The organism is Caulobacter sp. GW822-FHT07D08 (genome assembly GCF_058798735.1).
In genome coordinates this window covers 446269-499144 of the sequence record NZ_JBXAKU010000002.1, presented here as the reverse complement: position 1 = coordinate 499144, position 52876 = coordinate 446269, and the positions used below count along the sequence as shown (strand labels likewise).

The window sequence follows — 52876 nt, the reverse complement described above, 5'->3', positions numbered from 1 at the left end:
AGACCAACGCCCACCTGCTGCGCTACGACAGCGTCCACGGCCGCTTCCCGGGCGTGGTCACCTCGGGCGAGGACTGGATCGACGTCGGCATGGGCAAGATCAAGGTCACGGCGATCCGTGATCCCAAGGATCTGCCGCACAAGGAACTGAACGTCGACATCGCGTTTGAGTGCACCGGCATCTTCACCGCCCGCGACAAGGCCGCCCTGCACCTGGAAGCCGGCGCCAAGCGCGTGCTGGTGTCCGCTCCCGCGGACGGGGCCGACAAGACCATCGTCTACAAGGTCAACCACGAGACCCTGACCGCCGACGACATCGTCGTCTCGAACGGTTCGTGCACCACCAACGCCCTGGCCCCGGTCGCCAAGGTCCTGCACGACCTGGTCGGCATCGAGCGCGGCTACATGACCACGATCCACAGCTACACCGGCGACCAGCCGACGCTGGACACCATGCACAAGGACCTCTACCGCGCCCGCGCCGCGGCCCTCAGCATGATCCCGACCTCGACCGGCGCCGCCAAGGCCCTGGGTCTGGTTCTGCCGGAACTGAAGGGCAAGCTGGACGGCTCGTCGATCCGCGTCCCGACCCCGAACGTCTCGGTCATCGACCTGAAGGTCGTGCCGACGCGCGACACCACGGCCGCCGAGGTCAACGCCGCCCTGCAGGCCGCCGCCGACGGTCCGATGAAGGGCGTGCTGTTCACCACGACCGACCCGCTGGTCTCGACGGACCTGAACCACATCGCCGCCAGCTCGACCGCCGCCCTGCCGCAGACCCAGGTCATCGAGGGCAAGCTGGTCCGCGTGCTCAGCTGGTACGACAACGAGTGGGGCTTCGCGACCCGCATGAGCGACACCGCTCTGGAAATGGCGAAGTTCCTGTAAGGAACGCACCACCAAACCCCGCTCTCGCAAGGAGCGGGGTTTTCCTTGGCCCGCCCTCGTCCTTCGACAGGCTCAGGATGAGGGCTATTGCCGATCTCTTGAACCTCATCCTGAGCTTGTCGAAGGACGAGGTTCACGCACCGCAGGACGCCCCATGACCTTCCGCACCCTCGACACCGCCGATCTCGCCGGCAAGCGCGCCCTGGTCCGGGTGGACTTCAACGTGCCGGTCGATGGCGGGAAGATCACCGACGACACCCGCCTGCGCGCGGCGCTGCCGACCATCCACTACCTGTCCCAGCAGGGCGCCAAGGTCGTGCTGCTGGCCCACTTCGACCGGCCCAAGGGCAAGGTCGTGCCCGAGATGAGCCTGGCCTTCGTGGCCGAGCCGCTGTCGGCGCTGCTGGAGCAGCCGGTCGCCTTCGCCAGCGACTGCGTCGGACCGGCCGCCGCTGAAGTCATCAACACCCTGGAAAACGGCGGCGTGGCCCTGCTGGAGAACGTCCGCTTCCACGCCGGCGAAGAGAAGAACGATCCCGCGTTCGCCAAGGCCCTGGCCGCCAATGGCGACGTCTATGTCAACGACGCCTTCAGCGCCGCCCACCGCGCGCACGCCTCGACGGAAGGGCTCGCCCACCTGCTACCGGCCTATCCGGGCCTGGCGATGCAGCGTGAGCTGGAAGCCCTGGACGCGGCCCTGGGCAATCCCAAGAAGCCGGTGATCGGCATCGTCGGCGGCTCCAAGGTCTCGACCAAGCTCGATTTGCTGCGCAACCTGGTGACCAAGCTGGACTATCTGGCCATCGGCGGCGGCATGGCCAACACCTTCCTGCACGCGGCCAAGATCGATGTCGGCGCCTCGCTGTGCGAGCCCGACCTGGCCGACACCGCCCTGGAGATCATCGACCTGGCGGGCGCGGCCGGCTGCAAGCTGCTGCTGCCGACCGACGTGGTGGTGGCCAAGAGCGTCAAGCCGAGCGTCCACGCCGAGACCCGCAATGTCTATGATGTCCAGCCCGACGACCTGATCCTGGACGCCGGCCCCGAGACGGTGAAGACCCTGCTGGCCGCCATGGACGCCAGCAAGACCCTGATCTGGAACGGCCCGCTGGGCGTGTTTGAAGTCCCTCCGTTCGACGAGGCGACCGTTTCGGCGGCAAAGCACGCCGCGCAACTGGCGAAATCGGGTAAGATCGTGGCCGTGGCCGGCGGCGGTGATACGGTGTCGGCCCTGAACCACGCGGGCGTGTCGGCCGACATGACGTTCGTCTCGACCGCCGGCGGCGCGTTCCTGGAATGGATGGAGGGCAAGACGCTTCCGGGCGTCGCGGCTCTGGAGGCTTGAGAATCTGACTAGTTTTCTCCGATCTCCCCGGCGAATGCCGGGGCCCAGATGGACGAGCGCTGAAGCGATTCCAAGAACACCGCGTTCTTCCAATCAGCCCAAGCGCCTTGGGATCTGGGTCCCGGCATTCGCCGGGAAGATCGGAAGAGTTTAAGTACGCAGACTGACTAGACGGGCAGAGAACGCACAAGCGTCACGGCCCCAAAAACAAGAAACGACCCAACCACTTAACGCTTGCAGGAGAGAACTACGTGGCTCGCATCACGCTGCGCCAGCTGTTGGACCATGCCGCCGAGCATGAGTACGGCTTGCCCGCCTTCAATATCAACAACATGGAACAGGGCCTGGCGATCATGGAGGCGGCCGAGGCTGTCAACTCGCCCGTGATCATCCAGGCGTCGCGCGGGGCGCGGAACTACGCCAACGACATCATGCTAGCCAAGATGATCGACGCTCTGGTCGACATCTATCCGCACATCCCGGTCTGCATGCACCAGGACCACGGCAACGGCCCGGCGACCTGCGCGACGGCGATCCAGTACGGCTTCACCTCGGTGATGATGGACGGCTCGCTGATGGAAGACGCCAAGACCCCGGCCTCCTACGAGTACAATGTCGAGGTCACCCGCAAGGTGGTCCAGATGGCCCACAGCTGCGGCGTCTCGGTCGAGGGCGAGCTCGGCGTGCTGGGAAGCCTGGAAACAGGCATGGGCGAGGCCGAGGACGGCCACGGCTTCGAGGGCAAGCTCAGCCATGACGAACTGCTGACCGATCCGGACCAGGCGGTCGACTTCGTCGCCCAGACCGGCGTCGACGCCCTGGCCATCGCCATGGGCACCAGCCACGGCGCCTACAAGTTCACGCGCAAGCCGGACGGCGACGTCCTGGCCATGAACGTGATCGAGGAAATCCACCGCCGCCTGCCCAACACCCACCTGGTGATGCACGGCAGCTCCAGCGTTCCGCAGGACCTGCAGGACATCATCAACCAGTACGGCGGCGAGATGCCCCAGACCTGGGGCGTGCCGGTCGAAGAGATCCAGCGCGGCATCAAGCATGGCGTGCGCAAGATCAATGTCGACACCGACAACCGCATGGCCATCACCGGCGCGATCCGCAAGATCCTGGTCGAGAAGCCGGGCGAGTTCGATCCGCGCGCCTATCTGAAACCCGCCAAGGAAGCCATGCGCAAGGTCTGCCAGGCCCGCTTCGTCGAGTTCGGCTCGGCCGGCCACGCCGACAAGATCAAGGCGCTGTCGACCGCGACCATGGGCAAGCGCTACGCCTCGGGCGAACTGCACGCCAAGTTCGGCGGCGACGCGGCCAAGGCCGCCGCCGAGTAGACGTCGATCCGTTGAGACGAAGAGGCCTCCCGGCGCGATCCGGGAGGCCTTTTCGCGCCGGCTACTCCGCCGCGACGAGAAGGCGGCGGCGGCGGGCGAGCAGCTTGACCGCGACGGCCCCGACCGCGCCGCACAGCAGTATGGCCAGGGTGAACCCAGGACCCACGAAGGCGTAGGTTCCCTGCCAGCAGTGCAGGCCGTCGACCGTGGCCGCGACGCCCCCGCAAAACAGACCGCAGGCGAAACCGGTCGGCCCAGGCCGCTCCAGGTCGACATCGCGCAGGCCGGCCGCGACCAGGGCCAGCATCGGCGCGGCCATGACCAGGACATTGCCGAGGCAGACGGCGGCCTGCGGCCAGTAGAGGGCCGCCAGGGCGCCGGCCGTCATGTCCGACGCCTGGACCCCGCCGGCGATCAGGAGGACGCTAGCCAAGGCCCCGGCGACGGCCAGCGCGCTGAACCCGCCCGGGCGATCGCGCGCCATCCGCGTGGCCGCGATCATGGCGCAGCCGGCCACCGCGGCGGGATAGGCGGCCTTGATCCAGAAGAAGGATTGGGCGGCGGCGAGGGGCAGGTCCGGACGCAGGTCCAGCCAGACCAGGATCATCAGCACGCCGGCCAGGACGCCGGCGGCGGCGACCTCGGCCAGTCGCCAGGGCAGGGTCGCGGCCGACCAGATGGGCGCGCCGGCCCTCGCGCCGCTTATCGGAGCGACGGTGTCATCGATCGTCACGCGCCTCTCCCCACAGAGCCGGATGGCGGTTGCGCCAGCACCTGTCGCGTCTCATTCGCGAAAGGCGGCGTCACTTCAGTGGCGGAACATCGGTTTGTCAATCGACCGCGGCGCGACGACACGAAACTTGATCGTCGCTAGATCTGGCGACAGCTCGCCGACTGGCGGCCTTGCCTACCAGCGCAGCGCCCAGCGCCCGACCGCCGCGCCGAGGGCGGCGAGGGACAGCACCCCGAGGCTGTACCAGAGGGCCACGAAGGTGAAGGTGTTCTCGGCGCAGTGCAGGCCATAGACCGTCGCCGCCACGCCGCCCGCGAACAATCCCGTCGCCAGACCCGCCAGGGTCGGCCGGGTCGGGGCCATGCCGCGCACCACCCACAGGCCGAGGGCCAGCATCGGCAGACCCAGGACCAGGATATTGCGGCTGCAGACATGCCAGGAATGGCCGCGCAGCATGTGCAGCGTCATCTGGATGTCGGGGCTCATCATCGCCTGGACGACGCCCGCGACCGAAAACGCTCCCAGGACGGACAGGCCCAGGATCCAGCCGCGGCGGCCCGATCCACCCGGCCGCGACAGCCGCTCGATGGCCAGGTAGCCGGCCGCGCCCAGCAGGGCGGTGTAGAGCGCCTTCATCCAGAACATGCCGCCGCGCATGGCCGGCATCAGGTCATGGCGGGTATGCAACCAGGCCAGCACCAGGACCAGGGCCGCCAGGGCGCCCAGGCCGGCGACCATCGCCAGACGCCGGGGCGGCGCGCGCGTCGGCCCAAAATCCGTGGCCTGGGCGTCCGAGGCGAGGGCGTCGATCAGATCATCCGTTCGCACGGCGCATCCTTTCGGCCAGGGCCTTCAGCGCCCGGTGCAGGGCGACCTTGGCCGCGCCCTCGGACATGCCGGCCTTCGCGCCCGCCTCGGCCAGGGACAGGCCGGTCAGCTTGACGTCGGAGACCAGGGTCCGCTGCTTTTCGGGCAGGGTGGCCAGGGCGCGGTCCAGCTCGAGGCCGACGCCCGGATCGGGCTCGTCGGCGGCCAGGAATTCGATGTGGTCCTCGATCGGCAGGGTCTGGCGGATCTTCCGCCGCCGCCAGTGGTCGATCAGCTTGTAGCGCGCCACCGCGTGCGCCCAGGCGGTGAACGACTGGGACGAGTCCCAGGTCGACCGCTTGAGATGCACCGCCAGCAACGTCTCCTGCACCAGATCCTCCACATCGCCGGACGCGCCGGACATCCGCCGCGCGAAATAGGCGCGCAGCCGGACGCCGAGAACGGCCAGACACTCGCGATAGGCGACGGCGTCACCGTCCAGCCCGCGCAGCATCAGCGCCTTCAAACGGGTCTCGGTATCCGTCACGCACACCCCTATTCGCGCGGGAAGGGCCGATGGTTACACGGTGTCGCGCCGCGCCGGAACCGCCCGAGACCGCCGCGCCGAAATTTTGTTCCCCCCGTTTTTTGTTCGGCGACCGGTGTAACCTTCACGGCGGAAGCTTCGTATCTCCCATCGACCGGGCGACGACATGCCGCTCCGGCCAGCAACGATCCCAAGACTTCCCCAAGAGCACCAAGGAGACACCCCATGAACCGCACCGCCACCACCGCCGCCCTCGCCGCCGTCCTCGCCCTCTCGGCCGGCGTCTCGATGGCCTCGGCCGACGAGCACATGAAGACCGGCGCCAAGGTCGAGATGGAAAAGTGCTACGGCGTGGCCAAGGCCGGCGAGAACGACTGCAAGGCGGGCGCGGGCACCTCGTGCGCCGGCACCTCGAAGGTCGACTATCAGGGCGACGCCTGGAAGCACGTGGCCAAGGGCGCGTGCGTGACCATGAAGACCCCCAAGGGCATGGGTTCGCTGACTCCGAAGGCGTAAGCGACCTTTGAAACTGTCATCCCGGCCAAGCGCGAAGCGCGCCGAGCCGGGACCGCCGGACGCGCCGCGCTTTTGGCGGTCCCGGCTCTCCGCTGCGCTGCGGCCGGGATGACAAGGGTTTTGAAAGCTCCCCCCCCCCATGACCCCAACCGCCGGCCTTGGCCTCAAGTCCCAGCACTATGCCGACGCGCTCGCGTGCGAGGCTCAGGGCCTGTGGTTCGAGGTTCATCCCGAGAACTACATGTCGGCTGGCGGCCCGCGTCTGGCGGCGCTGGAAGCCATCCGCGAACGCCGCCCGATCTCGCTGCACGGCGTGGGCCTGTCCCTGGCCGCCGACGCCGATCCGGACCGCGAGCACCTGGCCGCCCTCAAGCGGCTGGTCGACCGGTTCGAGCCGTTCGTGGTCTCCGAGCACCTGGCCTGGTCGACGCATCGGGGCCAGCACCAGCCCGACCTCCTGCCCTTTCCGCGCACCCGCGCCGCCCTCGCCCGCATCGCCGCCAATGTCGGCCGGATGCAGGACGCCCTGGGCCGCGAGGTGCTGATCGAGAACCCGTCCCTCTACCTGCCCCTGAGCGGCCACGACCTGGACGAGGTCGACTTCCTGAAGGCCCTGGTCGCCAGGACCGGCTGCGGCCTGCTGGTCGACGTCAACAACGTCTTCGTCAGCGCTAGCAACCTCGGCTACGACGCCGAGGCCTATCTGAACGCCCTGCCCGCCGAGGCGATCGGCGAGATCCACCTGGCCGGCCACGGCGCCGATGAAGGCGGATCCGACCTCCTGATCGACACCCACGGCGCGCCGGTGGCCGAGCCTGTCTGGACGCTCTATCGCCGGCTGATAGACCGCATCGGCCCCCGCCCGACCCTGATCGAGCGCGACGACGACATTCCCGACTTCGCGACGCTGATGGCCGAGCGCGACCGCGCCGCGGCGATGCTGGAGCCTGTCCGGGAGAAGGCCCATGCCTGAGCTGCTGGACTTCCAGGACGCCTTCGTCGCGGCCCTCGGTGGCGAGCGCGCCGCCCTGTCGCCCTGGCTCGCGCCCGGCGCCGGCGAGGCGGGGCTGTCGGTCTACCGCAACACCATCGCCAAGGGCTGCGTCGACGCCCTGACCGCCAACTTCCCGACCGTGCTGTCCATGGTCGGCGAAGAGTGGTTCCGCGCCGCCGCCGCGCTGTTCGCCCGCGAGGCGCCGCCGACCGGCGCGGCCCTGCTGGACTACGGCGAGGACTTTCCCGCCTGGCTGGGCCGCTTCCCGCCGGCTCAGGACCTACCCTATCTCGCTGGCGTCGCCCATCTCGACCGCCTGTGGACCGAAGCCCTGTTCGCCGCCGAGGCGCCGGCCCTGACCGCCGGGGCGCTGGCCGCCTTGCCGCCCGAGGCCCTGGCCGTGACGCGGCTCGCCCTGCACCCCAGCGTCCGCTTCGCCGCCTTCGAGGCCGGCCTGCCCAGCCTGTGGTCGGCGGCCCGCGCGGGCCATGAGGACCTGGAGCTCTCGGAGGCTCCCGAAGCGCTCCTCTGCCTTCGCGCCAACGGCGTCGTCACGCATCGCGTGGTCGGCGAGGCCGAAACCGAATTCCTCCGCGCCTGCCGCGAGGGCCAGACCACCGCCCGGGCCGCCGAGCGCGTCCTGACAACCCATCCCGCCGCCGACCTCGCCGCGCTGTTCGCGGGCCTGATCGCCGACGGCGCCTTCATGGATATCGACCAATGACCGCTGCCGCTCTCCGCGCCCCCTTCGACGCCTTCGCCCGGATCGCCGGCAAGGTTCTGACGGAGGACGTCCTGGCCCTCGTCGCCCGCCTCGGCGTGGCGGCGATCTTCTTCCAGTCGGGCCGCACCAAGGTCGACGGGCTGCTGCACATCAAGGACAGCACCTATTCCCTGTTCGAGACCGAATACCACGTGCCGCTGCTGTCGCCGGACGTGGCGGCGCACGCGGCGACCTATTCGGAGCACCTGTTCTCGGTCCTGCTGGTGCTGGGCCTGTTCACCCGGCTCTCGGCGCTCGCCTTCCTGGGCATGACGGCGGTGATCGAGATCTTCGTCTATCCCGACGCCTGGCCGACCCACCTGTCGTGGGCCGCCCTGCTGCTGTTCCTGATCGCGCGCGGCGGTGGGCGGTTCAGCCTGGACCGGGCGCTGAAGATCGCTTGATCTACAAAGCGCTTGTCATCCCGGCCGCAGCGAAGCGGAGAGCCGGGACCACGGCGAGCTCAGCGCTTCCGGCGGTCCCGGCTCGGCGTGCTTCGCACTTGGCCGGGATGACAGTTTTCAATGAATCGTCGGCATGCGCGGCACGGGCTTGCGCCACAGCTGCGAGGTCAGGGCGTTGGCGATGCCGATCCAGCCGAAGTCGGGAGCGACGCCGCCGCCGACCTTGCGGGCCTCGATCGCATAGGCCGCCGAGGCCGTCAGCGAGGCCGTGGCCGCGCCCAGCTGGCCGCCCAGGCGCTTGGCGCCCAGGCCCAGCCACAGGGCGTTGAAGCCCTGCACCAGGCTCCAGATCGTCAGGGCGCGGGTGCGGGCGGGGCTGGCCGGGGCGTTCCAGGTGCGCAGGCCCGACAGGGTCATGGCGATGAACAGCGGCGGCAGAAGCAGGCTGGTCAGCGGCTTGGGCTGGTGGGCCACCGGTTCGTGCATCTCGGCGAACTCGACGGCGTACATCTCGTCGTCCAGCACCCGCTCGTGGCGGCGGCCCATCACCATGGCCGCGATGATCGCGCCACCGGCCAGGGCCGCGCCGACGCCGATCTGCGCCGCGGGATGAAGGCCTTCCCGCCTTTCCAGCTCGAACGCCTCGCGTCCAGCCAGAGCGCGTTCCCGCGACTTTCCGTTGGCGACATGCATGGCGGGACTCCTTCGTGAACTCGCAAGGTCAAACAGCCCAGCTGAACCTTGGTTCCAGCGCGACCGGGACCCCGACGCCATGATGGCCTGATCCGCGCCGCGCGCCAGCTAAAACGCTTTCGGGTCTCGTGCGACCGATTGTCGTCCGAGACCCAAACGCGAACAGCGGTCTAGGCCGGCAGCTCTCCCACCGCCGACTGCAGGTAGTTCTGCTCGCCCAGCGCCTTGACCAGGCCCAGCTGCATCTCGAGGAAGTCGATATGCTCCTCGGTGTCGCTGAGGATCTCGCGCAGCAGCTCGCGGCTGACATAGTCGCGCGCCTGTTCGCACTGGACGATGCCGGGGATCAAGGTCTCGCGGCCGCCGACCTCCACGGCCAGGTCGCTGGCCAGGCATTCCGGCACGGTCTCGCCGATCTTCAGCTTGTGCAGGTCCTGGAGGTTCGGCAGCCCTTCCAGGAACAGGATGCGGTTGATCAGCTTGTCGGCGTGCTTCATCTCGCCGATCGATTCGTCATAGGTGATCTTGCCGAGGCGCTTGAAGCCCCAGTTGTCGTACATCCGCGCGTGCAGGAAGTACTGGTTGACCGCCGTCAGTTCGTTGGTGAGCACCGCGTTGAGCAGTCGGATGATGCCGGGATCGCCCTGCATGGCGGCCTCCTTGAAGTTCACGTGTTCGGCCGGAACCTGGGGCAAGCCGAAACCGGCTTCAACCTGAATATGTGCGAGTCGCTCGCGCTCTCACGGAAATCCGCGCGAACGCTGGGCGGATCCCTGAATTTGCTGGTGTTCGAACCGTTACTCGGCGGCGAAGGCCAGCGCTTCGCGATTGTCCTGGATCATCTGGCGCATCTCGCACACGCACTTGGCGCACTGGGCCTGGCAACCCTTGTGACGGAAGATGTCCGCCGGGCGCGTGGCGCCAGCGTCGATGGCGGCGCGCACTTCGCGCTCGCGGATGCCGTTACAATTGCAGACGTACAAGGAAGAACGCCCTACCCGATTGAGTGTCATTCTCATCTAGCCGCTCACGACAGCTTTTGCAACTGACTCTCACTACGGTTCATAGCGGCTAGGTGTCGCGGGGCGGCTCGAATTGGCTTAAAGCCCAGCCCATGACGCTCGCCTGCCGCCTCTATCTGATCACCCCGCCGTCCCTGCCCGACCTGGCCGCCTTCGGCCGCCAGCTGGCCAGGACCCTGGAAGGCGGCGACGTCGCCGCCCTGCAGATTCGCCTGAAGGACGCCCCGGACGAGGTGATCGCCGCCGCCGTCGAAGCCCTAGGGCCGATCGCCCAGGCCCACGACGTGGCCGTGATCCTCAACGACCGCCCCGATCTGGCCGCCCGCCTGCCGGTCGACGGCGTGCATGTCGGCCAGTCGGACATGGCCCTGAAGGACGCGCGCAAGCTGATGGGCCAGCGGATGGTCGGCGTCACCTGCCACGACAGCCGCCACCTGGCCATGGAGGCGTCCGAGGGCGGCGCCGACTACGTCGCCTTCGGGGCCTTCTTCCCGACCACGACCAAGGACGCCCCGACCACCGCCGAACCCGAGATCCTGACCATCTGGCAGGAGACGATGGAGATCCCCTGCGTGGCCATCGGCGGCATCACCGCCGCCAACGCCGCGCCCCTGGCCACGGCCGGCGCGGACTTCCTGGCCGTCTCGGCCGGGGTCTGGGCCTATCCGGAAGGCCCTGACGCGGCCGTCGCCGCGCTGAACGCCGCGATCGTCGAGGGCCTGAGCGCGAGGTCGGGGGCCGGCCGCGAATAAGGCCAAATAACGGCGTTCCCTTGTGACGCGCCGCACATCGGCATAGCTTCCCCGTCAGCGAACAACGATAAACGGGGGAGGACGCTCATGAAGCGACTCAAGTTGTGTTTGCTTAGCGTAACGGCCCTGGCGCTTGCCACGGCTGCGACTGCAGAGACCTGGAAGCAGGCGCCGGGAGACACCAAGTCCTACTATGACGCGGACTTCACCCGCGTGGACCAGGCCACCGGGTTGATCGTGACCCGCGTCGCCGAGGGCAAGCCCAACGGTCCCTACAAGAACTGGCCGGCCAGCAAGGGCCCGATCCTGGTCTTCGCGCTGGACTGCGCGGCCGACAAGTGGATGGACCTCGGCATGGACTTCGACGGCTCCAAGGGCCTGCCCAAGGGCTGGCGCAAGGAAGCCAAGATCGACGACATCTCCGGCGCCGTCGGCAAGGCCGGCAAGATGCTCTGCGAGACCAAGGACACCCTGCCGAAGGTCGAGCTGCCTTAGCCTCCAATCCGATCTTCCCGGCGAAGGCCGGGACCCAGATCGAACCCATTGGCTTCAACGAGGTGGCGAGGCCGCGAGGCGCGCCATCCCAAGTCATTCCGGATGGATCTGGGCCCCGGCCTTCGCCGGGGAAATCGGTGTTTTGATACGTGTCCGGCCTTAACCATCTCGAACCGCGCCCATCTTGCCTTCAGGCCTGTGGACGACTAGGTTCCGCGCCCGTTCTTTCACACCGTCGACCTACCGCTCCGCCGCCGGACCTTCCGGCGGGCGTCGACGGCATTGCATGAGGATTACACGCCCGTGGCTACGCCTTCCGCCCTTCTGAACGTCATGATCGACGCGGCCCGGAAGGCCGCCCGTGGCCTGGCTCGCGACTTTGGTGAAGTCACGGAACTGCAGGTCTCGAAAAAGGGCGCGGCGGACTTCGTCACCAACGCCGACATCAAGGCCGAACAGACCCTGTTCGAGATCCTGACCAAGGCCCGCCCGGGCTACGGCTTCCTGGGCGAAGAGCGCGGCATGATCGAAGGCACCGACAAGACCCACACCTGGATCGTCGACCCGCTGGACGGCACCACCAACTTCATGCACGCCATCCCGCACTTCGCGGTCAACATCGCCCTGCAGCGCGAAGGCGAAGGCGTCGTCGCCGGCGTCACCTACAACCCGATCACCAACGACCTGTTCTGGGTCGAAAAGGGCAAGGGCGCGTTCCTGGGCGCCGAGAAGCGCCTGCGCGTCGCCGCCCGTCGCAACCTCGACGAATCCGTGCTGGCGACGGGCGTGCCGTTCGCCGGCAAGCCGGGCCACGGCCAGTTCCTGAAAGAGCTGCACCAGGTCAGCCAGAAGGTCGCCGGCGTCCGCCGCTTCGGCGCCGCCGCCCTGGACCTGGCCTGGGTCGCCGCCGGCCGCTTCGACGCCTACTGGGAGCGCAACCTCAACCCGTGGGACGTCGCCGCCGGCGTGCTGATGGTCCAGGAGTCGGGCGGCAAGGTCACCACGATCGATGACGACGACCACGACGTCGTGCAGGGCAAGTCGATCCTGGCCAGCAACCAGGACCTCTATCCGCTGATCCTCGAGCGGCTGCGGGCGGCGTAGTTTTTGTGATGGCGAGGGCGTCAAAGCCCTCGCCAAACCGTCACATCCCGGCGCTAAATCGCGCCCCATGACCCTGCTCACCCGTCGCGCCATGACCACCGCCGCGCTCGCCGGCACGTTGCTGCCCGGCTTCGCCCGCGCCCAGGCCAGAAAGCCCATCGTCATCGGCCACCGCGGCTGCAGCGGCGAGCGGCCCGAGCACACCGCCCTGGCCTACGAGCGCGCCATCGACCAGGGCGCGGACTTCATCGAGCCGGACCTGGTCCCGACCAAGGACGGCCACCTGGTGGCCCGCCACGAGAACGAGATCGGCGGCACGACCGACGTCGCCAGCCGCCCCGAATTCGCGGCCCGCAAGGCGACCAAGACCATCGACGGCGAGCAGGTCACCGGCTGGTTCGTCGAAGATTTCACCCTGGCCGAGATCAAGACCCTGCGCGCCCGCGAGCGGCTGCCGCAGCTGCGTCCGGCCAGCGCCGCCTTCGACGGTCAGGCCCAGATCCTGACCTACGAGGAGGTCGTGGCCATCGCCAGGGCCGGCGGCCAGCGCACGGGCCGCGTGATCGGAACCTATCCGGAGCTGAAGCACCCGACCTATTTCGCCTCGATCGGCCTGCCGACCGAGGACCGCCTGGTGGCGAAGCTGAAGGCGCTGGACCTGAACTCGGCGAGCGCGCCGGTGTTCGTGCAGTGCTTCGAGGTCGGCGCGCTGAAGAAGCTGCGCGCCAAGACCCCCGCGCGCCTGGTGTTCCTGGTCGACGGCGAGGGCGGCCCGGCCGACCTGCCGAACGTCAAATACACCGACCTGATCACCGCCCAGGGCCTGAAGGACGTCGCGGTCTATGCCGACGGCCTGGGCCCGAACTGGAGCCTGGTGGTCCCCAACGACAAGCAGGTCCTGCTGCCGGCCACCGACCTGGTCAAGAACGCCCACGCCGCGGGCCTGCAGGTCCACCCGTGGACGGTGCGGGCCGAGAACTACTTCCTGCCCGCCAGCTTGCGGAAAGGCGATCCCGCGGACCCGGCCTTCCTCGCCATGCACGGCGACGTCACCCCGGTGTTCAAGGCGCTTTACGCGGCGGGCGTCGACGGCGTGTTCAGCGACTTCCCGGGACTGGCGGCCGCCGCGCGGGGGTAGCCTGGCGCCTCTTGCGGAGACGGCCCGGACCGGTGCAGCGTGCCGTCCGAACTCCCAGGGGAAGCCTCATGAAGATCCGCCACGTCGTCTCCACGGCCGTCCTCGCCGCCGCGCTCATGCTGGGCTCGGCCGCCGCCGCTCAGCCCGCCCGCACGGCGTCCAGCGAGTTGCTGGACCGCGTCGCCGAGGATTTCGTGCGCATGACCCTGGAAGCCGGCGAGCGCGAGCCCGGCTATGTCGACGCCTATTACGGCCCGGTCCACCTGATGGACACCGCCAAGCTCGCCCCGCGCCCCGTCTCGGTGCTGCGCAAGGAGGCCGACCGCCTGATGACCCTGGTGGTCGCCGCCAAGGACAGGCAGCTGTCGCCCGACGAGCGCCGCCGCAAGCTGTTCCTGAAGGGCCAGATCAAGGCCGCCCAGACCCGCCTGGCCATGATCGCCGGCGACACGTTCAGCTTCGAGGACGAGGCGCAGGGCCTGTTCGGCGTCCGCCCGGTGATCAGGCCGCTGAAGAGCTACGACCCGATCCTGGCCCGGATCGACAAGCTGGTCCCGGGCAAGGGCGATCTGGCCGCCCGTGTCGACGCCTTCCAGAACCGCTACGTGATCCCGACCGACAAGGTGGAGGCGGTGATGCAGGCCGGCATCGCCGCCTGCAAGGCCAAGACCGAAGAGCACATCAAGCTGCCGGCCGGCGAGCGCTTCGACATGGAGTTCGTCACCAAGAAGCCGTGGAGCGGCTACAACTGGTACAAGGGCGGCGCCCACAGCCTGATCCAGATCAACACCGACCTGCCGATCTATATCAGCCGCGCGCTCGACCTGGGCTGCCACGAGGGCTATCCGGGCCACCACGTGCTGAACGCCCTGCTGGAAGAGAAGCTGACCAAGGACAAGGGCTGGGTGGAGTTCTCGGTCTATCCGCTGTTCTCGCCACAGTCGTTCATCGCCGAGGGCAGCGCCAATTTCGGCATCGAACTGGCCTTCCCGGGCAAGGCCAAGACCGAATTCGAGCGCGACAAGCTCTACCCGCTGGCGGGCCTGGATCCCAAGACGGCCGAAGCCTATGGCGAGCTGCAGGACGCCAAGGCGGCGCTGTCCAGCAGCGGCAACACCATCGCGGCCCTGTACCTCTCCGGCAAGATGACCAAGGAACAGGCCGTCCGGGCGCTGATGAAGTACACGCTCTATTCGCGCGGCGGAGCCGAGAAGCGGGTGTCGTTCATCGAGACCTACCGCTCGTACGTGATCAATTACAACATCGGCCAGGACATGGTTCGCGACCACGTCTACCGGGCCGGCAAGACCCAGGACGCGCGCTGGAAGGCCATGGAGCGCGTGATCAGCGAACCGACCGTTCCGGCGGATCTGCGGAGGTAGTCAGCGATCCTCCCGCGTGTGCCAGACGCGCAGGATGTATATCCTCTCACCGACAAGTTCGTAGTGAAGCTCATAGTCGCCCGCGAGGATGCGACGGATTTCTCGCGGCGCAAACTCTGCAAGACGTTCACCGGATCGAGGCGCTTCCGGTAGACGTCGCGGCGCGGCGACCAGCCTTTGCACGACGGCTTTGGCGGCTCTCGGGTTCACTTCGGCAAGAAATTGGTGCAGCCGCGCCACGTCGGACGAGGCCTTACCCGTCCAGACGACTTGCATCAGCGCGGCGCGAGCGGCGCGCTATCGGGATCAAGGCTATCGGCCCATGCCTCCATCTCGGCTTGGGTCATGAAACGGCCGGCGTCGACATCGGCCATTCCTTCCAGGATCATGGCGTGATGGCGCGCTTCGCGGTCAACGAACGCCCCGAGCGCTTGCTCGACCACCCAGTTCTGAGACCGATCCAGGCGACGCGCCAGGCGCTCGATCTCATCGGCGAGCGGCGCTGAGACTTCGGCGGTGAGAACCTTGTTGGGCATGGATCGCTCCTGCCGCGAGTATAACCCCAATCCTACGCCGCCTCGACCCCGAACTGCAGGCGAGCCAGCCGCGCATAGAGGCCGCCCTTGGCGAAGAGCTCGGTGTGGGTGCCCTGCTCGACCACACGGCCTTCCTCCATGACCACGATCCGATCGGCCTTCAGCACGGTGGCCAGGCGGTGGGCGATGACCAGGGTGGTGCGGCCGGCCATGGCCGCGTGCAGGGCCTGCTGGACAAGGCGTTCGCTCTCGGCGTCGAGGGCGCTGGTGGCTTCGTCCAGCAACAGGATCGGCGCCTGACGGACCAGGGCCCGGGCGATGGCCAGGCGCTGACGCTGGCCGCCCGAAAGGGTCTTGGCGCGTTCGCCGACCGGGGTGTCGAAACCCTGCGGCAGGGCGGACAGGAAGCCGGCGGCCTGGGCGGCCTCGGCGGCGGCCCGGACCTCGGCCTCGGTGGCGTCGGCGCGGCCGAAGCGGATGTTGTCCATGGCCGAACCCGAGAACAGCGGCGAGTCCTGGCCCACCAGGGCCATGCGGGCGCGAACCTCCGACGGCTCGGCGTCGCGCAGGTCGACGCCGTCCAGGCGGATCGCCCCGGACTGTGGGTCATAGAAACGCAGGAGAAGCCGCAGAACGGTGCTCTTGCCCGCCCCCGAGGGGCCGACCAGGGCGACCGTCTCACCGGGCTTCACGGCCAGATCGAAGCCGTTCAGAGCCGGCAGGTCGGGGCGACCGGGATAGGCGAAGACCACGTTCTCGAAGGCGATCGCGCCCTGGGCCGGGACCGGCAGGGCCTTGGGCGCCGGCGGGGCGGCGATGTCGGGCTTGGCGTTCAGCAGCTCGGAAATGCGGTCCATGGCCCCGGAGGCCTTCTGGACGTCGCCCCAGACCTCGCCCAGGGCCCCGATCGCGCCGGCGGCCATCACCGCCAGCATGGCGAACTGGGCCAGGGTGCCGCCGGTCATCTCGCCGGCCAGGACCAGACGCGCGCCTGTCCACAGCAGCAGGGTGACGCCGCCGAAGGCCAGGGTGATGACCATGGCGGTCATGCTGGCCCGGGTGGTGATGCGGCGCACCGAAGCCTTGTAGGCCTCTTCCACCGCCCCGCCGAAGCGCAGCGAGGAGGCCTGCTCGCGGCCGAAGGCCTGCACCGTCTCCAGGGCGTCCAGGCTCTCGCCGGCATAGCCGACCGCGTCGGCGAAGCGGTCCTGGGCGGTGACGGTCAGCTTGCGCACGCGGCGGCCGACCAGGAACATCGGGGCCAGGATCACCGGCACCATCAGCACGATGAAGCCCGCCAGCTTCGGCGAGACCACCGCCATGTAGCCGAGGCCGCCCACCAGGCTGAGGATGTTGCGCAGGGCGATCGAGGCCGAGGCGCCGACCAGCTGCTCGATCAGCGAGACGTCGGTGGTCAGGCGCGACAGCACCTCGCCCGTGCGGGTCTTCAGGAAATACTCCTGGTCCAGGCCCAGGGTGTGGCCGTAGAGCGCGCGGCGCAGATCGGCCACGACCCGCTCGCCCAGGCGGGTGATGAAGAAGAATCGCAGGGCGGTGGCGATGGCCAGCACCATGGCCACCGCGCCGAGGCCCAGGAAGGCGCTGTTGATCTCGCCGCCCTGACCCTTGGCGAATCCGTGGTCGATCACGTCCTTGAAGGCGGCGGTCAGGCCCAGGGTCGCCCCGGTCGAGAACAGCAGGAAGAAGGCCGCCGCGATCCCGTCGCCCTTGTGCGCCTTGACGAAAGGCAGCAGGTGGGCGAGCGGGCGGATGTCCTTGCGGCGCGGTCGCCGGGCCTTGGCCTCGGCCATGCCCTGGACCAGTTCTGCCCCCGCGCCGGGACGGCCTTCGGCCTTTTGGTCGCCGCCGTTCGCGTCAGTCATCAACAGTCCCTTGCCAAAATCGCGCGGGTTCTTTATAGCCGCCCGTCTTCGAGGGCCACCCCGCGCGTGCGCGGAGGGCGCTTAACCCAATTCACACTCGCCGGCTTAGTCGGACTGGATCGCCGCCATGAAACAAGACATTCACCCCGACTACCACTTCATCACCGTCACCCTGACGGATGGCTCGAACTACCAAACCCGTTCGACCTACGGCAAGGAAGGCGCGACGCTGGCGCTCGACATCGACCCGCGCACCCACCCGGCGTGGACCGGCGGCAACGCCCAGCTGATGGACCGCGGCGGCCGCGTCTCGCGCTTCAACGCCAAGTTCGCCGGCTTCACCAAGAAGTAAGAAGCTTAAAGCTTCTCGCCGTAAGGGCGACGAAAAGCCGGCGCCGCGTTTGCGGGCCGGCTTTTTCCGTATCTGGACGCCCCCTCAGTCCTCTGGATCGTAAGGATCATCGCCGCGATCGCGCATCAGGTCCGTCGCCACGAAATCCATGGCGTCCTCGGCGTCCTTGAAGCTCAGCTCCGACACCGTCTGGTCGCGCACCGAGACGCCCGCCTTGTGGGGACTGTCCGGATCGCCGGTGATCAGCGGGTGCCAGCGCGGCAGGTCCTTGCCCTCGTGGATCCGGCGATAGCCGCAGGACAGCGGCATCCACTCCAGATCCTCGATATTGTAGGGCGTCAGCTTGATGCAGTCCGGCACCGTCTTCTTGCGGTTCGGATAGTCCTTGCAGCGGCAGAGATGCGCGTCGAGGAGCTGGCAGTGCACCCGCGTGGGGATGATTTCGCCAGTATCTTCGTCTTCGAAGCGAACGAGGCAGCAAAGGCCGCACCCATCGCATAGGCTCTCCCACTCGGGGACGGTCATCTCGGAGAGCGTCTTCGTCTCCCAGAAAGGTTTGCGTGGCGTCATGGCGCCGTCCTAAACCCGATTTACCTGGCGACCAAACAGAGCCTGACTCAGACCGTGAACGACTGGACCCTTCCGCCGTACAAATTCGACGACAAGGATCCGTCCAAACGCAGGTCGGAGCCTGCCGCCGGCGCGCCGCCTGAGCCGCCCCACGACCCGTGGGCGCAGCCGGAACCGCTGCGGGATCCGTTCCAGCTGTCGCCGGGCGCGCCGCCCTCCCATCAGCCGCCGCCGCCTCCGCCTCCGGAGGAGCCCTTCCGCGCCGACCTCAAGCACCGCGCCGCCAGGAAGAAAGCCCGCAAGTGGGGCTGGATCTGGGGCGTGCTGCTGGTCTCGTTCCTGATCGGCGTGCTCGCCGCCGGCGGCGGCGCGGCCTATGTCTGGCAGAAGTACCTCAAGGACACCCCGCCCCTACCCTCGCGCTCGGCGCTGTTCGCGGTCAACCGCGCGCCCGGCATCCGCTTCGAGGACCGCAACGGCCAGGTGATCGCCACGCGCGGCCCGCGCTATGGCCAGCGCATCACCATCGGCGCCGTGCCCAACTACGTACCCCAGGCCTTCCTGGCGGCCGAGGACAGGCGTTTCTACCAACACGGACCGATCGACGCCCAGGGCATCGTCCGGGCCGCCTGGGTCAACTGGCGCGGCGGCAAGACCAAGCAGGGCGCCTCGACCCTGACCCAGCAGTTGGCCAAGGGCCTGTTCCTGACGCCCGACCGCGTCGTGAAGCGCAAGCTCCAGGAGATGCTGCTGGCCTGGAAGCTCGAGCAGGTCCTGACCAAGGACGAGATTCTCGAGCTCTATCTGAACCGCATCTATTTCGGGGCCGGCACCTACGGCGTCGACGGCGCGTCCCAGACCTATTTCGGCAAGCCCGCCAGCCAGCTCACCCTGTCCGAGGCGGCCCTGCTGGCCAGCCTGCCCAAGGCCCCGTCGCGCCTGGCGCTGACCAACGACATGGAACGGGCCCTGGCCCGCTCGCGCCTGATCCTGGCGAACATGCGCAAGGAAGGCTGGATCACCGCCGAGCAGGAAAGCCGCGCGCTGGACGACACCCCGCGCCTGTCGCCGATGGCCCTGCAGGACGAGGGCGACTACGGCTGGGTGCTGGACTACGCCACCACCGAGGCGGTGAAGATCGCCGGCCAGAACGCGCCGGACCTGGTGGTGCGCCTGACCATCGACCCGCTGCTGCAGCGCGAGGGCGCCGAGATCGTGCGCCAGACCATGGCCACCGAGACCACCCGCTCGGGCGCCCGCCAGGCGGCTTTGCTGTCGCTGTCGACCGAGGGCGCCATCCGGGCCATGGTCGGCGGCACGGACTATGGCGAGAGCCCGTTCAACCGCGCCGTCCAGGCCCGCCGCCAGCCGGGCTCGACCTTCAAGCCGTTCGTCTACGCCGCCGCCGTCGAGAAGGGCGTGCTGCCCACCGACATCCGCGTCGACGAGCCGGTCAGGTTCGGCGACTGGAGCCCCGAGAACTACAGCGGCGGCTATCGCGGTCCGATGACCGTCGAGCGCGCCCTGATCAACTCGATCAACACCGTGGCCGTGAAGCTGGGCCAGGAGGCCGGCGGCGCGGCGATCGGCGACCTGGTCCGCCGCTTCGGCATCACCACCCTGCCGCCCGTCCCCGACCTGTCGGTGGCCCTGGGCTCGTACGAGGTGAGCCTGCTGCAGCTGACCTCGGGCTTCCAGGTCTTCCAGCAGGGCGGCGTCCGGATCGAGCCCTATGTCATCGAGACGGTCACCACCCAGGACGGCCAGGCGCTGTTCCAGCACCAGCCTCCACAGGCCGAGCGCCGCGTCTATGACGTCGGCCACGCCAGCATCATGGTCAAGATGATGAAGAAGGTCGTCACCGAGGGCACGGCCCAGCGCGCCGCCTTCGGCCGGCCGGCGGCCGGCAAGACCGGCACCAGCCAGAACTGGCGCGACGCCTGGTTCGTCGGCTTCACGCCCGACTACGTGACCGGCGTCTGGGTCGGCAATGACGACGAGAAGCCTATGAACAAGGTGGTCGGCGGCGACATCCCGGCCAGCATCTGGCGCCGCTTCATGATGACCGCCCACCAGACCCTGGCGGTCCGCGACTTCGACTGGTTGCTGCCGGACCCCGCGCCGCAGACCGAGCCGGATCCGCGCAACGGCTACTACGAGACCCTGTCGGCGGAATTCGCGCGCGCGGCCTCGGAACTGGACGCGGCGGCGAAGGCGGCCGAGACCATGGCGCCCCCGACGGGTCCCGCCCCGCCCTCGCCGGAGCGGCTGCCTTACTGATCGGGGCTATCGATCCGCGAAGGTCGTGTAGTCTTGGTATGGGCTCTTGACGAACAGCACCTCGACGACGCCCGCTGACATGGATCCGGGCGGCTCCGGTACAACGTCGTAGTGGACCTCATATCCTCCTGGCGAGCTGCATTTACGCCTCCCAGCCAAGCCGAAGATCGGGTGTCGCAACGGATCACGTCGAAGGTCTTTTACGTTCTTCTTAAGGGCGTCGAGCTTTCGCCACGCAGCAGCACCGGCGCCGGGCTGAGATAACCATTTGGTGATGTTGCGCATCTCGACCTGCGCGTCCTTGGAAAGAGTCACCTTCCAAGACAAGGCTCCCCTCAGCCCTCGGCGTCTGGAAGCAGCAAGCTATCGAGGAAGGCGTCGAGTTCGTCGTCCTCGATGCAGTCACCTGCCGCGATCTGCGCTCGGCCTCGTGCCGCGCGTTCCTCATCGGACATAAGCTCGCTTGGCATGGACCCCGACGAATGACTCGGCGGCCTCAGGAAGTTGGCGGTGTTCGTCGGGCGGGTCATGAGAACTCCTACCCGGAACATAACGCCAACTTCGACGACTTGTCACGCCGCCAATCGACGCGCCCTACCGGTAACCCGTCAGCGACGTCGGCCGATCCGCCACCTTCGCCGCCCAGGTCTTGTTCGGCGTGGCGCTCATCGTGAAGACCAGTTCGCCGCCGGCCACGATCTCGTCGTGCTTGAGATAGGCCCGGGTCAGCGGCTTGCCGTTCAGCGTCACCTTGCCAACGTACGGCCTGTCGTCGGCCAGCCCCTCGGCGCGCACCGTGAAGCGCTTGCCGTTTGGGAGGTTCAGCGCCGCCCTGTCCACGAACGGCCGGCCGATGGCGTATTCGTTCGAGGCCGGGGTCACCGGATAGAAGCCCAGGCTGGTGAACATCAGCCAGGCCGACATCTGGCCCAGGTCGTCATTGCCCGACAGGCCGTCGGGCGTGGGCTTGTACTGGCTCTTGATGATCTGGGTCAGGCGGGCCTGGGTGCGCCATGGGGCGCCGGCGTAGTCGTACATATAGGCCACGTGGTGGCTGGGCTCGTTGCCGTGGATGTACTGGCCGATCAGGCCGGCGATGTCCTCGGCGTGCGAGTAGTCGACCTTGGAGTTGTCGAAGTCGAACATCGCGTCCAGCTTCCTGACCGTCGCCGCGTCGCCGCCCAGCGTCTTGACGATCCCGCCCAGGTCCTGCGGCGCGAACCACGAATATTGCCAGGCGTTGCCCTCGGTGTAGTCCGAGCCGTAGTTGATGGCGGTCGGATTGAACGGCTCGCGGAAGGTCCCATCGGACTTGCGGGCCCGCAGGAAGCCGGTCTTCGTATCGAAGCTGTTGCGCCAGTACGACGCCCGCTTCTCGAAGGTCTTGGCGACCTCATCCTGGCCCATGTCCTTGGCCATGCGGGCGATGGTCCAGTCGTCATAGGCGTATTCGACGGTCTTGGAGGCGGCTTCCGGCTCCTTGTCGATCGGCGCGTAGCCCAGCTTCATGTAGTCGCCGAGACCGCCATAGGGGGCGTAGGTCGCGCTCTTGACCATGGCGTCCAGGGCCGCCTTGCCGTCATAGCCGCGGATGCCCTTCATCCAGGCGTCGGCGATGACCGGAACGGCGTGGTAGCCGATCATCGTCCAGGTCTCCTGGCCGTGGAACTGCCAGACCGGCAGGATGCCGTAGGGGCTCTGCTTCTGCGAGGCGATCAGCGAGTTGACCACGTCATTAGTGTAGTCGGCCGGCTGGATCAGGGTCAGCAGCGGATGCTCGGCCCGGAAGGTGTCCCACAGCGAGAAGGTCGAGTGGAAGGTGAACGGGCGGCCGTCCAGCTTGCCCTCGTGCACCTGGTCGTCGGGCCCCCGGTAGCGGCCGTCGGCGTCGGCATAGACGCTGGGCGCCAGCAGGGTGTGGTAGAGCGCCGTGTAGAGCGTCTTCTTCATCGGGGCCGGGGCCTCGATGTCGACCGCGCCCAGGGCCTTCTCCCAGGCGGTCCTGGCGCGGGCGCGCTGGGCGTCGAAGTCGAAGCCCGGCTCGTCGCTGGCGAGGTTGGCGATCGCCCCGTCCTCGCTGACCGACGACAGCGCCACCTTCACGGTCAGCGGCCCGTCGATCTGGCCGAAGTCGAACACCCCGACCAGGGCGCGGCCCTGGACCTGGGCGCGGTCGTTGGGCGTCCGCCCCGGCTGGGCGAAGCCGTTATAGGGCACGTCCTTCTCGGTGTTCCGGAACGCCTGGCCGACCAGCGGACGGTCGAACCTGATAGCGAAGAACAGCTTGCGCCCCGGCGCCCAGCCGCGCGTCTCGCGATAGCCGGTGACCACGCCGTCCGGCGAGACCCGCAGGCGCGACCAAAGCACCTTGCCCGGATAGTTGTAGATCGAGCTGCGCAGGTCGATCAGCACCTGGGCGCGGTCGCCCTTCTGGAAGGTGTAGCGGTGCAGGCCGGTGCGCAGGCCGGCCGTCAGCTCGGCGCGCACGCGGCTGTCGCTGAGGGTCACGGCGTAATAGCCCGGCTGGGCCACCTCGGTGTCGTGGCTGTAGCGCGAGCGGTAGCCCGAGCCCGGCTTGTCGGCCTCGCCCGGCTCCAGCTTGGCCTCGCCCGCGACAGGGGTCAGCAGGATGTCGCCGAGGTCCGAATGGCCCGCGCCCGAGAAGTGGGTGTGCGAGAAGCCCAGGATGGTCGGGTCGCCGAAGCGGTAGCCGGCCGCGCGGGCGTAGCTCTGCTTGAACGGCAGGATGTCGGTGTCGGGGCTCAGCTGCACCATGCCGAACGGGACCACCGCCCCCGGGAAGGTGTGACCGTCGCCGCCCGTGCCGATGAACGGGTCGACGGACTCGTAGGCTGTGGTGGTCTGGGCCAGGACGGGCGTCGCCGCCAGGATCGAGAGGCTGGCGAGCAGGGCGAGGCGCAGACGCATTCAGGTAACTCCGCAACTTGAGCGGGGGCACCGTAGCAGCGCCCACACGCTTGTCATCCCGGCCAAGCGCGAAGCGCGCCGAGCCGGGACCGCCGGAAGCTCAGCGTCTGTTGCGGTCCCGGCTCTCCGCTAAGCTACGGCCGGGATGACAGTGGAAATTATTGCTCGCCCAACGCCCTGTCCACCGCCGCCATCGCGTGGAGGGTCGTGGTGTCGAACACCGGGACCGGGCTGTCGGCTTGGCCGATCAGCAGCATGATCTCGGTACAGCCCAGGATGATCGCCTGGGCGCCCCGCGCCACCAGTCGCGCGATCACCGCCTTGTAGGCCTCGCGGGAAGCGTCGAGCACCTGGCCGGTCACCAACTCCTCGTAGATGATCCGGTGCACGGCGGCGCGGTCGTCGGCGTCCGGGGTCAGCACGGTCAGGCCGTGCTTCCGCTCAAGGCGGCCGCGATAGAAGTCGTGCTCCATGGTGAAGGCCGTGCCCAGCAGGCCGACCGTCGTCATGCCGGCGGCCTTGATCGCCTCGCCCGTCGGGTCGGCGATGTGCAGCAGCGGAATCTTCACCGCCGCCTCGATGGCGTCGGCCTCGCGGTGCATGGTGTTGGTGCAGAGGACCAGGAAGTCCGCGCCGCCAGCCTCTAGCGCCCGCGCGGCGTCGGCCAGGCGGCGCGACAGTTCGGGCCAGCGGCCGGCGTGCTGCAGATGCTCGATCTCGGCGAAGTCGAACGACCACATCAAGGTCTTGGCCGAGGCGACGCCGCCCAGCCGGTCCCGCACCGCCTCGTTGATCAGCCGGTAGTACTGGGCCGAGCTTTCCCAGCTCATGCCGCCGATCAATCCGATGAGCGCCTGTTCGGTCATGCCGTCCTCCGTCGGAGACGGTCCTAGAGAGCCCGGCGCGGGGTTACAACACCTCGCGCCGCGCCAGATGGGCGATGGCTACAGCCAGGGCGACCAGGCCAAGGCCGCCGCCGAGCGCCAGGGCGGTCTCTACCCGCCACGTCTCCCTGGCCAGCATGTTGACCGGCATCTGCCAGGGGAAGAACACCCCCTCCTTGGCCGAGGTCGCCACCACCGAGAAAAAGGTCCCGCCGATGCCGATCGCCAGGGCCGGCACGAAGCTGGCGAAGCGCAGGGCGGTCCACAGCTGTATGGCGGTCAGCAGGATCGCGGCGGCGACGATCTTGAGATTCAGCAGCAGCAGGCGCGCCACGTCCACCGTCCCGGTCGGCGTCATGACGGGCTTGATCGTCGCCGCCGCAGAGACCGACGCCCAGCTCAGCAGAAGGTTCAGGCCGCTCATGACCGTGACCACGGCGATCACGCAGATCGCCTTGGCGGCATAGAGCTTCCAGCGCGGAACCGGCAGCGCCCGCAGATGATCCCAGGCGCGGGGTCCATGCTCCATGTGCGCGACCAGGGCGGTCAGGGCCGTCACGCTCATGGGCAGCATGAAGAAGGCCCATGCGGTGGTCGAGCCTTCCAACAGCCTGTCCCACGGCGGGGCCTTATCGCCGCGCAGCACCAGGAAGAACAGGAAGGCTGCGATCAGCGACGGCGCGGCGATGGCCAGGACGGCGGCCAGCGAGCGGTTCAGCTTGCGCAATTCGACGGACAGGACGGCGAGCATCAGGCGGCCTCGGCTTGACGGGGGGCAGGAACGGCGACGCGGCGAAAGATGTCCTCCAGCGACTGGGCGCGGGGACCGATGGCGAAGACGGGAACGGCGGCCTCGACCAGCAGGGCGGTGAGCCCGGCCACGGCCGGGTCGACAGCGTCGCCGGCGTCCAGGGCCACGGTCAGGCTTTCGGCGACGCGGACGTCCAGGCCGTGGGCGCGCAGCAGCGCGGCGGCCCGCGCATCGTCGCCGGTGCGCAGGACGATCTCCGGCGCGAGGCCGGCCTTCAGGCGGGAAAGCTCGCCCTCCAGCACCAGCCGGCCGTCATTGACGACGCCGACATGGGTGGCGGTCTGCTCGATCTCACCCAGCAGGTGGCTGGACAGCAGCACGGTGGCGCCGGTGCGCTCTGGCAGGCTCTTGAGGAACCGGCGCATGTCGGCGATGCCGTCGGGGTCGAGACCGTTGGTCGGCTCGTCCAGCACCAGCACCGGCGGCGCGCCCAGCATGGCGCGGGCCAGGCCAAGCCGCTGGCGCATGCCCAGCGAATAGCCGGCCACCTTGCGACCGGCGTCGGGACGCATCTCGACCACCTCCAGCACCCGGTCGATCTCGCTGGCGGGACAGCCCAGCAGAGTCGTGGTCAGGGCCAGGTTCTCCCGACCGGTCAGGTTGCCGTAGAAACCGTGCGCCTCCAGCAGCGCCCCGACCTTGCGCGCCGCGCCGATGCGGTCGCGGGCGACGTCGACGCCGCAGACCCTGGCCACGCCTGAGGTCGGACGGATCAGGCCCAGCACCATCTTCAGCGTCGTGGTCTTGCCCGCGCCGTTGCGGCCCAGGAAGCCGTACACGGCCCGCTCGGGCACGGTCATCGACACGCCGTCGACCGCCAGGCGCGGGCCGAAACGACGGGACAGACCTTCGGTTTCGATGGCGACGGACATGCGGCGGCGCTCACTTTCGTTTAAGTCAGATATAAAGTTGCGAAGCGATCGTCTTTAAGTCAAGATTAAAGATGAGACAGGTTGGGAGGCCGCCGTGAACGCCAATGACGCCGAGAAATTCCGCCGCATGTGCGGCCAGTTCCGCTGGCTGGCCGTGTTCATGGTCGTCAGTGTCGGCCTGCTCCTGGCGCTGATGGCCTGGATCGCGCCGCTGCTGCTGATGGCCCTGCACAGGCCGACGGCGCCCGCCCCCGCCAAGGTGCTCGCCATCACGATCCAGTACATCCCGGCCGTCTGCTACCTGTTCGGGGTGTGGTCGATCGGCCAGGCGCTGGGCGAGATCGCCAAGGGCCGGCTGATCCAGGCCGCCCTGCCCTCGGCCCTGCGCCGCGTCGGCCTGGCCTTGGGGGTCGGCGGCGTCGCCAGCGTCTTCGTGGTCATCAACCTGATGCGGCTGGTCGGGGCGGACAAGCGCAGCTATCTGAACTTCGACGTGGCCGGCATGACGCTGGGCATGATCGGCGGCGCCCTTTTCCTGCTGGGCCGCGTGATGGACCAGGCCCTGGCGGCGCAGGCCGAACTCGACGAGATTGTCTGATGCCCGTTCGCGTCACCCTGGACGCCTTGATCGTCGCCAAGGGCCTCAAAGCCCGCGACCTGGCCCAGGAGGTCGGCCTCAGCGAGACCCAGCTGTCCCTGTTCCGCTCGGGCAAGGTCAAGGGCATCCGCTTCCGCACCCTGGCCCGTCTGTGCGCGGCTCTGGACTGCAAGCCGGGCGACCTGCTGGACTACGCGTTCGACACGTCTGACCTGACCGCGCCCGACGACGGGGACTAAGGCGCGTCCTGACCCCACATCTGGGTCGGGCCGGCCACGTCCATCGGCGGCGGCAGATCGACCATCCTGATCAGCCGCGAGCCCAGTCGGGCGGCGACGGCCTGCGAGGCGAGATTGTCGGGATGGATCATGTGGGCCACCGACGTCCAGCCCAGGTCCTCGAACACGAACTTCAGGCAAGCGCCAGCCGCCTCGGTGGCGTAGCCCCGGCCCCAGGCCGAGCGGTGCAGCATCCAGCCGACCTCCCGCGCCGGCCAGCCCTCCGGCTGCCAGGGACCGGAGCGACCGACCCAGCGCCCGGTGGCCTTCTCGATCACCGAGAAGGTCCCGAACCCGCGCAGCGGCCACATGCCGACCACCTGGGCCATGGCGCGCCAGGCGATGCTGCGCGGCATGGCGCCGCCCAGATAGCGCATGCACTCGGGATCGCCGTGGAACTCGGCCCAGCCGGCGTCGAAGTCGTCCTGCACCGGGACCCGCAGGATCAGGCGTTCGGTTTCGAGCGTGGGCGACAAGGCGTATCCCCAAGGCCAAGATTCGTCGCTCGACCTTAGGCGCTTCCCGGCGACCGCCAAGCCCCGCAAGGGCGACGCGCCGCCGCCCCCTAGTCCCGCAGGGGCCGCAACCGGTTCACGTGGCCCATCTTCCGTCCCGGCCGGGCCTCGCCCTTGCCGTAGAGGTGGACGCGGGTCTCCGGCTCGGCGGCCAGCTTGCGCCAGGCGTCGACGTCAGCGCCCAGCAGGTTGGTCATCTCGACATGATGGTGCGGGTCGGTCGGGCCCAGCGGCCAGCCGGCGACAGCGCGGATGTGCTGCTCGAACTGGTCGACCTCGCAGCCGTCCTGGGTCCAGTGGCCGGTGTTGTGGACGCGCGGGGCGAACTCGTTGACCAGCAGCTTGCCGCCAGCCAGCTCGAACAGCTCCACACCGATCACCCCGACATAGTCCAGGGCGGTCAGGATCTTGATGGCGATGGTCTCGGCCTGGTCGCGGGTCGCCGGCGTGACCTTGGCGGGCGCCACGGTGCGCTTGAGCACGCCGCCTTCGTGGTGGTTCTCCGACAGGGGATAGCAGGCGATCTCACCGTCGCGGCTACGGGCGGCGATCACCGACAGTTCGCGGCCGAAGTCGGCGGGAGCCTCGAGAATGGCGGCGCGCCGGCCGATCTTCTCGAACGCGGCCTCGGCGTCGGAAGCCTTCTGGATCCAGGCCTGGCCCTTGCCGTCATAGCCATCGCGGCGCGTCTTCAGCAGCGACGGCGCGCCGATCTTGGCGACCGCCGCGGCCAGGCTCTCGCTGTCCTGGACGGCGGCGAAGGCCACCGTCGGCACGCCGATCTCGGCCAGGAAACTCTTCTCGACCACCCGGTCCTGAGCGGCGGCCAGGGCCTTGGCGCCCGGCGAGACCACCGCGCCCAGGGCGGCCAGTTCCGACACGGTGTCGGCCGGGACGTTCTCGAACTCGTAGGTGACGACGTCGCAGGCCTCGGCCAGGCGCTTCAGCGCCCAGCGGTCGTCGTAAGCGGCGACGATCTGGCGGGCGGCGACGCGGCCGGCGGGTGAATTCTCTTCCGGATCCTGGATGACGACATCGAAGCCCAGCCGGGCGGCGGCCTGGGCCAGCATGCGGCCCAGTTGGCCCCCGCCGAGGATGCCGATGGTCGAACCGGGAACGAGGGGAAACTCAGGCATCTGGATCAGTCCTCGACGCTCTCGGCGACGCTGTCGGTCTGGGCCTGGCGGAAGGCCGACAGGCGCTGGTTGAGGGCCGGATCCGACAGGGCCAGAATCTGGGCGGCCAGGAGGCCAGCGTTCTTGGCCCCAGCCTCGCCGATCGCCAGGGTCGCCACTGGGACGCCGCCGGGCATCTGGACGATCGAGAGCAGGCTGTCGAGGCCGCTCAGCGCCTTGGATTGCACCGGCACGCCCAGCACCGGAAGATTGGTCATCGAGGCGGCCATGCCCGGCAAATGCGCCGCGCCGCCGGCCCCGGCGATGATCACCTTGTAGCCGGCGGCTTCCGCGCCGGTGGCGAAGTCGAACAGACGCTGAGGGGTGCGGTGGGCCGAGACAACCTTGGCCTCGTAGGTCACGCCCAGGGCGTCCAGCGCGTCGGCCGCGCCCTTCATGGTCGGCCAGTCCGAGCGGCTGCCCATGATGATGGCGACGGGCGGCGTGGTCGAAGGCATCGGCGTCGTCTCTCTGCTAGAGCCTGTCCGTTTCTGATGGAGACATCAGAAACGGATAAACAGGCTCTACCTCAAACATCTAGAGCGTGGCAGACGCCGAAACCGCTTACACTTTCGGCTGCCACGCTCTGGGCGAGCGTCGGAAGGCCGCCCCGTATGCGCGTCCGCCCGCTCCGGCAAGCCCAAAACGACACAAAACGTTCCGGGGTCGCCTCTAGAGTGGGCGCGTCGATCCGCGCCTGCGGCTTATCGGCGCCCCCGATTGCGTCGAACGGCGTTCCCGTTAACCTTAATGCTAGCTGTGCCATAACGATTCCCTGTGAACTCATGAAGATCTCCGGCGCCCGAACCGAACCTTTCGCCGCCATCCGCAAGCGCGCCCTCGCGCGCGCCGGGGCTCAGGTCGTGGCGCGCGAGGTGGCCGCCCCCGACAGCGCCGCCTTCCTGGGCCTCACGGAAGCCGACATGAGCCCGAAGGTCATCGAGGCGCTTCAGACCCTGATGAGCGAGATCGACGACCTGCGGAACGAGGTCGCCATGCTGAAGCTGCGCCTGAACGAGGCGCAGGGCCTGGCCGACATGGACGTGCTGACGCCGGTGCTGAACCGCCGGGCGTTCCTGCGCGAGATGAAGCGCGTCTCGGCCTTCGCCCAGCGCTACGGCTCGCCGGCCAGCGTGGTGTTCTTCGACCTTGACAACTTCAAGGCCGTCAACGACCGCTTCGGCCACGCCGCTGGCGACGAGGCCCTGAAGGCCGTCGCCAAGCGCCTGCTGGCCAATGTCCGCGAGAGCGACGTCGTGGGCCGCATGGGCGGCGACGAGTTCGCCGTGCTGCTGGCCCAGGCCGACAAGGAAACCGCCCTGTCCAAGGCTCAGAGCCTGGCCGACGCTGTCCGCTCCGCGCCGGTCGAGTTCGGCGAATGGTCGGCCCCGCTGCATATCTCCTACGGCGTGCGCGAGATCGAGCCCGGCGCCGATCCGGAACAGGCCCTGGCCGAAGCCGACGCCGCCATGTTCGTCCGCAAGCGGAAGCAAGCCTGACGACAACTCAAGGGAATGCGACCTTATCGCGCGGCGACGGCCCCCGCCGGTCGCGGTAACAGATCTTCATAGTCTGTTAAGCATGACTGGGCGTGGGACGGATGCAGCGTATTCTGATCGCCGAGGATGACCCTGTCCTCTCGCTGATCTACGAAATCACCCTGACCGAGGCGGGGTTTGACGTCCTGCTGTGTCGGGACGGCCAGGAAGCCTATGAGGCCTTGGACCGGTTCAAGCCCGACCTGGTGATCACCGACCACTCGATGCCGCGCATGAGCGGCGGCGAGCTGGTCAGCGCCGTGCGCAAGGCTCGCCCCAGCGCCATGACCCTGATGGCCTCGGCCGTCGACGCCCGCCTGCTGAAGGACGACCAGCACGCCGACGCGCGGCTGGAAAAGCCGATCACCCCGGGTCGCCTGCTGCAGACCGTCCGCGACCTGGAAGCGACCGCGATCGCCGCCTGACGCCGCCTACGCGATGATGTCGGGGGTAAGCTGGTCTTCCAGCCGGCCGATCTCGTCCTTGAGGGCCAGCTTCTTGCGCTTCAGGCGGGCGACCTGCAGCATGTCGGGCTGGTAGCGCTCTTCCAGCGCTCGGATGGCGTCGTCGAGATCCTTGTGATCCTCGCGCAGGTCGGCAAGGCGACGTTCGATCGCGATGTCGGTGTCTTCCGACGGATCATCGTCGTTCATGGACATATCTCAGGTGAGCCCCAGTAGGGATTTAGATAGCAAAGGCTGACGAGCCGTAAAGGCGCTCAGCCCGTGGACTTTTCAAGCGCGACCGCCAGCTTTTCCAAAGCGGCGCGGCGAGGCGGGTCGCCCGAGGCCTCGGCGGCGGCGGCCAGGCCGTCCAGCACCGGCGCCGGCGCGCCCGGCGGACCGCTCAGAGCCTCCAGGCTTTCCATCAGCACCCGCTCGCCCTTCAGCTCGGCGGCCTTCACGGCGTCGCGCAGGGCCTCCCTGGCGGCGTCATCGACCGGAGGGCGCGAGGGCTTCAGCGCCCGGCGCACGCCGCGCAGGGGCGCGCCGACCTCGGCGTCCCAAGCGCGCATCGTCCTGGCCGCATCCTTCAGGTCGGCCGAGCGCCCTTCCCCGGCCATCCAGGCGGCCCATAGCAGGTAGGGCACGTTCTGGCCGTGGGCGTCCTGCAAGTGCAGGCACGCCTCCGCGACAGGTTGACGCGCATAGACCTCGAGGGCCCAGTCCCAGATCCGCATCGGCGTTAACCTTCCTCGCCTTGAGCATCCTTGCCGGAGAGGGTGGCGAGGTCCTCGCCCCAGCGCTTCACCGGCTTCCATGAGAGATCGAACAGGTCCAGCGCCCGGCCCACCGACTGGTCGACCATCTCGGCGATCGTGGCGGGCTTGGCGTAGAAGGCGGGCAGCGGCGGGGCGATCACCGCGCCCATCTCGGCCAGCCTGGTCATGGTCCGCAGGTGGCCCAGGTGCAGCGGCGTCTCGCGCACCAGCAGCACCAGCGGCCGGCGCTCCTTCAGGGTCACGTCGGCGGCCCGGGTCAGCAGCGAGGACGTTACGCCGGTGGCGATTTCGCTCATCGTCCGCACCGAGCAGGGCGCGATGACCATGCCCAGGGTGCGGAACGAGCCCGAGGCGATGGCCGCCCCAATGTCGCTCACGCGATGGACAACATCCGCCCGCTCATTGAGCTCGGCGACCGACTGGCCGGTCTCCTGCTGCAGGGTCAGCACCGCCGACTTCGAGACGACGAGGTGGCTCTCGACGCCCAGTTCGCGGCACGCATCCAGGGTTCGCACGCCGTAGACCACGCCGGAAGCCCCTGAAATTCCAACGACCAGCTTGGGGCGATCCTGGGGGCGATCCGCGGCTTTCAAAACGTCCGTCATGGTAAATTTTCGTCCGCCTTGGGAGTAAACCTGGCCACGTCAAGCGGAGCCGCTTGCAATCATATGTGATCTGACACCGCCGCGCAGCGGGTGTTCACTTTCTTCTCCAACAGCAAGGAGCCGAGAGCCATGGCCATCGAATCCCGTATCCGCGAGCTTGGGTCCCGTCACGAGGGGCTCGATCGCAAGATCCAGGAGGAGACCAGTCGACCCGGGTGTGACGGAACGATGCTTAGGGAGCTTAAGCGGCAGAAGCTTCGGCTGAAGGAGGAGATCGAGGGCCTGAGGGCGCGACTTCACTAGCTGCTAAGGCAGCCGAAAAACGAGAGGCCCCGCTCCAGCACGGAGCGGGGCCTCTGCTTTTTTCAGCTCGGAAACGAGGATCAGTCCTCGTCGTCCTCGTCCACGTAGGCGCCGGCCTTGCCGAACACGTCCTCGGCCTTGAGGTCGCCGCGCTTGGCGCGGAAATCTTCTTCCTCTTCCTCGACCTCGGGCTCGAACTGGCCGGCCTCCGAGGCGGGTCGCAGGGTCGGGTCTTCCGGCAGGATGCCCTTCTTCAGGTCGTCCTTGGCCTTCTTCTCGGCCGCCTTCTTGACCAGGGCGTCCAGCTCCAGCTGGCCGATCAGGCCCAGGGTCACCGGGTCGATCGGCTTGATGTTGGCCGCGTTCCAGTGCGTGCGGGCTCGGACCTGCTCGATCGTGGCCTTGGTGGTGCCGAGGATTTTCGAGATCTGGGCGTCGGTCACTTCCGGGTGGTGGCGCAGGAACCAGGCGATGGCGTCCGGACGGTCCTGGCGGCGCGACACCGGCGTGTAGCGCGGCGCCTTCTTCTGGGGCTTCAGCAGCTCGGCGTGACGGCTGACCTGGGCCTTCATGCGGTAGTCGGGATTGGCCTGGGCCTTGTCCAGCTCTTCGCGGGTCAGCTGGCCGTTGCCGATCGGGTCGGCGCCGCGGATGTCGCGCGCCACTTCACCGTCGGCGATGCCACGCACTTCCAGCGGGTGCAGGCCGCAGAAATCGGCGATCTGCTCGAAGCTCAGCGACGTGTTGTCCACCAGCCAGACGGCGGTCGCCTTGGGCATCAGAATGTCGGACATGCGGTCCTCCAGAAATGACGGCGCCCGGCCTTTCGGCCGGGCGGGATGTTGATGAACGCTATAATCCGGTTCTCGGAAAAAGGGAACGGGGATCAGCCAAACGAAAGCAACGTCAGAGCTTTGAGTGAATCTGCACTCTAGGCTTGGCCCTAGACCGTCAACACCACCTTGCCCACGTGCTCGCCGGCTTCGAGGTGCGCATGGGCCTTGGCGGCGTCCGCGAGTGGGAAGGTCGCGTCGATCAGCGGCTTCACCTGGCCGGCCTCGATCCACGGCCAGACCACGCGCTCGACCTCGGCGGCCAGCCGCGCCTTCTCGTCGGCGGAGCGGGGACGCAGGGTCGAGCCCGTGATCACCGCCCGCTTCTGCATGATCTTCATGACCGGCACTTCCAGCACCGGCCCGCCCAGGCTGGCGATATAGACGATGCGGCCGCCCACGTTCAGGGCGTCGAGGTTCTTGTCGAAATAGCTGGCCCCGACCATGTCGAGCACCACGTCGGCGCCGCCGGCCGCCTTGACGATCGCGGCGAAGTCCTCGGCCTTCGCATCGATGGCGATGTCGGCGCCCAGCTCCAGGGCCTTGGCCTTCTTGTCGGCGCCGCGTCCCGTGGCGATGACCTTGGCGCCGGCCGCCTTGGCCATGGCGATGGCGGTTGTTCCGATTCCGGACGTTCCACCGTGAACCAGAAGCGTCTCGCCGGCCTTCAGGGCGCCATGCTCGAACACATTGGCGAAGACGGTGAAGACGGTCTCCGGCAAGGCCGCGGCGTGGAGGAGGTCCAGGCCCTTGGGGATCGGCAGGGCGTGGCGGGCGTCGACCAGCGCGTATTGGGCATAGCCGCCGCCGCCCAGCAGGGCGCAGACCTTATCGCCGGCCTTCCAGCGACCCGAACCGGTCACGACCTCGCCCGCGACCTCCAGGCCCAAGGTCTCCGGCGAGCCCGGCGGCGGCGGGTAGAACCCCATGCGCTGCAGAAGGTCGGGGCGGTTCACGCCCGCGGCGGCGACCTTGATCAGAATCTGACCAGCCCCCGCCTCGGGGCGTTGGACTTCAACGGGCTTCAGCGCCTCGGCCGGTCCCTTGCCGCCTTCGATCGCGATCGCCGTCATCGTTCCGGCCATGCTCGGGGTCCTCTCATGCTTGCCTTGGCCCCTAGGTAGGCGTCAGATGGCTCGCGGAAAAGGAGAGAAGCCGATGTTCGAAGAGCCCGCGGAGCCTCGCGCCTTCAACGGACACACCTTGAACGAGACGACCCACGAGGACCTGGAGGTCTACGGCGTCGCCGAACTGGAGGAGCGCATCGCGGCCTTGCAGGCCGAAATCGAGCGCACCAAGACCCAGCTCGCCAAGAAAAAGGCCGGCCGCGACGCCGCCAATGCGCTGTTTGGTCGCCTGGACTAAGGGTTCTTTTAAGGTTTCGGTGAGGTTACTGGCGTCTTAAGCGGTCATCCGCCTTCTGACGCCCATTCCTGTTCTCGCGCGCTCGGCGCGCTGGAGAGAGTATGGTCGATCGAAGGGGTGGGTCGCAACGGGACGGCGAGTTCTGGCACGGGGGTTGCACTCCACCCCGCCAAGCGAGACGTCCTCGCGGCCTTTCGAGGGGCATTGAGTAGATATGACCGAAGTGAACGCGTTCGCGGACACCCCTTGGCGCGCTGGAGTGATCCAGGATTTCGCGCGATCGGAGCTGTTCGACCGTACGTTCGAGGAGGGCATGCAGCTGGTCGAGGAGACCGCCGCCTATCTCGACGGGGCCGGTCGGCATGACAGCAAGGTCCTCTCCCGCAACGCCGCCCTGGGCTACGCCACCGAGAGCATGCGTCTGACCACCCGCCTGATGCAGGTGGCCTCATGGCTGCTGGTGCAGCGCGCGGTGCGCGAGGGCGAGATGCCGCCGGAAGCCGCCTGCGCTGAATCCTACCGTTTGGGCGCGGAAGCCGCGGGCGAACCGCCGGTCATCGAGGAACTGCCCTTCGGCCTGATGAACCTGCTGCAACGCTCCGAGCGCCTGTATGAGCGCGTCCGCCACCTGGATCGCCGCATGTACGTGGAATCGCCGAACGAAGAGGCGCCTCGGCCGGTGCAGGCCCACTTCGAGCGTCTCGCGGCGGCGTTCGGGGGGTAAGAGACTTTCCTCCCCCGCTGGGGGAGGTGGCCCAGAGGGCCGGAGGGGGCAGCGCGGCTTAGGCCGAGAGAGCCCCCTCAGTCGGCTTCGCCGACAGCTCCCCCAAAAGGGGAGCAGTTACTTCCCGTACCGGATGCGGGCCAGGGCCGAGACCGTCTCGCTGGCCAGGTCCATGGGCTTGAAGCCCGCCTTCCACCTCTCGAAGGCCATGACGTTGTCGATGCGCGCGTCCAGGTGCGACAGCGCCGAAGCGCGGCCCGAGGCCATGTCGACGGCCAGGGTCGAGATCAGGACGCCCGAGAGAATCGCCCGCTTCGAATAGTGGTTCTCGTCGGTCGCCACATCGCCGGCCCAGCGCCAGATCACATCGGCCGATTCCCAGGTCAGCCGCAGGGCCAGGGCCAGGTTGGTCGGAAAGGCCAGGAAGGCGGCCAGCGGGCGCAGCACGTCGGCGTTCTCCTGGGCCGCGTCGAGGCGCGCGACGACACCCTCGCGAATCCGCTGGCGAATCTTCAGCGTGGCCAGATCGAACGTCCGCAGCTTGCGAAGCGCGACCGCGTCATGGCGTCGCGACAGCAAGGCGGCCAGGTCGCGAGGGCCTTCGGGCAACAGAAGCTGGCCCTCGGCTTCGCCGAGGCCCGCCGCCGTCAGGGCGCGACTGACCAACCCGGCGTTCCAGCCGGCCTTGGGCGCGAGACGCAAGGCCTCGTCCAGTACGCGCTGCTCGGCGGCGTCGGCCCATGAGGAGCCCGGTTGATCCGAAGCTTGGCTGGAGGTCTGAACGGCGGTCTGGGCGGTTTGCGTCATAAATCCGAGTCTACACTGGTGTTTAGGCCGCGTCGCGCATGGACAGCGGCCCTTCGCTCTGCTATCAGCCCCGCCTCATCGCCTGGGAGAACCCCTCTCAGGTTACCCGGTTTTGTTCGCCCGCCCGGCCCCTCAAGAGGGACTTGGGAATATTGGTCGGGCTGTCGAATGGAGAGATACCCCTGGTCCAGATTTTCGTCCGCGACAACAACGTCGATCAGGCCCTGAAGGCTCTGAAGAAGAAGATGCAACGCGAAGGCTCGTTCCGCGAAATGAAGCGGCACGTGCACTATGAGAAGCCGTCGGAAAAGCGCGCTCGCCAAAAGGCTGAAGCCGTCCGTCGCGCCCGCAAGCTGGCCCGCAAGCGCGCCCAGCGCGAAGGCCTGCTGCCGATGCCGAAGAAGCCGGCTGGTCGTTAAGACCAGACCTCTTCAGCTTCGAAGATCTCGAAAGCCGCGCGGCGATCCGCGCGGCTTTCGTCGTTTCTGGGCTAGAGGCTCCCTACCCCGCCTGCTTCCTGACGATCAGGCCCACCAGGGTCTTCAGGTTCACCTTCCCCGTCGCCAGAGCCCCCACATGGAAGGCGCGGGTCGAGAAGGCGATGATCGCCGCCACGGTCACGGCCATCAGCACCGTGGTTCCGACCACCTGGACCAGCGGCGGATCGCTGGCGATGCGCGCCGGCATCAGGAACGGCGTGAAGGGCGGAAACCAGGACAGGGCGCCGAGAATAGGCGCGTCGGGCGAGCGGATCGCCTGGCTCATGAACACCACCGGGATGGTCATCACCATCATGATCGGCCCCAGCAGGGTCTGGGCGTCGCGCTGGCTCTCGCAAAAGGCCCCGATGCCGGCGAACAGCGCCGCGTACATCAGATAGCCGCCGACCAGATAGGCGCCGAAATAGAACACCAGCCCCTTGCCCAGCAGCACGGCCGCGAGGTCTCCGGCCAGGCCGGGAGCGAAGTTGATCAGGGCCAGCCAGCCAACCATGGCCCAGATGCCCAGGACGGTCAGGGTCAGGCCCGCCACCCCCAGGATCTTGCCGCCCATGATCTCGGGCACGGAGGCCGATGACAGCAGCACCTCGAGAATCTTGGACGACTTTTCCTCGATCACGCTGTTGAGCAGGATGCTGGCCCCGGTCAGGACCATCGACCACAGCAGCATCCCGGCCGCGAAGCCGACAATGGCCGGCAAGCGGTCGCGCAGACTGACCTTCTCGCCCGAAGCGGCCTTGGGCGACAGGCTGTTGAAGGCGGGCTTGAGGCCGTCCGCGGCCTTCAGAACCTGGGCCGAGACGCCGGCGCGAGCCAGGGCGCGCTCGCGCATGAGGCCGCCCACGGCCTGGCGCAGGTCGTTCTCCAGCACCGGGGCGCCCAGGTTGCGGCTCCACAGGTCCATGACGATGGCGTCGTCGCGACCGCTGAGGATCAGCACCGAATCGAGGCGATTGTCGGCCACGTCGCGACGCGCGACCAGGCCCGCCTCACGCGGCGTCGCGGCGGCTTGGGCCTCGGGAGACGCCGGCAGGATGATCACCTTGGCGCGCGGCGGCTTGAAACGCGCCGCGGCGGCCGGATTAAAGCCCGCCAGGGCCTCCCGCCCCGCCGCCTCGCCGCCCTTGGCCTGGGCCTTGCCGACCGCCTCCTGGGCCTTGGGACCAGCCGCCGACAGGGCCGCCGCGCGGAGGGCCCGGGCCGAAGCGCGGTTCTGGTCCTCGACCACCGCCCTGGCGACGGCGGGCCCCAGATTCTGACCCGTCAGGTCGACGATCGCCAGCCGCTCGGGCTTGGCGGTCTTCATCATCATCAACGGCGCGGTGGCGCTGACGCCGATGACCAGCGGCAGCGCCACGATCGACAGCCAGAAGCCAATGGTGCGGACATAGGCCAGGTATTCCCGGCGGGCGATCCTCAGCAGGCGGCTCATGCCTGGTCTCCGGTCAGGACGATGAAGGCGTCGTGCAGGCTGGGCTCCTTGAGCTCGAACCGGCGCAGGGCCAGATCCCGGGCGAAGGCGGCCTTCAGGGCGTCCTGACCGGCGCTCGTCTCCGGCAGCACGGCCACGTGTCGCCAACCGCCGTCCGGCAGCGGCTCGGAGGTCACCGCGCCCAGGCCCGGCAAGGCCATGACCTGCTCGGCCAGCAGATCGCCCTCCAGCACCAGGGCTCGAGGCGCGGCGCAGCGGGCCGTGGCGACGTCGCCATCGAACACCTTCCGCCCGCGCGCCATCAGCACGACCTTGTCGCACAGCCGCTCGGCGTGCTGCATCACGTGGGTGGAGAACAGCACCGTGGCCCCGCGCGCGGCGATCTCGCGGATCATCGTCTCCAGGGCCTGCTGGTTGACGGGATCGAGGCCCGAGAACGGCTCGTCCAGCACCACCAGTTCGGGCTCGTGGGCCAGGGCCGAGATCAGCTGGACCTTCTGGGCCATGCCCTTTGACAGGTCCTTGATCGGCCGCTTCATCGCGAAGCCCAGGCCCTGCGCCTCCAGCATCGCCTTGGCCCGCCTGCGGCCCTCGGCCTCCGGCACGCCCTTCAGCCCCGCGAAGAAGGCGATCGCATCGATCGGGGTCATGCGCTTGTAGAGGCCGCGCTCCTCGGGGAGGAAGCCGATCCGCTCGTGGACCTTGGTGGCGTCTCTGGCGCCCAGCACCGTGATCTCGCCCGCGCTGACCGGCAACAGGCCCAGGATCATGCGGATGGTCGAGGTCTTGCCCGCGCCGTTGGGGCCCAGGAAACCGGTGATCCGGCCGGAGGGGACTTCGAAACTGACGTCCCGGACGGCGTGGAAATCGTCATAGGTCTTGCTGACGCCCTCCAGGTTGACGGCGCTGACCATGATGACGACCTCCCCGAATCGACTTCCTGGAAGTTGTATCAGCCCTTCTGGCGAGCGTCGGCCACGAAGGCGACGGCCCGGACGATATGGTCGGCGAAGCGGCGGCCGATCAGCAGGGTGTGGGTGGCGGTCTCGACGTGGTCGATCATGCCATGCTGGGAGGCGCGGGCCGGGGCGGCCTGCAGGTCCTTCCAGCTCTCACGCCCCTTCACAGGCCCGGCGGTCAGCACGGCGACCGGCCACTTCGGATCATAGGCCGGCTGCTCGCCGGCCTGCTGCGAGGCCTCATGCCACAGTCCGACCTCCTCGGCGGAGGTGCGGTTGTGGCGGCCATTGGCGAAGGCCCAGCCCTTCTCGGCCCTGGCGGCTGGGGGCAGGTCGATCTTGTCGCCCAGGCGGGTGTGCACCAGCGGCTTGTAGAGGCCGATCGAAGCGCCGCGCGCGGCCCATTTGGAGATGCTGGCGAAGGCCTTGATGAAGCCCTTCATGCGTGGGTTCTGGGCGGCCTCGGGCGTAGCGGCGTCGATCAGCACGAGCCCGGCGACCTTGTCGGGATTGCGGCCGGCATATTGGCGCAGGCGCAGGCCGGCCATCGAGTGACCGACCAGGATGTAGGGACCAGGCTCGTCCGAGGCGGCGACCAGCTTCTCGAAGTCGGTGACGATGGCGATGCCGTCGCGCGGGTTGGGGCCCTTCGGCGAATAGCCCATGCCGGCGCGGTCATAGGCGCAAGAGCGCCAGCCGGCGGCGGTCAGGGCCTCTTGCGCGGCGCCCCAGTCGGCGGCGAAGCCGAAAGCCCCGGCCTCCAGCCAGACTACCGGGCGGTCGCTTCGGGGACCCTCGCAGACCAGCCGCAGCTTGCGCCCCGGCTCGATCTCGACCAACTGGCCGCGCGGCTTGGGCGCCCCAGAGGCGCTCATCAGCCCGCCGACGGCGATATAGGACAAGAGCAGGAGCACGAAGCCCGCGACGCCACGGCCGAGAAACTGGATCATGGCGTTCAATGTAGTAACGCTTTGTGACGCGTCGAGAACGTGGCGCTCTCTGAGCGGAGTTTTAGAGTCTGTCCGCTTCGGATTGCGTCCGAAACCTGGAGCGCTCTGCGCTCTAGCCGGCCACGCTGGGGATCGAGCCGTCGACCACCGGGATCGTGGCGCGCACGCGGCCGCCCTTCACGCGGGTGACGGTGATCCCGTCCTTGCCGGTCCGAGCCACGCCTTTCGGCCATTTCGAGACCGTCGCCAGGCGAACCTTCCTGGACACCCGGCTGGCGGCCTTCAGCGGCAGGTCGTCGGCCTCGGCGAAGCTGCGGCCCAGGAAGAAGCTGGGGTTCAGGGCCTTGTCGCCGTCGCGGATCTCGAAGTGCAGGTGCGAACCGGTCGAACGGCCCGAATTGCCGACATAGGCCACCGTCGCGCCACGACGCAGATAGACGCCGCGCTTGACGCCCTTGGCCGGTCCGGCGAGGTGGGCGTACATCGTGGTCAGCCCGCCCTTGTGCATCACCTGGACATAGCGGCCGTAGGTGGGCGAAACACCCGTGGCCTTGACCACGCCATCGGCGGCGACCTTGACCGCCGCGCCGCTGGGGGCGGCGATATCGACGCCCTGATGCAGGCGGCCGTTCTCTTCCCAGGGCAGCTGGCGCAGGCCGAACGGCGAATTGACCCCCCGACCAGGCAGCGGCGCGTCGAACTGATAGGCGGGCGGCGGCGCGGTGGGCTCGGCCTCTTTTTCGGCGACGGGCTCGGTCGGAACAATGGCGGGCGTCGGGCGAGAGACAGGGGTCGCGTGGGCGACCCACTCACCCAGCGCCACCGCGCCGTTCAGCGCCCCCGCCATCGCCGCGACGCCCAGCATGGCGAAGAAGGCGACGCGTGCGTGGGGAGACTGAACAGCCAGGCTCTTGGGGATCAAACCGCTTTCCTCTCGGACATTCGGTCAAGGAGAGGACCGCGCCGCGCGCGTCTAGCTCTCATGCTTGACCTTTCGGAACAGTGAATTGGCGGGGTGTATGGATGTCGCATGGGGCGAAAACAGGGCGCAGCTTAACCATTCGCTAACTATGCCGCCAAGGTCGCATCGACGATCGATCAACAGGTGTCATGTAATCGTCAAATATTACGGAAACTTCATTTCATTAAAACCAGGACACTTCTTTAATTGCACGTCATGAATGAGACGTAACGGGACTTCGCGAACTCTCGAGAATAGACAGTATTCATCGGCGCAGGGAATAGCGCCCAGCCAGAGGGATACTTCAAATGCGCAAGTTCATCATGAGCCTGACCACCGTCGCCAGCCTGAGCCTCGCCGCCGTGCCGGTGCTGGGCCTGACCCAAGCCGCCAACGCCGCCGAGCGCGTCGCTCGCGTCGCCTATGGCGACCTGAACCTGGTCAATCCGAGCCAAGCCAAGATCTTCAAGGCCCGCGTCGACGCCGCCAGCGAAGACATGTGCCGCGCCAAGCTGCGCTCCGGCGACCTGAGCGGCATGACCTACCGCGGCTGCGTCGTCGCCTTTCAGCGCGAAGTCGACCGCCAGCTGCCGACCGCCCAGCGCGCCAACCTGAAGGTCGCCGCCCGCGGCGAAGCGATCGAGGTCGCCGCCAAGTGATCGAGAAAGCCTACCCCAAAACTCCCCCCACGCCCCGCGACAGAGGCCTCAGGTAAACCCTGGGGCCTTTGTTCAGCGCGGCGCACGAAAAGGCCCCAGCGTCACCACCGGGGCCTTCGTCGTTTCCAGCGGTGAGGAGCCCTACAGCCCCTTCACGATGCCTTCGACCATCTTCTTGGCGTCGCCGAACAGCATCATCGTGTTGTCTCGGAAGAACAGCTCGTTCTCGACGCCGGCATAGCCCGAGGCCATGCCGCGCTTGACGAAGAGGACGGTGCGGGCCTTCTCGACGTCCAGGATCGGCATGCCGAAGATGGCGCTGGTCGGGTCGGTCTTGGCGGCCGGGTTGGTGACGTCGTTGGCGCCGATCACGAAGGCCACATCGGCCGTCGAGAACTCGCTGTTGATGTCCTCCAGTTCGAAAACCTCGTCATAGGGGACATTGGCCTCGGCCAGCAGCACGTTCATGTGGCCAGGCATCCGGCCGGCGACGGGGTGGATGGCGTACTTCACCTCGACGCCCTCTTCCTTCAGCTTGTCGGCCATTTCGCGCAGGGCGTGCTGGGCCTGGGAGACGGCCATGCCGTAGCCCGGGACGATGATCACCTTGCTGGCGTTCTTCATGATGAAAGCCGCGTCGTCGGCGCTGCCCTGCTTGACGGGCCGGCTCTCGACCTTGCCGCCGGGACCGGCGGCCGCCGAAGCGTCGGCGCCGAAGCCGCCCAGGATCACCGACACGAACGAGCGGTTCATGCCCTTGCACATGATGTAGGACAGGATCGCGCCCGACGACCCAACGAGCGCGCCGGTGATGATCAGGGTGGTGTTCTCGAGCGTGAAGCCGAGCGCCGCCGCCGCCCAGCCGGAATAGCTGTTCAGCATCGACACGACGACCGGCATGTCCGCGCCGCCGATCGGGATGATCAGGGTGACGCCGATCAGCAGGCTGAGGGCGAAGATGCCCCAGAAGGCCCAGATGGCCGAACCGCCACTGATCACCAGCACCACGACCAGGCCCACGATGGCCGCGGCGATGGCGATGTTCAGCAGGTGGCGGGCCGGCAGCAGGATCGGCGCGCCGCCCATGTTGCCGTTCAGCTTGGCGAAGGCGATGACCGAGCCGGTGAAGGTGATGGCGCCGATAGCCAGGCCCAGCGACAGCTCGATCAGGCTGTTGAGGTGGATGTGTCCGTCCTCGCCCACGATGCCGTAAGCGGCGGGCGTATAGATGGCGGCCACGGCCACGAGGCAGGCGGCCATGCCGACCAGCGAGTGGAAGGCGGCGACCAGTTGCGGCATCGAGGTCATGGCGACCTTGCGGGCGATGACCGCCCCGACCGCGCCCCCGACGGCGACGCCGCCCAGGATCAGGCCCAGGGTTACGACGTCCAGCGCGCCCTGACTCCACAGGGTGGCCAGGGTGGTGCCGACGGCGATGGCCATGCCGATCATGCCGTTACGGTTGCCCGCCTGGCTGGTCACGGGGCTGGAGAGGCCACGCAGCGCGAGGATGAACAGCACCCCCGAGACGATGTAGAGAATGGCGGCGAGATTGGCGTTCATTGTTCTATTTCCCCCTGCTCTCGCTTGCTCACTTCTTCTCTTTCTTCTTGTACATCGCCAGCATGCGCTGGGTGACCAAGAAGCCGCCGAAGATGTTGACCGCCGCGAAGGCCGCGGCGAGCGTGCCGGCCCCCTTGGAGATCCAGGTCGAGCCGGCGACGGCGCCGCCGGCCAGGTCGCTATTGGCGCCATGGGCCGCGGCGGCCAGCAGGGCGCCAACGATGATCACCGACGAAATGGCGTTGGTGACGGCCATCAGCGGCGTATGCAGCGCGGGCGTCACGCTCCAGACGACGTAGTAGCCGACGAAGATGGCGAGCACGAAGATCGCCAGACGGAACACGGTGGGGTCGACGGCTTCCATGGGAGCCTCCCTTTCGATTCTGAGGTTAGGCGGTCTTCAAATTCGGATGGACGATCGCGCCGCCGCGGGTGACGACGGCGGCCTGCAGGATCTCGTCCTCGAAGTTGGGGGCGAAGGCGCCCTCCTTCGTCATGAACAGGGTCGCAAGGGCCATCAGGTTGCGGGCGTAGAGCGCGCTGGCGTCGGTGGCGATGCGGCCCGGCAGGTTGGCGTGACCGAGGATCTTGGCGCCGTTGGCGGTGATCACCGTCTCGTTCAGCTTCGCGCCCTCGACATTGCCGCCCTGCTCGATGGCCAGGTCGACCAGGATCGAGCCCGCGCGCATCGACGCCACCTGGGCGGCGCTGACCAGCTTGGGCGCCGGACGCCCCGGGATCAGGGCCGTGGTGATGACGATGTCCTGCTTGGCGATGTGGGCGGAAACCAGTTCGGCCTGCTTGGCCTGGTATTCCTTGGACATCTCCTTGGCGTAGCCGCCGGCGGTCTGGGCGTTCTTGAACTCCTCGTCCTCGACGGCCAGGAACTTGGCGCCCAGGCTTTCGACCTGCTCCTTGGTGGCCGGACGCACGTCGGTGGCGGTGACCACCGCGCCCAGGCGACGGGCCGTGGCGATGGCCTGCAGGCCGGCGACGCCCACGCCCATGATGAACACCTTGGCCGCGGCGACGGTGCCGGCGGCGGTCATCATCATCGGCAGGGCCTTGCCGTAGGCCTCGGCGCCCTCGATCACGGCGCGATAGCCGGCGAGGTTGGCCTGAGACGACAGCATGTCCATCACCTGCGCGCGGGTGATGCGCGGGATGAACTCCATGGCGATCGCCGTCGCGCCGGCCTTGGCCAGGGCGTCCAGCGTTTCCTTGTCCTGGTAGGGGTTGAGCGCGGCGGCGACGATGGCCCCGCTCTTCAGGGCCGCGATCTCGGCGGCCTCGGGCGCGCGCACCTTGAACAGCACGTCGGCGTCCTTGAGGGCCTCGACGGCCGTCTTGGCGATCTTGGCGCCGGCGGCCTCGTAGTCGGCGTCCGGATAGGACGCGGCCGTCCCCGCCCCCGCCTGGACCACCACCGAGAAGCCGGCGGCGCCGAGCTTCTTGACGGTTTCAGGCGTGGCCGCGACCCGCGTTTCGTTCGCGCGGGTCTCTTTCGTGACGGCAATGACGGCCATCGGCATACCCCTCCCCAGAGCGCTGTTTGCTCAGCAGCATGCGGCGCTCTGTAGGGGATAGTCTTGCCTCTTGTCGAGGCTGAAGACGCAGCTCAGGGAGAAAATATGCCGATGTCCACCGGTGTCAGTGGGCCGAGGCAGGCTTGTCGCGAAGGAAGAAGATTCCCGCGGCCAGCAGCACGCCGGCGGCGATAGCGCTACCGAAGAAGCCAGCGGCCGTGCAGAACAACAGGGTGATGAACAGCAGCAGGGTGGCGACGGCCAGCGAGCCCCACTTGATCATGTTGTTGAACGCCGCGAAGGTCGCGGCTTGTTCGTGAATGTCCATCTCACCGCGGTGATAGTCGCCGGCCATGTGTCGTCCTTGGAAGCAAAGGGAGAATACCGAGCCCGCCCGATACAACGCGGAGGCCTAAGGCTCAAGCGTGCGTATTGTCCCAGGCTTCCGATACGAAGCGAGTGCGCACCGCGTCGACAGCCTGGTCGACCGTGATATCGGAGATTCGCCCCTCGCCGCCGTCCAGCCGCGAGAGCCAGCGGGAATAGGCCGGCACCGGCGCCGTGCCCATCAGCCCCACGCACGGCGTGCCGACGGCGGCGGCCACGTTCAGCGCGCCCGAGTCGTTACCCAGGAACCCGGCCGACAGCGCGATCAGGGCCGCGGACTTGTCCAGCGTCAGGTCGCAGGCCACGACATTGCCGGGCAGATCGCCGATCGCGGCCTGGGCGACCTGCGCCTCATGCGGGCCTCCAACCCAGAACACCGTGCCGAAAAGGTCCGAGAGCCGCGACGCCGTCTGGGCGAACCTCTCGGCCGGCCAGGTGCGCGCGGGCTCGCTGGCGCCAATGCCCAGGGTCAGCCAGGGACCAGGCTTGTCGGCGTACCTGGTCTTCACGGCCGCCAGGGCCTCGGGATCCAGCCTCAGCTCCGGCTCCCGACTGTCGACGACCAGGCCGTGAGCCTCCTCGAAGGCGTTGAGCTTGTCGATCCGGTGGGCGGGGCGCATCGACCTGGGCAGGTACGGCCCCGTGGTCAGGAATGTCTCCTGACCGTGACCCAGACCGAAGCCTCGTCGCTCGGGCACGCCGGCCAGGGCGGCGGCGATGGCGGGGCGGTCGATCTTCTCCAGGATCCACACCGCGCGCGGCCTCTCGGCGCGGCAGATGCGATAGAAGTCGATGACTTCGCGCACGCCCTTCAGCCTGCCCTTGTAGTGGGGGGCGTACAGCACGCGTGCGACGCTGGGCTCGACGGTCAGGACCTCGGCGGCGCGACTGGACGGTCGCGCGACCAGCACGACCTGCCCCTCGGGGGTTGTCGCCGCGATCGCCCGGATCGTCGGCAAATGCCACATCAGATCGCCGATCCCGCGATCGGGCGCATAGACGAGAACGGGCCCCGGCGCCTCGCTCAGGACCAGTTCGCCAATAGTCCACGGAGCCCGACCACGAAGGCCAGGGGCTGGTCGATCATCACGTGATGATCGGCGTCGGGCAGCGGGAGAAGCAGCACGTCCTTGGGCATTTGCGCCACCATATAGTCGAGCGTCTCCGCATGCATCAGGTTAGATCGCTCGCCCCACATCAGGGCCGCAGGACAAGCGATCTGGGGCAGAAGCTGCCCAAGATCGGGCATCCGGAAATTGTGCCAGAGATCCGGATCGAACTTCCAGGTCCAGCCGCCCTCCACCGCCTTCAGCGAGCGACGGGCGATGAAGTCGGCGATGTAGAGGTTCTCGCACGGCTGCGGCGGGGCCAGGCGAAAGCGATTCAGCCCCTCTTCCAGCGTGGCGTAGACACGGCTGCCCTGCCCGGAACGCGGCGGCGGGCCCTTCCAGCGCTTTTCCGGCGGCTGGATGCTGCTGTCGGCCATGATCGCTCCGCGCAGGCGCTCGGGATGGCGCGCGGCGCAATAGAGGGTCGGAAAGCCGCCGAAAGAGTGGCCGACCACGATCGGCTTGACGCCGCCAGCCTCGAGGCCAGCGGCGTCGACGGCGGCGAAGATTTCGGTCGCGAACAGTTCGGCGCTGTAGGCCTCGCGCCAGTCGCTCTCGCCCATGCCCGACCATGAGATCGCCGCCACCCGCCAATCCTGGGCGAAGAATGGCGCGATGAAGCTCCACCAGTCGGCGTGGGCGCCGTTGCCGTGCAGGAACAGCAGGCCCGGCTTGCCGATCTCGCCCCAGGTCAGAAGCTCGATGTTCGCGCCTTCGACGGCGATGGTCGAACGCTCCGGGGCTTGGGCGATGGCGCCCTTGAACCAGGCCGGAGCCGGCGGCGGCTCCCCGTGGAAGGGGGCCAGCAGCGAGACCGGCGAGGTTTGATCGTCAGCCATCGGCGCCTTCCGTATAGGCCAGTTCGCCCGGACGCGGCTTGCGCGGGCTCAGCGCCTTGAAGACGCCAGTACCGGTGATCAGGGTCCGGTCGCCGGCCCAGATGCGACCGCGCACGGTGAACAGCAGGTCCTCCTCGCCGATCAGCTCGCCCTCGCCCTCCACCCAGTCGCCCAGCTTGGCGCCCGAGAGGAAGTCGCACATCAGCCGCACGGTGACCCAGCTGTAGGACTTCTGCAGCGAGATGATCCGGCCCCAGGCCATGTCGGCGAAGCTCATCAGCATGCCGCCGTGGCAATTGCCCAGGCCGTTGGTGTGGTGCTCCTCGACCCGGAACGCCAGGCGCGCCTGGCCGGGGCCTTCGCTATGCTCGAACAGCGGCCCGATCTGACGGCCGAAGCCGCGAGACCAGTTCAGCTGGGAGAACCCGTCGGGGATCGCGGCGGTCTGGGCGTCTGTCAGGTCGTCGGACATGCCGTCAGGCTAACGAGCGTTTGAAAAAAGAAAAGCCTTCCGTAAGGACGAGGCCGCGACCGGCATCTAACCTCTCGAAACGGGGAGACGGATGGCCAAGGGGATGGCGAGCGACCACGACATCGACGAGGACTTCGCCGACTGGCTGGCGCCGCATCTGCCGATGCTGCACCGGACGGCGCGGGCGTTCGCCGAACCCTGCGACCAGCACGACCTGCTGCAGGAACTGACGGTGGCGCTGTGGAAGGCGCGCCCGAGCTTCCGGGAGCAGAGCGCGGCCGGCACCTTCGCGCATCGGGTGGCCCACAACGCCGCCCTCACCTGGCGGCGGGGTGAGACTCGGCGACGCCTGCGCGGCGCGTCGATCGAGGCCGAGTTGCTGATCCGCGACGCGGGCGATGATCCGCAAGGCCCGCTGCTGGAGCGGCTCTACGCGGCCATCCGCACCCTGGCGCCGGTCGAGCGCTCGCTGATCCTGCTGTCGCTGGACGGCGTGGCCTATGGCGAGATCGCCCGGCTGCACGGGCTGACGGAGAGCAATGTCGGCGCGCGACTGACCCGCCTGCGCCAACGTCTCTCGACCCAAGTGAAGGAGGACGCCGATGGACTTTGAGCGCCTCGAACAGGTCTGGCGGTCAGAGGCCAACCGCCCCTCCGAAGAGCAGCAGGCCCGACTGATGGAGGAGCTGATGAACACCCTGAAGACCCGCCGCAGGACGGAATTCCTGCTGAGCGCCGTCCCGTTCACGGCCCTGGCCGTGTTCACGCTCATCGCCGGCGCGGCCGTGCTGCGCGGCGGCGAGGACTTTCATGGCTGGGCCGGCATGGCGATGCTGGGCGTCTGCTGGATCGTGATGATCGCGGTGTTCTGGAACGGCTTGCGGGCCCGCACCCGCGACACCGGCCAGCCGATGCGCGACACCCTGGCCGGCCTCCTGGCCCGCAACCAGGCGGCGCGGCGGAACTACCACGTGTTCTGGATGATGGCCCCGGTGTTCATCCTGCCCATGTGGTTCGCCATCGAGCGCCTGCAGCGCGACGGCAAGATGGACAGCGCGGCGGGGATGCAGGCCCTGGCCCTGTGCGGCGGCGCGCTGGTGGCCAGCTTCGGCTGGAACACCCTGCGGTTCTACTGGGTGATGAAGCCCGAGCAGCGGCGGCTGGAGGCGTTGCTGGGGGAGTATGAATAACCCCAATTCCGTTCTCCCCGGCGAAGGCCGGGGCCCAGGTGGAAGAACGCTGAGCCGGGTTCCAGGAACGCCGCGCTCTTCCAATCAGCCAAAGCGTCTTGGGATCTGGGTCCCGGCCTTCGCCGGGAAGACGGAGATTTCAAACGACGGGGATTTTACAGCCCCGCCGCCGCCAGCGCCTTCGCCTGCCGCTCGGCGACGCCCGCCTCCGAGAAGCCCTCCAGCGACGCCTCGAACAGCGCCCGCCAGTTGTGGCTGGCGCCCAGGTGCAGGAAGGCCGCGCCCAGGCCGATCGCCGCGCGGTCCATGAACACGAATTCGCGCGGGATGGTGATCCCGCCCACCGCCTTCAGGGCCTGGCGCACCTTGAAGGCCTCGCGGCGGCCGTACTCGCCGGGCGGAACGTCGTCGGCGACGGTGCGGACCCGGTCGTCCAGCAGCGGGCCGTAGATGAAGCGGGCCCAGACGTTGAGTGTGTCGACCAGCTCGTCGGTCAGCCCCTGGAAGCCCCAGGTGCGATAGGCCTCGACCTGCTCGGCGCGGTCGTCGTTCGAGAGCGCGCGATAGAGCCGCACCACCCCGGCCACGAAGGTCGGCGGGAAGACACGGATGCATCCGAAATCGAGCAGGTTCAGGTGCGCCGCCTCGTCACCGCCGAAGCTGTAGTTCCCCAGGTGCGGGTCGCCATGGATGATCCCGAGATGGGTCATCGGGCTCCACCACGCCTCGAACAGCAGGGCGGCGATGCGGTCGCGGGTTTCCTGCGGGGCGCTCTTGAACGCCAGCAGGCCCTGGCCGTCCAGCCAGGTCATCGACAGCAGACGGCCGGTCGACAGCTCCGGAACCGGCGTCGGCGTGCGGATGCTCTCGCGATCGGCGAAGAACTCGCCGTACACCGACATCATCCTGGCCTCGCGCCCGTAGTCCAACTCCTCGCGCAGGCGATCGCCGATCTCGACGATCATTTCGGACGGGTCGATCGAGCCGTCCATGCGCTTGAAGATGCCGATCAGGGCGCGCAGCTGACCCAGGTCGCTTTCGACCGCGCTCTGCATGTCGGGATATTGCAGCTTCACGGCGATGGCCCGGCCGTCATGGGTCGTGGCGCGGTGCACCTGGCCCAGCGAGGCGGCGGCCGCGGCCTCGTGCTCGAAGGTCGCGAACCTGGATTGCCAGTCGGGTCCCAGCTCGGCCGCCATGCGCCGGCGCACGAACGGCCAGCCCATGGCGGGCGCGTTGGTCTGGAGCTCGGCGAACTCCTTGGCGAACTCGGGCGGCAACAGGTCCGGCACCGTGGCGAACATCTGGGCCGCCTTCATCAGCGGCCCTTTCAGCCCGCCCAGCGCCGCCTTCAGCGCCTTGGCGTTGCGAGCGTTGGCGTCGTCGCCGGCGAAGACGCGGTTGGCGCCATAGGACACGGCCGCGCCCGAGAGCCCAGCGCCCACCTTGGCGAAGCGGGAGAGCCGGCCGGAGAGGCGGTCGCGCTCCGGGTCTTTGGCGGGGTCGTTACGATCGTCAGCCATGCCGCGTCACCTCGTGCTTCGACAGGCTCAGCATGAGGTGACGGACGCACCCCGGAAGTTCTTCGCCCTCATCCTGAGCTTGTCGAAGGACGAGGGCGAACGCAGGGCGTCAGACGAGCCGTTCGAACTCGTCCACCAGCCGCTCCAGCTGCGCGCAGCCGGCCGCCCAGAACGCCTTGTCCCTGGGGTTCAACCCGAAGGGCTTCAGCGCCTCGACATAGGTGCGCGTGCCGCCCGCCGCGAGCAGATCCTCGTACAGGGGCGCGAATTTGGCCGGATCCTCGCGGCGCTTCTCCATCAGCCCGCGCACCAGGAGATCCCCGAACGCATAGGCGTAGACGTAGAACGGCGCGTGGCAGAAGTGGCTGACATAGGCCCAGTAGTGCTCGTAGCCTTCGTTCAGCTTCACGGCCGGGCCCAGGCTCTCGCCCATCACCTCGAGCCACAGACCGCCGATCTGGTCGGGCGACAGCTCGCCCTCCTGGCGGGCCTCGTGGAAGCGGCGCTCGAAGCGGTGGAAGGCGATCTGGCGGACCACCGTGTTGAGGCCGTCCTCGATCTTGCCAGCCAGCAGGCCCTTGCGGTCCTCGGGGCTCGCCTCGGCCAGCAGGCGGTCGAAGACCAGGCCCTCGCCGAAGATCGAGGCCGTCTCGGCCAGGGTCAGGGGCGTATCGGCCAGCAGGGTGCCCAGCGGCTGGCACAGGGTCTGGTGGACGGCGTGGCCCAGTTCGTGGGCCAGGGTCAGCACGTCGCGCCGCTCGCCCATATAGTTCATGAACACGAACGGATGGCGGTCGGCGGTGACCGGATGGGCGAAGGCGCCGGACTGCTTGCCCGGACGCGGACGAGCGTCGATCCACGGCCTGTCGAAGAACACCCGCGCGGCGTCGGCGAACTTCGGCGCCAGGTCCTGGAAGCTCTCCAGCACCATGCCCTTGGCTTCGTCCCAGGCGTAGGCGCGCGGGGCGGCGGCGGTCAGCGGGGCGTTGCGGTCCCAGTAGTCCAGGCTGTCGCGGCCCATGACCTTGGCCTTCAGGGCGTAGTAGCGGTGCGACAGGCGCGGATAGGCCTCGACCACCGCCTGCTCCAGGGCGTCGACCGCGTCGCCGTCGACCTCGTTGGCCAGGTGACGCGACTGAGCCGGGCTGTCGTAGCGACGCCAGCGGTCCTCGACCTGTTTCTCGAAGGCCAGGGTGTTCAGCGCCAGGGCCTGGGTCGAGGCGCGCTCTTCCAGCGCCTTGGCCAGGCCGTCGGCGGCGGCCTTGCGCCGCGCGACGTCGGGATCCGAAAGGCGGTTCAGCGTCTCGGGCAGGGTCAGGGTTTCGTCGCCGGCGGTCGCGGTCAGCTTGGCAAGGGTTTCGTCCCACAGCCGCACCCAGTTGGCGACAGCCGGGCTCTTGTCGACGATGAAGCGCTCCAGCTCCGGCGACAGCTCGTGCGGCCGCGAAAGGCGCACGCGGCGCAGCCACGGCGCCCAGCGGGCGCTCAGCGGATGAGCTTCAAGCGCCTTGGCGATCTCGCCGTCTTCCAGCTGATTCAGCTCCAGCGTGAAGAACAGGCTCTCGGCGGCGATCTGGGACGAGCGGGCCCGCAGGTCGGCCTCGAACTTGGCCCAGGCCGGGTCATCGCGGGCGACGGCGGCTTCCAGACCGGCATAGGCTCCGACGCTCCACAGGCCGTTGGTGGCCTGCTCGTAGAGCGTGATCCCGCGATCCAGCAGCACGCCCAGGCGCGCCGGCTCCTTGCGAGCCTCCAGGAACATCCCCTCCAGCGAGGCGAGTTCGTCATTGGCGGCCTTGGCGGCGGCGAGGTCGGTCTCGATCCGGGGATCGTCGCGGCCGACATAGAGATCGGCCAGGTTCCATTCGGGCGGGGTGTCGGGCTTGAAGGGCGCGTTCATGGGCTAGCAGATAGGCCTCCGCCCCCAAGGGGCGCAATGCGTCAGATCGACGGATGGCGTTTCTGGATCGCCTTGGGCGCCACGATCCGCCAGGCCCGCCGCAGAAGCCCCGCCAGTTCGTCGGTCTCGATAGCAGCAGATTGGCGTACGCACGCCCCTCCCCAGGTAAGGTCCTGTTAACGCTAAACCTTAAGCTCCGCGACATGTCTGCGAAAGCCGGTGTTTACCCGCGGCCTGTATCACTCTGAACCAACAAGAGCCTTGCTCCATGTGGGCATGGCCGGTTCTGGTGGATGTGCCCTATGACCAAAACGGTCCTAGTCGTCGATGACGACCCGACACAACGTCGGCTGATCCAGGCGGTGCTCGAGCGCGACGGGTTCGCGGTCTCGCACGCCGAAGGCGGCGACGCGGCGATCGCGCACCTGACGTCGGGCGCGCCGGCCGACGTGATCCTGCTCGACCTCGTCATGCCCGGCCTGACCGGTCAGGAGACGCTGAAGGAGATGCGCGCCCGCGGCTTCAACCAGCCCGTGATCGTGCTGACCGCCAGCGGCGGCGTCGACACCGTGGTCAAGGCCATGCAGGCCGGAGCCGCCGACTTCTTCATCAAGCCGGCCAGCCCGGAGCGGATCACCGTCTCGATCCGCAACGTCCTGTCCATGGGCGACCTCAAGGGCGAGGTCGAGCGCCTGACCAAGCGGGCCGGCGGCAAGACCACCTTCGCGGACCTGATCGGCGCCTCGCCGGTCATGACCATGGTCAAGCGCATGGGCGAGCGGGCGGCCAAGAGCGCCATCCCCGTGCTGATCACCGGCGAAAGCGGCGTCGGCAAGGAGCTGATCGCCCGCGCGGTGCACGGCTCCTCGGAGCGCGCCGGCAAGCCGTTCGTGGCCGTCAAC

Annotated in this window: 64 protein-coding genes (2 of these 64 running past the window's edge); 26 read left to right on the top strand and 38 right to left on the bottom strand. The window is 68.3% G+C overall.

Features of this window, described 5'->3' with window-relative positions; translation table 11 throughout:
• The 3 genes from gap to fba form a co-directional block, all read left to right on the top strand.
• A protein-coding gene (gene gap, locus AC1RJ9_RS06270) for a type I glyceraldehyde-3-phosphate dehydrogenase (RefSeq protein WP_492836875.1) crosses the window boundary here: on the top strand, window positions 1-887 show its 3' portion. It extends 121 nt beyond the left edge of the window; 887 of the gene's 1008 nt are visible here — the last part of the coding sequence; its start codon lies off the left edge, out of view; the stop codon is at window positions 885-887.
• A 154-nt stretch (window positions 888-1041) separates the two neighbouring features.
• Window positions 1042-2232 carry a phosphoglycerate kinase gene (locus AC1RJ9_RS06265; RefSeq protein WP_492836874.1) on the top strand — a complete coding sequence of 397 codons (1191 nt, stop codon included), beginning with the start codon at window positions 1042-1044 and terminating at the stop codon, window positions 2230-2232.
• Between the two features lie 251 nt (window positions 2233-2483).
• Window positions 2484-3575: a class II fructose-bisphosphate aldolase gene (gene fba, locus AC1RJ9_RS06260; protein ID WP_492103405.1), complete on the top strand. Its 1092-nt coding sequence runs from the start codon at window positions 2484-2486 to the stop codon at window positions 3573-3575.
• 61 nt (window positions 3576-3636) lie between these two features.
• On the opposite strand, the gene AC1RJ9_RS06255 is transcribed toward fba, so the two are convergent.
• The 3 genes from AC1RJ9_RS06255 to AC1RJ9_RS06245 all read right to left on the bottom strand — a co-directional run bounded on the left by AC1RJ9_RS06255 (window position 3637) and on the right by AC1RJ9_RS06245 (window position 5662).
• Window positions 3637-4308: a DUF1109 domain-containing protein gene (locus AC1RJ9_RS06255; protein WP_492836873.1), complete on the bottom strand. Its 672-nt coding sequence runs from the start codon at window positions 4306-4308 to the stop codon at window positions 3637-3639.
• Between the two features lie 174 nt (window positions 4309-4482).
• Window positions 4483-5136, bottom strand: a complete 654-nt coding sequence (gene nrsF / locus AC1RJ9_RS06250; RefSeq protein WP_492836872.1) for an anti-sigma-F factor NrsF — start codon at window positions 5134-5136, stop codon at window positions 4483-4485.
• Window positions 5123-5662, bottom strand: coding sequence for a sigma-70 family RNA polymerase sigma factor (locus AC1RJ9_RS06245; RefSeq protein ID WP_492836871.1), 540 nt, complete (start codon window positions 5660-5662; stop codon window positions 5123-5125). Before AC1RJ9_RS06245 ends, nrsF begins: the two co-directional genes overlap by 14 nt.
• 225 nt (window positions 5663-5887) lie before the next feature.
• Here AC1RJ9_RS06245 and AC1RJ9_RS06240 point away from each other — a divergent pair, with 225 nt between their 5' ends.
• The 4 genes from AC1RJ9_RS06240 (at window position 5888) to AC1RJ9_RS06225 (ending at window position 8339) form a co-directional block, all read left to right on the top strand.
• On the top strand, window positions 5888-6178 hold the full coding sequence (locus tag AC1RJ9_RS06240) for a BufA1 family periplasmic bufferin-type metallophore (RefSeq protein WP_492836870.1): 291 nt from the start codon (window positions 5888-5890) through the stop codon (window positions 6176-6178).
• A 139-nt stretch (window positions 6179-6317) separates the two neighbouring features.
• Window positions 6318-7151, top strand: coding sequence for an MNIO family bufferin maturase (gene bufB / locus AC1RJ9_RS06235; protein WP_492836869.1), 834 nt, complete (start codon window positions 6318-6320; stop codon window positions 7149-7151).
• The gene (locus AC1RJ9_RS06230) at window positions 7144-7896 is read left to right on the top strand and encodes an HvfC/BufC family peptide modification chaperone (RefSeq protein ID WP_492836868.1); all 753 of its coding nucleotides are present in this window, start codon (window positions 7144-7146) and stop codon (window positions 7894-7896) included. The genes bufB and AC1RJ9_RS06230 overlap by 8 nt, the downstream gene beginning before the upstream one ends.
• On the top strand, window positions 7893-8339 hold the full coding sequence (locus AC1RJ9_RS06225; protein ID WP_492836867.1) for a DoxX family protein: 447 nt from the start codon (window positions 7893-7895) through the stop codon (window positions 8337-8339). Before AC1RJ9_RS06230 ends, AC1RJ9_RS06225 begins: the two co-directional genes overlap by 4 nt.
• Window positions 8340-8456: 117 nt before the next feature.
• On the opposite strand, the gene AC1RJ9_RS06220 is transcribed toward AC1RJ9_RS06225, so the two are convergent.
• The 3 genes from AC1RJ9_RS06220 to AC1RJ9_RS06210 form a co-directional block, all read right to left on the bottom strand.
• Window positions 8457-9032 carry a tryptophan-rich sensory protein gene (locus AC1RJ9_RS06220; protein ID WP_492836866.1) on the bottom strand — a complete coding sequence of 192 codons (576 nt, stop codon included), beginning with the start codon at window positions 9030-9032 and terminating at the stop codon, window positions 8457-8459.
• A gap of 170 nt (window positions 9033-9202) precedes the next feature.
• The gene (bfr, locus tag AC1RJ9_RS06215; protein WP_125159220.1) at window positions 9203-9682 is read right to left on the bottom strand and encodes a bacterioferritin; all 480 of its coding nucleotides are present in this window, start codon (window positions 9680-9682) and stop codon (window positions 9203-9205) included.
• A gap of 147 nt (window positions 9683-9829) precedes the next feature.
• A complete protein-coding gene (locus AC1RJ9_RS06210; RefSeq protein WP_099575957.1) occupies window positions 9830-10015 on the bottom strand; it encodes a (2Fe-2S)-binding protein in 186 nt (61 codons plus the stop codon).
• 131 nt (window positions 10016-10146) lie between these two features.
• Between AC1RJ9_RS06210 and thiE the strand changes: the two genes are divergently transcribed.
• The 5 genes from thiE to AC1RJ9_RS06185 all read left to right on the top strand — a co-directional run bounded on the left by thiE (window position 10147) and on the right by AC1RJ9_RS06185 (window position 14925).
• Window positions 10147-10806, top strand: coding sequence for a thiamine phosphate synthase (thiE, locus tag AC1RJ9_RS06205; protein ID WP_492836865.1), 660 nt, complete (start codon window positions 10147-10149; stop codon window positions 10804-10806).
• An 87-nt stretch (window positions 10807-10893) separates the two neighbouring features.
• Complete coding sequence (locus tag AC1RJ9_RS06200) at window positions 10894-11301, top strand: hypothetical protein (protein WP_492836864.1); 408 nt, start codon at window positions 10894-10896, stop codon at window positions 11299-11301.
• A gap of 303 nt (window positions 11302-11604) precedes the next feature.
• Window positions 11605-12405, top strand: a complete 801-nt coding sequence (locus AC1RJ9_RS06195; protein WP_492836863.1) for an inositol monophosphatase family protein — start codon at window positions 11605-11607, stop codon at window positions 12403-12405.
• 67 nt (window positions 12406-12472) lie between these two features.
• A complete protein-coding gene (locus AC1RJ9_RS06190; RefSeq protein WP_492836862.1) occupies window positions 12473-13543 on the top strand; it encodes a glycerophosphodiester phosphodiesterase in 1071 nt (356 codons plus the stop codon).
• Window positions 13544-13611: 68 nt separating this feature from the next.
• On the top strand, window positions 13612-14925 hold the full coding sequence (locus AC1RJ9_RS06185; RefSeq protein ID WP_492836861.1) for a hypothetical protein: 1314 nt from the start codon (window positions 13612-13614) through the stop codon (window positions 14923-14925).
• On the opposite strand, the gene AC1RJ9_RS06180 is transcribed toward AC1RJ9_RS06185, so the two are convergent.
• From AC1RJ9_RS06180 to AC1RJ9_RS06170, 3 genes are read right to left on the bottom strand one after another with little or no spacing between them, the layout of a single operon-like run.
• Window positions 14926-15201 (bottom strand): type II toxin-antitoxin system RelE/ParE family toxin, encoded by a 276-nt coding sequence (locus AC1RJ9_RS06180; protein WP_492836860.1) that lies wholly within the window; start codon window positions 15199-15201, stop codon window positions 14926-14928. It lies immediately after the preceding gene.
• Window positions 15201-15461 (bottom strand): CopG family ribbon-helix-helix protein, encoded by a 261-nt coding sequence (locus AC1RJ9_RS06175; RefSeq protein WP_492836859.1) that lies wholly within the window; start codon window positions 15459-15461, stop codon window positions 15201-15203. The genes AC1RJ9_RS06180 and AC1RJ9_RS06175 overlap by 1 nt, the downstream gene beginning before the upstream one ends.
• Before the next feature lie 32 nt (window positions 15462-15493).
• Window positions 15494-17347 carry an ABC transporter transmembrane domain-containing protein gene (locus tag AC1RJ9_RS06170; RefSeq protein WP_492836858.1) on the bottom strand — a complete coding sequence of 618 codons (1854 nt, stop codon included), beginning with the start codon at window positions 17345-17347 and terminating at the stop codon, window positions 15494-15496.
• A gap of 124 nt (window positions 17348-17471) precedes the next feature.
• Here AC1RJ9_RS06170 and rpmE point away from each other — a divergent pair, with 124 nt between their 5' ends.
• On the top strand, window positions 17472-17696 hold the full coding sequence (gene rpmE, locus AC1RJ9_RS06165; protein WP_125159158.1) for a 50S ribosomal protein L31: 225 nt from the start codon (window positions 17472-17474) through the stop codon (window positions 17694-17696).
• Window positions 17697-17780: 84 nt separating this feature from the next.
• Here the strand turns inward: rpmE and AC1RJ9_RS06160 are convergent, their stop codons facing one another.
• Complete coding sequence (locus tag AC1RJ9_RS06160; protein ID WP_125159159.1) at window positions 17781-18266, bottom strand: YcgN family cysteine cluster protein; 486 nt, start codon at window positions 18264-18266, stop codon at window positions 17781-17783.
• A 54-nt stretch (window positions 18267-18320) separates the two neighbouring features.
• On the opposite strand from AC1RJ9_RS06160, the gene pbpC reads away from it, so the two are divergent.
• Entirely contained in the window at window positions 18321-20546 is a 2226-nt protein-coding gene (pbpC, locus tag AC1RJ9_RS06155) for a multimodular transpeptidase-transglycosylase PbpC (protein ID WP_492836857.1), read from the top strand.
• A 6-nt stretch (window positions 20547-20552) separates the two neighbouring features.
• Here the strand turns inward: pbpC and AC1RJ9_RS06150 are convergent, their stop codons facing one another.
• From AC1RJ9_RS06150 to AC1RJ9_RS06125, 6 genes are all read right to left on the bottom strand, one after another.
• Entirely contained in the window at window positions 20553-20861 is a 309-nt protein-coding gene (locus tag AC1RJ9_RS06150; protein ID WP_492836856.1) for a hypothetical protein, read from the bottom strand.
• 20 nt (window positions 20862-20881) lie between these two features.
• Window positions 20882-21076: a hypothetical protein gene (locus AC1RJ9_RS06145; protein WP_492836855.1), complete on the bottom strand. Its 195-nt coding sequence runs from the start codon at window positions 21074-21076 to the stop codon at window positions 20882-20884.
• 64 nt (window positions 21077-21140) lie between these two features.
• Window positions 21141-23474, bottom strand: coding sequence for a GH92 family glycosyl hydrolase (locus AC1RJ9_RS06140; RefSeq protein WP_492836854.1), 2334 nt, complete (start codon window positions 23472-23474; stop codon window positions 21141-21143).
• A gap of 158 nt (window positions 23475-23632) precedes the next feature.
• A complete protein-coding gene (locus AC1RJ9_RS06135) occupies window positions 23633-24340 on the bottom strand; it encodes an aspartate/glutamate racemase family protein (protein ID WP_492836853.1) in 708 nt (235 codons plus the stop codon).
• A 43-nt stretch (window positions 24341-24383) separates the two neighbouring features.
• Entirely contained in the window at window positions 24384-25109 is a 726-nt protein-coding gene (locus AC1RJ9_RS06130; protein WP_492836852.1) for an ABC transporter permease, read from the bottom strand.
• On the bottom strand, window positions 25109-26041 hold the full coding sequence (locus tag AC1RJ9_RS06125; RefSeq protein ID WP_492836851.1) for an ABC transporter ATP-binding protein: 933 nt from the start codon (window positions 26039-26041) through the stop codon (window positions 25109-25111). Before AC1RJ9_RS06125 ends, AC1RJ9_RS06130 begins: the two co-directional genes overlap by 1 nt.
• 94 nt (window positions 26042-26135) lie before the next feature.
• On the opposite strand from AC1RJ9_RS06125, the gene AC1RJ9_RS06120 reads away from it, so the two are divergent.
• Window positions 26136-26639, top strand: a complete 504-nt coding sequence (locus AC1RJ9_RS06120; RefSeq protein ID WP_492836850.1) for a DUF2975 domain-containing protein — start codon at window positions 26136-26138, stop codon at window positions 26637-26639.
• On the top strand, window positions 26639-26878 hold the full coding sequence (locus AC1RJ9_RS06115) for a helix-turn-helix domain-containing protein (RefSeq protein ID WP_492836849.1): 240 nt from the start codon (window positions 26639-26641) through the stop codon (window positions 26876-26878). Before AC1RJ9_RS06120 ends, AC1RJ9_RS06115 begins: the two co-directional genes overlap by 1 nt.
• Here AC1RJ9_RS06115 and AC1RJ9_RS06110 read toward each other — a convergent pair.
• From AC1RJ9_RS06110 to purE, 3 genes are all read right to left on the bottom strand, one after another.
• Window positions 26875-27393: a GNAT family N-acetyltransferase gene (locus AC1RJ9_RS06110; protein ID WP_125159166.1), complete on the bottom strand. Its 519-nt coding sequence runs from the start codon at window positions 27391-27393 to the stop codon at window positions 26875-26877. The two genes, AC1RJ9_RS06115 and AC1RJ9_RS06110, sit on opposite strands and share 4 nt — an antisense overlap.
• Window positions 27394-27482: 89 nt before the next feature.
• On the bottom strand, window positions 27483-28568 hold the full coding sequence (locus tag AC1RJ9_RS06105) for a 5-(carboxyamino)imidazole ribonucleotide synthase (RefSeq protein WP_492836848.1): 1086 nt from the start codon (window positions 28566-28568) through the stop codon (window positions 27483-27485).
• Window positions 28569-28573: 5 nt separating this feature from the next.
• Window positions 28574-29065, bottom strand: a complete 492-nt coding sequence (purE, locus tag AC1RJ9_RS06100; protein WP_492836847.1) for a 5-(carboxyamino)imidazole ribonucleotide mutase — start codon at window positions 29063-29065, stop codon at window positions 28574-28576.
• A gap of 327 nt (window positions 29066-29392) precedes the next feature.
• On the opposite strand from purE, the gene AC1RJ9_RS06095 reads away from it, so the two are divergent.
• A complete protein-coding gene (locus AC1RJ9_RS06095) occupies window positions 29393-30106 on the top strand; it encodes a GGDEF domain-containing protein (RefSeq protein WP_492836846.1) in 714 nt (237 codons plus the stop codon).
• Between the two features lie 101 nt (window positions 30107-30207).
• Window positions 30208-30570 (top strand): response regulator, encoded by a 363-nt coding sequence (locus AC1RJ9_RS06090; protein WP_492836845.1) that lies wholly within the window; start codon window positions 30208-30210, stop codon window positions 30568-30570.
• A gap of 6 nt (window positions 30571-30576) precedes the next feature.
• Here AC1RJ9_RS06090 and AC1RJ9_RS06085 read toward each other — a convergent pair whose 3' ends face one another.
• Genes AC1RJ9_RS06085 through AC1RJ9_RS06075 form a run of 3 tightly spaced genes read right to left on the bottom strand, consistent with a single transcriptional unit; the run spans window position 30577 to window position 31972 of the window.
• Window positions 30577-30804 (bottom strand): YdcH family protein, encoded by a 228-nt coding sequence (locus AC1RJ9_RS06085; protein WP_492836844.1) that lies wholly within the window; start codon window positions 30802-30804, stop codon window positions 30577-30579.
• Between the two features lie 59 nt (window positions 30805-30863).
• Complete coding sequence (locus tag AC1RJ9_RS06080) at window positions 30864-31325, bottom strand: TIGR02444 family protein (RefSeq protein ID WP_492836843.1); 462 nt, start codon at window positions 31323-31325, stop codon at window positions 30864-30866.
• A 5-nt stretch (window positions 31326-31330) separates the two neighbouring features.
• Window positions 31331-31972, bottom strand: coding sequence for a UbiX family flavin prenyltransferase (locus AC1RJ9_RS06075; RefSeq protein ID WP_492836842.1), 642 nt, complete (start codon window positions 31970-31972; stop codon window positions 31331-31333).
• Window positions 31973-32101: 129 nt separating this feature from the next.
• Between AC1RJ9_RS06075 and AC1RJ9_RS06070 the strand changes: the two genes are divergently transcribed.
• Window positions 32102-32275: a YdcH family protein gene (locus AC1RJ9_RS06070; RefSeq protein WP_492836841.1), complete on the top strand. Its 174-nt coding sequence runs from the start codon at window positions 32102-32104 to the stop codon at window positions 32273-32275.
• Window positions 32276-32355: 80 nt separating this feature from the next.
• Here AC1RJ9_RS06070 and AC1RJ9_RS06065 read toward each other — a convergent pair whose 3' ends face one another.
• The gene (locus tag AC1RJ9_RS06065; RefSeq protein ID WP_492836840.1) at window positions 32356-33069 is read right to left on the bottom strand and encodes a DUF1013 domain-containing protein; all 714 of its coding nucleotides are present in this window, start codon (window positions 33067-33069) and stop codon (window positions 32356-32358) included.
• A 149-nt stretch (window positions 33070-33218) separates the two neighbouring features.
• Window positions 33219-34193 (bottom strand): NAD(P)H-quinone oxidoreductase, encoded by a 975-nt coding sequence (locus AC1RJ9_RS06060; RefSeq protein ID WP_492836839.1) that lies wholly within the window; start codon window positions 34191-34193, stop codon window positions 33219-33221.
• A 73-nt stretch (window positions 34194-34266) separates the two neighbouring features.
• Between AC1RJ9_RS06060 and AC1RJ9_RS06055 the strand changes: the two genes are divergently transcribed.
• Both AC1RJ9_RS06055 and rcdA read left to right on the top strand, forming a co-directional pair.
• Entirely contained in the window at window positions 34267-34473 is a 207-nt protein-coding gene (locus AC1RJ9_RS06055) for a DUF1192 domain-containing protein (RefSeq protein WP_492836838.1), read from the top strand.
• Between the two features lie 214 nt (window positions 34474-34687).
• The gene (gene rcdA / locus AC1RJ9_RS06050; protein ID WP_492836837.1) at window positions 34688-35197 is read left to right on the top strand and encodes a protease adaptor protein RcdA; all 510 of its coding nucleotides are present in this window, start codon (window positions 34688-34690) and stop codon (window positions 35195-35197) included.
• Between the two features lie 117 nt (window positions 35198-35314).
• Here rcdA and AC1RJ9_RS06045 read toward each other — a convergent pair whose 3' ends face one another.
• Window positions 35315-36004: a COQ9 family protein gene (locus AC1RJ9_RS06045; RefSeq protein ID WP_492836836.1), complete on the bottom strand. Its 690-nt coding sequence runs from the start codon at window positions 36002-36004 to the stop codon at window positions 35315-35317.
• Window positions 36005-36186: 182 nt separating this feature from the next.
• On the opposite strand from AC1RJ9_RS06045, the gene rpsU reads away from it, so the two are divergent.
• On the top strand, window positions 36187-36423 hold the full coding sequence (gene rpsU / locus AC1RJ9_RS06040; RefSeq protein ID WP_125159223.1) for a 30S ribosomal protein S21: 237 nt from the start codon (window positions 36187-36189) through the stop codon (window positions 36421-36423).
• A gap of 82 nt (window positions 36424-36505) precedes the next feature.
• On the opposite strand, the gene AC1RJ9_RS06035 is transcribed toward rpsU, so the two are convergent.
• The 4 genes from AC1RJ9_RS06035 to AC1RJ9_RS06020 all read right to left on the bottom strand — a co-directional run bounded on the left by AC1RJ9_RS06035 (window position 36506) and on the right by AC1RJ9_RS06020 (window position 40767).
• The gene (locus AC1RJ9_RS06035) at window positions 36506-37936 is read right to left on the bottom strand and encodes an ABC transporter permease (RefSeq protein WP_492836835.1); all 1431 of its coding nucleotides are present in this window, start codon (window positions 37934-37936) and stop codon (window positions 36506-36508) included.
• Entirely contained in the window at window positions 37933-38850 is a 918-nt protein-coding gene (locus AC1RJ9_RS06030; RefSeq protein ID WP_492836834.1) for an ABC transporter ATP-binding protein, read from the bottom strand. The genes AC1RJ9_RS06035 and AC1RJ9_RS06030 overlap by 4 nt, the downstream gene beginning before the upstream one ends.
• Before the next feature lie 38 nt (window positions 38851-38888).
• Window positions 38889-39845 carry an alpha/beta fold hydrolase gene (locus AC1RJ9_RS06025; protein WP_492836833.1) on the bottom strand — a complete coding sequence of 319 codons (957 nt, stop codon included), beginning with the start codon at window positions 39843-39845 and terminating at the stop codon, window positions 38889-38891.
• 112 nt (window positions 39846-39957) lie between these two features.
• Complete coding sequence (locus tag AC1RJ9_RS06020) at window positions 39958-40767, bottom strand: M23 family metallopeptidase (protein WP_492836832.1); 810 nt, start codon at window positions 40765-40767, stop codon at window positions 39958-39960.
• A 347-nt stretch (window positions 40768-41114) separates the two neighbouring features.
• Here AC1RJ9_RS06020 and AC1RJ9_RS06015 point away from each other — a divergent pair, with 347 nt between their 5' ends.
• Window positions 41115-41465, top strand: coding sequence for a UrcA family protein (locus tag AC1RJ9_RS06015; protein ID WP_492836831.1), 351 nt, complete (start codon window positions 41115-41117; stop codon window positions 41463-41465).
• A 141-nt stretch (window positions 41466-41606) separates the two neighbouring features.
• Here the strand turns inward: AC1RJ9_RS06015 and AC1RJ9_RS06010 are convergent, their stop codons facing one another.
• From AC1RJ9_RS06010 to AC1RJ9_RS05980, 7 genes are all read right to left on the bottom strand, one after another.
• A complete protein-coding gene (locus tag AC1RJ9_RS06010) occupies window positions 41607-43028 on the bottom strand; it encodes an NAD(P)(+) transhydrogenase (Re/Si-specific) subunit beta (RefSeq protein ID WP_492836830.1) in 1422 nt (473 codons plus the stop codon).
• 28 nt (window positions 43029-43056) lie between these two features.
• Complete coding sequence (locus AC1RJ9_RS06005) at window positions 43057-43392, bottom strand: proton-translocating transhydrogenase family protein (protein WP_099581343.1); 336 nt, start codon at window positions 43390-43392, stop codon at window positions 43057-43059.
• Between the two features lie 25 nt (window positions 43393-43417).
• Window positions 43418-44560, bottom strand: a complete 1143-nt coding sequence (locus AC1RJ9_RS06000; RefSeq protein WP_492836829.1) for a Re/Si-specific NAD(P)(+) transhydrogenase subunit alpha — start codon at window positions 44558-44560, stop codon at window positions 43418-43420.
• 118 nt (window positions 44561-44678) lie between these two features.
• Window positions 44679-44909 (bottom strand): aa3-type cytochrome c oxidase subunit IV, encoded by a 231-nt coding sequence (locus AC1RJ9_RS05995; RefSeq protein ID WP_492836828.1) that lies wholly within the window; start codon window positions 44907-44909, stop codon window positions 44679-44681.
• Window positions 44910-44973: 64 nt separating this feature from the next.
• Window positions 44974-45909: a glycosyltransferase family 9 protein gene (locus AC1RJ9_RS05990; protein ID WP_492836827.1), complete on the bottom strand. Its 936-nt coding sequence runs from the start codon at window positions 45907-45909 to the stop codon at window positions 44974-44976.
• Window positions 45910-45965: 56 nt separating this feature from the next.
• On the bottom strand, window positions 45966-46889 hold the full coding sequence (locus AC1RJ9_RS05985; RefSeq protein WP_492836826.1) for an alpha/beta fold hydrolase: 924 nt from the start codon (window positions 46887-46889) through the stop codon (window positions 45966-45968).
• On the bottom strand, window positions 46882-47361 hold the full coding sequence (locus AC1RJ9_RS05980) for a PaaI family thioesterase (RefSeq protein ID WP_492836825.1): 480 nt from the start codon (window positions 47359-47361) through the stop codon (window positions 46882-46884). The genes AC1RJ9_RS05985 and AC1RJ9_RS05980 overlap by 8 nt, the downstream gene beginning before the upstream one ends.
• 103 nt (window positions 47362-47464) lie before the next feature.
• Between AC1RJ9_RS05980 and AC1RJ9_RS05975 the strand changes: the two genes are divergently transcribed.
• Both AC1RJ9_RS05975 and AC1RJ9_RS05970 read left to right on the top strand, forming a co-directional pair.
• Complete coding sequence (locus AC1RJ9_RS05975; protein WP_492836927.1) at window positions 47465-47974, top strand: RNA polymerase sigma factor; 510 nt, start codon at window positions 47465-47467, stop codon at window positions 47972-47974.
• Window positions 47964-48551, top strand: a complete 588-nt coding sequence (locus AC1RJ9_RS05970; protein ID WP_492836824.1) for a hypothetical protein — start codon at window positions 47964-47966, stop codon at window positions 48549-48551. Before AC1RJ9_RS05975 ends, AC1RJ9_RS05970 begins: the two co-directional genes overlap by 11 nt.
• 155 nt (window positions 48552-48706) lie before the next feature.
• Here AC1RJ9_RS05970 and AC1RJ9_RS05965 read toward each other — a convergent pair whose 3' ends face one another.
• Window positions 48707-50074, bottom strand: a complete 1368-nt coding sequence (locus AC1RJ9_RS05965; protein ID WP_492836823.1) for an ABC1 kinase family protein — start codon at window positions 50072-50074, stop codon at window positions 48707-48709.
• A 109-nt stretch (window positions 50075-50183) separates the two neighbouring features.
• Entirely contained in the window at window positions 50184-51974 is a 1791-nt protein-coding gene (locus AC1RJ9_RS05960; protein WP_492836822.1) for a M3 family oligoendopeptidase, read from the bottom strand.
• 302 nt (window positions 51975-52276) lie between these two features.
• Between AC1RJ9_RS05960 and AC1RJ9_RS05955 the strand changes: the two genes are divergently transcribed.
• Window positions 52277-52876 carry the beginning of a sigma-54-dependent transcriptional regulator gene (locus AC1RJ9_RS05955; RefSeq protein ID WP_492836821.1) on the top strand. Its footprint extends 873 nt past the window's final position, so 600 of the gene's 1473 nt are visible here — the first part of the coding sequence; the start codon lies at window positions 52277-52279; the stop codon falls past the right edge of the window.

Coding starts and splice junctions, on each gene's coding strand:
- AC1RJ9_RS06265 (WP_492836874.1), top strand. CDS start 1,042: ATGACCTTCCGCACCCTCGACACCGCCGATCTCGCCGGCAAGCGCGCC.
- AC1RJ9_RS06240 (WP_492836870.1), top strand. CDS start 5,888: ATGAACCGCACCGCCACCACCGCCGCCCTCGCCGCCGTCCTCGCCCTC.
- bufB (WP_492836869.1), top strand. CDS start 6,318: ATGACCCCAACCGCCGGCCTTGGCCTCAAGTCCCAGCACTATGCCGAC.
- AC1RJ9_RS06230 (WP_492836868.1), top strand. CDS start 7,144: ATGCCTGAGCTGCTGGACTTCCAGGACGCCTTCGTCGCGGCCCTCGGT.
- AC1RJ9_RS06225 (WP_492836867.1), top strand. CDS start 7,893: ATGACCGCTGCCGCTCTCCGCGCCCCCTTCGACGCCTTCGCCCGGATC.
- AC1RJ9_RS06220 (WP_492836866.1), bottom strand. CDS start 9,032: ATGCATGTCGCCAACGGAAAGTCGCGGGAACGCGCTCTGGCTGGACGC.
- bfr (WP_125159220.1), bottom strand. CDS start 9,682: ATGCAGGGCGATCCCGGCATCATCCGACTGCTCAACGCGGTGCTCACC.
- thiE (WP_492836865.1), top strand. CDS start 10,147: ATGACGCTCGCCTGCCGCCTCTATCTGATCACCCCGCCGTCCCTGCCC.
- AC1RJ9_RS06200 (WP_492836864.1), top strand. CDS start 10,894: ATGAAGCGACTCAAGTTGTGTTTGCTTAGCGTAACGGCCCTGGCGCTT.
- AC1RJ9_RS06190 (WP_492836862.1), top strand. CDS start 12,473: ATGACCCTGCTCACCCGTCGCGCCATGACCACCGCCGCGCTCGCCGGC.
- AC1RJ9_RS06185 (WP_492836861.1), top strand. CDS start 13,612: ATGAAGATCCGCCACGTCGTCTCCACGGCCGTCCTCGCCGCCGCGCTC.
- AC1RJ9_RS06180 (WP_492836860.1), bottom strand. CDS start 15,201: ATGCAAGTCGTCTGGACGGGTAAGGCCTCGTCCGACGTGGCGCGGCTG.
- AC1RJ9_RS06175 (WP_492836859.1), bottom strand. CDS start 15,461: ATGCCCAACAAGGTTCTCACCGCCGAAGTCTCAGCGCCGCTCGCCGAT.
- rpmE (WP_125159158.1), top strand. CDS start 17,472: ATGAAACAAGACATTCACCCCGACTACCACTTCATCACCGTCACCCTG.
- AC1RJ9_RS06160 (WP_125159159.1), bottom strand. CDS start 18,266: ATGACGCCACGCAAACCTTTCTGGGAGACGAAGACGCTCTCCGAGATG.
- AC1RJ9_RS06145 (WP_492836855.1), bottom strand. CDS start 21,076: ATGACCCGCCCGACGAACACCGCCAACTTCCTGAGGCCGCCGAGTCAT.
- AC1RJ9_RS06140 (WP_492836854.1), bottom strand. CDS start 23,474: ATGCGTCTGCGCCTCGCCCTGCTCGCCAGCCTCTCGATCCTGGCGGCG.
- AC1RJ9_RS06135 (WP_492836853.1), bottom strand. CDS start 24,340: ATGACCGAACAGGCGCTCATCGGATTGATCGGCGGCATGAGCTGGGAA.
- AC1RJ9_RS06130 (WP_492836852.1), bottom strand. CDS start 25,109: ATGCTCGCCGTCCTGTCCGTCGAATTGCGCAAGCTGAACCGCTCGCTG.
- AC1RJ9_RS06125 (WP_492836851.1), bottom strand. CDS start 26,041: ATGTCCGTCGCCATCGAAACCGAAGGTCTGTCCCGTCGTTTCGGCCCG.
- AC1RJ9_RS06115 (WP_492836849.1), top strand. CDS start 26,639: ATGCCCGTTCGCGTCACCCTGGACGCCTTGATCGTCGCCAAGGGCCTC.
- AC1RJ9_RS06105 (WP_492836848.1), bottom strand. CDS start 28,568: ATGCCTGAGTTTCCCCTCGTTCCCGGTTCGACCATCGGCATCCTCGGC.
- purE (WP_492836847.1), bottom strand. CDS start 29,065: ATGCCTTCGACCACGCCGCCCGTCGCCATCATCATGGGCAGCCGCTCG.
- AC1RJ9_RS06095 (WP_492836846.1), top strand. CDS start 29,393: ATGAAGATCTCCGGCGCCCGAACCGAACCTTTCGCCGCCATCCGCAAG.
- AC1RJ9_RS06090 (WP_492836845.1), top strand. CDS start 30,208: ATGCAGCGTATTCTGATCGCCGAGGATGACCCTGTCCTCTCGCTGATC.
- AC1RJ9_RS06085 (WP_492836844.1), bottom strand. CDS start 30,804: ATGTCCATGAACGACGATGATCCGTCGGAAGACACCGACATCGCGATC.
- AC1RJ9_RS06080 (WP_492836843.1), bottom strand. CDS start 31,325: ATGCGGATCTGGGACTGGGCCCTCGAGGTCTATGCGCGTCAACCTGTC.
- AC1RJ9_RS06075 (WP_492836842.1), bottom strand. CDS start 31,972: ATGACGGACGTTTTGAAAGCCGCGGATCGCCCCCAGGATCGCCCCAAG.
- AC1RJ9_RS06070 (WP_492836841.1), top strand. CDS start 32,102: ATGGCCATCGAATCCCGTATCCGCGAGCTTGGGTCCCGTCACGAGGGG.
- AC1RJ9_RS06065 (WP_492836840.1), bottom strand. CDS start 33,069: ATGTCCGACATTCTGATGCCCAAGGCGACCGCCGTCTGGCTGGTGGAC.
- AC1RJ9_RS06060 (WP_492836839.1), bottom strand. CDS start 34,193: ATGGCCGGAACGATGACGGCGATCGCGATCGAAGGCGGCAAGGGACCG.
- AC1RJ9_RS06055 (WP_492836838.1), top strand. CDS start 34,267: ATGTTCGAAGAGCCCGCGGAGCCTCGCGCCTTCAACGGACACACCTTG.
- rcdA (WP_492836837.1), top strand. CDS start 34,688: ATGACCGAAGTGAACGCGTTCGCGGACACCCCTTGGCGCGCTGGAGTG.
- AC1RJ9_RS06045 (WP_492836836.1), bottom strand. CDS start 36,004: ATGACGCAAACCGCCCAGACCGCCGTTCAGACCTCCAGCCAAGCTTCG.
- AC1RJ9_RS06035 (WP_492836835.1), bottom strand. CDS start 37,936: ATGAGCCGCCTGCTGAGGATCGCCCGCCGGGAATACCTGGCCTATGTC.
- AC1RJ9_RS06030 (WP_492836834.1), bottom strand. CDS start 38,850: ATGGTCAGCGCCGTCAACCTGGAGGGCGTCAGCAAGACCTATGACGAT.
- AC1RJ9_RS06025 (WP_492836833.1), bottom strand. CDS start 39,845: ATGATCCAGTTTCTCGGCCGTGGCGTCGCGGGCTTCGTGCTCCTGCTC.
- AC1RJ9_RS06015 (WP_492836831.1), top strand. CDS start 41,115: ATGCGCAAGTTCATCATGAGCCTGACCACCGTCGCCAGCCTGAGCCTC.
- AC1RJ9_RS06010 (WP_492836830.1), bottom strand. CDS start 43,028: ATGAACGCCAATCTCGCCGCCATTCTCTACATCGTCTCGGGGGTGCTG.
- AC1RJ9_RS06005 (WP_099581343.1), bottom strand. CDS start 43,392: ATGGAAGCCGTCGACCCCACCGTGTTCCGTCTGGCGATCTTCGTGCTC.
- AC1RJ9_RS06000 (WP_492836829.1), bottom strand. CDS start 44,560: ATGCCGATGGCCGTCATTGCCGTCACGAAAGAGACCCGCGCGAACGAA.
- AC1RJ9_RS05995 (WP_492836828.1), bottom strand. CDS start 44,909: ATGGCCGGCGACTATCACCGCGGTGAGATGGACATTCACGAACAAGCC.
- AC1RJ9_RS05990 (WP_492836827.1), bottom strand. CDS start 45,909: ATGTGGCATTTGCCGACGATCCGGGCGATCGCGGCGACAACCCCCGAG.
- AC1RJ9_RS05985 (WP_492836826.1), bottom strand. CDS start 46,889: ATGGCTGACGATCAAACCTCGCCGGTCTCGCTGCTGGCCCCCTTCCAC.
- AC1RJ9_RS05980 (WP_492836825.1), bottom strand. CDS start 47,361: ATGTCCGACGACCTGACAGACGCCCAGACCGCCGCGATCCCCGACGGG.
- AC1RJ9_RS05975 (WP_492836927.1), top strand. CDS start 47,465: ATGGCGAGCGACCACGACATCGACGAGGACTTCGCCGACTGGCTGGCG.
- AC1RJ9_RS05970 (WP_492836824.1), top strand. CDS start 47,964: ATGGACTTTGAGCGCCTCGAACAGGTCTGGCGGTCAGAGGCCAACCGC.
- AC1RJ9_RS05965 (WP_492836823.1), bottom strand. CDS start 50,074: ATGGCTGACGATCGTAACGACCCCGCCAAAGACCCGGAGCGCGACCGC.
- AC1RJ9_RS05960 (WP_492836822.1), bottom strand. CDS start 51,974: ATGAACGCGCCCTTCAAGCCCGACACCCCGCCCGAATGGAACCTGGCC.